Genomic DNA, 57,671 nt, shown 5'->3' on the forward strand with positions numbered 1-57,671 from the left:
CCATTGCGGTGGTGGGATACTAGATCCTTTACACCTCCGGCATTGGCCGCCACTACAGGAAGTCCTGAAGCCATCGCTTCCAGCACCACATTGCCAAATGTCTCCGTAGAGGAAGGAAACACAAACAGATCTGCCGAAGCATACATAACAGCAAGTTCTTCGCCATGCATATAGCCTGTAAAGGTGACATTGGGTGGGGATTGCAGACGCATTTTCGGGAGAGATGGGCCGTCGCCAACGATGATCCAGTGTACACGGGACTGCATTTCCTGGGGCAACTGCTGCATGGTAGTCGTGAGTGTAGCGATATCTTTTTCCGGGGCAATGCGTCCAACGTAGAGTAGAATAAGGGGAGCGGTGATGTGGTATCGTTCACGGATATCCGATCTGCGTTTATCAGGGGAGTACAGGTTGCAATCAATCCCGCGAGACCAAAGTTTCAGACGCTGAATGCCTTGGGTTTGCAGGGTGTTTAACGTTTCCTGCGATGGAGTTAGGGTTGCATCACAGGCACGGTGGAACCACTGGATATATTTCCAGTAGAGAGGAATCATACTTTTCAACCGGTAGTATTCGAGATAACGATCGAAGTGGGTATGGTAGGAGACAACATGCGGAAGATGGTGTTTGAGCGCATACCTCAGACCAAGCAGCCCCATATTAAAAGGCGTGGCGATATGCAACAGATCGGGTTGAAAGGTTTGTAGCTGCTTGTGTGTGTCTGCTCTGTTGGGTAGAGCAATGCGGCATTCGGGATACAGAAAAAAAGGGATGTTGGCAACCGATCGGACTTGAGTCTCATGGCTTCCTTCAATGACGGAGTTCGGAGTAAACAGCAGATGTTCAATTTTTCTGCGGTTCAGATGATTACTCAAGCGGTGGAGCGTGCCAGCAACACCATTGGTTTCCGGAAGATAGGTGTCTGTGAACAAGGCCAGGCGCATCATTACCCCTCCCAAGACTCGTGATGCCAAGATCATAACAGCGGAACATTTTCCAGAGGTCAAGTGCACGTTAACTTGACGGTATTCCCTGTAAAATGACTTCGCACGAACATGTAAACTTCCATAAGTTCAACTTGTATAGCGTATTCTGCTATGATGTAATAACGTGTCGGCGTAGTTGAACTTGAAATTTACACGATAACGGAGAGGACAGAAAAAAACTGAAGAAGCGGAGCTAAAAGCTTTCTGCAAGAAAGCTGCTTCGGAAGCATACACTTCGCCTTTATCACCGGATTTTACCCTTTAATAAAGGGATTGAAAAAATCTGGGGATAATAGCGATCGGAAGTTTATTCTGACCGCGTAGTGGTCCAGTGTAAAAACATTCGTTTAAACTATTCAGACAGAGAGATACAGGAGGCAGAGAAAGATGAACAAGTTACAAGAAGAACTGCAAGAATTGTTACCACTCGATCAGCTTGAAGAGATGTCAGGTGAAGAAGTGGTGGGGAGTGTTGCCATGGACCTTTATCGGGCTGAATTTGCGACAATTCGTGAGAGTGGACCGGAACTTCCGCAAGTATTGCGAGATACCATTCTAATCATCGATCTGGATACCGAGCTGTCCATGAACGGTATGACCGGTTTCCTTGAGAATGTCAGCGGGCAGTATCTCGGTGAGACAATAGCAGCGATGGAGCGGATCGGCAATGAGGCAGATACCGTGATCCTGAAGAAGATCGAGCAGATGTTGTCCGAAAGCGGCGTAACGCACGGGCAATTACGAGATAATGTGAATGGCCTGTCCGAAGATGACATCACGACAAGCCTGCAAACGCATGGGGAACAGATTCATGAGGTATTACAGCAGATTGAACTGGAAGCCGCGAATTTGAGCATGCAATCGGATAACGAAGAAAGCTTTGACCTGCTGTATCAATATGTGGACGAAAATAAAGAACGTTTGAAACAGGAGATGCAACACGTTTTGTCTAATTGAGTGGGAAGAGGAGGCAAAATGACAATCATGAACAAACGATTAGCGCTGGAATCCTTTTTGGTTACCTTGTTATTCATCATCGGTTTTGTAGCTTGGAATGTCGTTCAAGGCATGATCATGACCATGAATTATGTACCTGATCTTACGAACACCGCTTCTTCTGTTACCCCATTGCAATCCAAGATTGCTTTTGGAAGCCGTGTTCAATGGGATACAACATCCATGATTATGGCTGTTGCCGGATTTATTTTGCTAGCCGCCGCATATTACGGTCTTCGATCAGGAATGCAGCGTTGGACACAGCGTTCTTGATGTTTTATCCGCTTAGAGTCCATGTTCTGTACTTACTTACGCTGCCTTTGCAGCATATCAATTGAAACTCATTTACAACTGCCCTGAGTCTATTAGACTCAGGGTTTTTGCTATGGCTAATGTTTTTCCGCTTCGAAGGGGAAATTTTCTAGATCCAAGGTCAAGGAAGAATCCGTTACAATGATCTTGTAAGCGCTTATCGTTTTGGATAGAGAGAGGAGGAGAGACAGAGATCATGATTACAACCAATCAGATTTATCTCGATCAGACATTGCATAGCAAAGAGGACGTATTTGATTTTATATCTGCGGAGGCAGAGCGTTACAGCATCACTACAAACCGTGCACAACTTGCGGCTGATCTGTGGGAACGCGAACGTGTCTACTCCACCGGACTTCAGGATCACTTTGCGATTCCCCATACCCAGAGTGAAGTTGTAACACGTCCGGCAGTGATGGTCATTCGATTGCGGGAGCCCATTGATTGGGAATCTCATGACGGCAAGCCGGTAAAATTTATTTTTGCCATCCTTGTGCCTAAAGGTCATGTAGACGTATCCCATCTGCAAATCATCTCTTCACTTGCCACCTTACTGCTGGAAGATTCATTCAAAGAGGCCATCGTAGAAGCGGTGCAGCCGGAAGATGTATATACGTTGCTTCATCAATATACGGAAGGACTGGTGTCATAATGAAAATTGTAGGTGTAACGTCATGTATCGCAGGTCTCGCCCATACCCCGATGGCCGCCAAAGCATTGGAGAAAGCAGCTCAACAACTGGGATATGAGATCAAAGTGGAACAGCAGGGAGCCATGGGGCAAGTCAATAAGCTGACGGAAGAAGATATTGCAGCAGCGAATTTTGTTCTGATTGCAGCCGATCAAACGGTGAAGGACATGGATCGGTTTGGCGATAAAAAAGTCGTGCGTGTCAAAATTGGTCATGCCGTAAGTCAGGCAGAAGCGGTATTAACCAAAGCTGTCGAGGCAGTGAACGGACAAGCTTAACCCCACCTTCCACATGAGGAGAGAGTACGATGAGAAAATGGTTTGGTGAAGCAAAAACACATCTAATGACAGGTATCTCCTATCTGCTGCCGGTCATTATCGCGGGTTCCCTGGTCGTTGCCATCTGCAAAATTATCGCACTATCAATGGGCATTACTGATCTTGATCCGTACAAAGATGGAAGCGGATTCTTGCATATTTTATATCTCGTGCAAAATGTAGGATGGAGCGGTATTGGACTATTGACGATTGTCCTGTCCGGTTACATTGCCTACTCCATTGCCGACAAACCTGCGCTGGCCGCAGGTCTGATCGGCGGGGTGCTGGCACAGCAGACCAACGCCGGTTTCCTCGGCGCGTTGATCTCAGGCTTCTTTGCCGGATACATCACCTTGTGGGTCAAAAACAAAGTTAAGATTACAGGTCCGGCCGCTGGCTCGGTACCGTTAATTATTTTACCGCTGATTACCGTTGGTTTAACCGGATTTCTGATGGCGGTCATTCTGGGTGGCCCGCTGGGCGCGCTGAATGAGTATCTCATTGCTTGGGTTCAAAACATGAGCCAGAGCGGAACCAATACCGTTGTGCTTGCCATTATTCTGGGGGCAATGATTGGATTCGATCTCGGCGGACCCGTCAACAAAGCGGCATGGATGGCAGGCAATGCCCTGTTCCTGTCCGGTGTCTATCTGCCGAATATTTTCATTAATATTGCCATCTGCATTCCGCCGCTTGGTTATGGTTTGGCAACATTGCTGATGAAGAAACGTTTTTCCAAAACCTATCAGGAAGCGGGAAAAGGTGCAGTGATTATGGGTGTGATCGGTATCACGGAAGGTGCAATTCCGTTCACACTGCGTAACCCTGCCAAAATGATTCTGGTCAACATGTTTGCCTGTGCAACGGGCGCTGCCTTGACTGCACTGCTGGGAGCACATATCATCATGCCACCAATTGGCGGCTTATATGGAGCTGTGTCAGTAGGTACCCCAATCGCGTACCTTGCCGGAGGCATTGTCGGCGCACTGATCGTGGCGGGTGGCACCATGTTGGTGAACTTCCGCGATGAAGAAGAGAAACAGCCTGCCAAGACTCAGGAAGCTTCAGTGAAGAAAAATGGGGAAGAAATCGAACTCGTTTTTGACTAAAAGTACATGTTCAAAAAGATCGGTTTTCAGTATCTTGAACAACCTTTAAAAAGCATCTGGAGGGATATAGAGATATGAGTGAGAGAAATCGTACCAAAGTACATGTGATTCCACATACACACTGGGACCGGGAATGGTATTTTACGACCTCCCGTTCCAAAGTGTATCTCGTCAAACACGTCAAGGAAGTATTGAACGCATTGGAGAATATCGATGGATTCCATTATTACCTGTTGGATGCACAGGGCTCGCTGCTGGATGATTACATCCGCTGGTGTCCCGAAGATGAGGAACGGATCCGCCAACTGGTTTCTGCCAAACGACTGATGACGGGACCCTGGTATACACAGACGGATCAATTGGTTATTTCCAGTGAATCCATGGTCCGAAACCTGTATTATGGTATGAAAACAGCACAAAAGTACGGACATGCGATGAAGGTTGGTTATGTCCCGGATGCATTTGGACAATCGGCACAGATGCCGCAGATCTATCGGGAGTTTGGCATTGAACGTTTCCTGTTCTGGCGTGGTGTCTCGGATAATACGAATCCACATACCGAGTTTACGTGGGAAGGGTCGGATGGTAGTCGTGTATTTGCTGTACAGATGCCATTCGGGTATTACTACGGTGGTAACATTCCGGAAAATGAAGAAGATCTGATCCCTTATTTGGAGAAACAGATTGGTGCGCTGGAACGCAAAGCCTCCACCAAACATATCTATTTCCCTAATGGGTTTGATCAGGCGCCTGTGCGATTGAATCTGCCGGAGTTGATTAAACGGTTCAATGCACTGGATACAGAACGCGAATATGTGATGAATGAACCGGAACGTTTTCTGGCGGAGATCGAAGCGGATAGTCAGGATCTGCCTGTACTTCGGGGTGAATTAATGGAAGCCAAGCACATGCGGATTCACAAGTCCATTTTTTCCACCCGTGCGGATCTCAAGCAACAGAATAACCGAATTGAGAATCTGATTGCTAACACGCTCGAACCTGTACTTGCCATTAGCCATTCTCTCGGGCATGATTACCCGCATCGCATTGTGGAGGACATCTGGAAGCTGTTGTTTGAGAATGCGGCACATGACAGCATCGGTGGCTGTAACAGCGATACAACGAATCAGGACGTTGCGTTCCGTTACAAACAGGCCTATGATATCGCACTGAATTTGCTTGACCTGCATATGCGGATGATTGCTTCAACGATACAGCAGGAGGAGACATTTGCGTTCACCCTGTTCAACACGCTACCGTATGTGCGAGGCGGGGTTACTGAGATTGAAGCTTATATTCCGGAAGAATCCTTTGTGATTCGGGATACGAAGGGGCGCGAGCTGGCCTACACCATTGTGGAAAAAGTAGACCAGACCGATTATGTGCTTGGACAGCACATCGATCTCAATCCAAGCCGCAAAGTGCATCTGCCGGAACGGGTATATCGCGCCAAATTGCTGGTGGAACTGCAAGAGGTCCCGGCGATGGGTTACACCCAGATTGTTTTTGATTTCAGTCAGGGCGCTGCACCTGTCATTGAACGACGTAACGAGGACAAGATTGAAAATGAACATTTCACTATTGCGCTGCAAGCAAACGGCACCTTGCAAATTACAGATAAGCGATCTGGCCAAGTGTATGCGGATCAAATGGTCTTTGAAGATAACGGGGATGACGGAGATTCCTACAATTATTCTCCTCCCGAGCGGGATCTGATTGTTTCTTCGGCAGGTAGCCAGATGAGTGCGACGACCACCCAAACGTCTGTATCTCAGACACTATCCCTGCGTTTCACGTTGGATGTTCCCTACGATCTGGAAGAGCGCGCCGCAGGTATCACGTCGGGAGCATTGCCAATGCAAGTGGAGATATCTCTTCGCAAAGGAGAGAATCTGATCCGTTTCCAGGTTCAGGTGCAGAATGAGGTGTTCAGCCACCGTCTGCGTGTCCTTTTTGATACAGGAATTGCTTCCGCCCTATCCATTGCAGACCAGCCTTTCGGTGTGATTGCTCGTCCAACCTCATTGCCAGAAGTGGAAGTATGGGAGCGCGAACAATGGCAGGAGAAACCGATCACTATTGAAGCGATGCAGAGTTATGCGGGGTTGAACAACGGTACGCGTGGTATGGCTGTGATGACGGGGGGTGTACGTGAGTATGAGATTGTTGGCGAGCAAATGGATACCATTGCCCTGACCTTGTTCCGTACTTTTGGTTTCATGGGTAAGGAAAACCTGTTGTATCGTCCTGGCCGGGCCTCCGGTGAGAAAATTGTGGCTACACCTGATGCGCAATTACTTGGCGAGCTCTCCTTTACCTTTGGCCTGCATATCCAGACTTCCGGGTTCGACGAAGCGAATGTGGCCCGTGCTGCGCGTGAATATTTGACACCGATCAGCAGTTATCAGCTATGCGACTTTTTGAACGGACGACTGATCTTTGCTTTCCGCGATGAGGCACTTGTTCTTGATACAGACTATAGCCTGATGTCGTTCAGCAACGATTCCAACGTGGTGTTAAGCAGTTTCAAGAAAGCAGAGCAGAGTGACGGATACATTGTACGTGTCTTCAATCCGTATTTGTCACAGTCTGCTAACGTGAACATGCACTTTAATCAACCTGTACATGCAGAGCGTGTATCTCTTGGTGAACAACCACTGGAGCCTCAGCAGAGGTTAACCGATGGAGAAGAGGTCGTTCGTTTGCCGGAACTCGCACATTGTAAATTGATGACGGTACTTGTATCGATATAAGGTGGGCTTTAGTTTGACACAATCCTGATCAGAAGGGAGGTCGGATATCGGTATGATTTTTCCAACTAAACGGTTGAAAAAGCTGTTCCACCTCATTCATGGTGAAGGACAGGAACAGGCTTGGACGAGCCAAGCACTTGCAGACAGGCTGGAAGTTACTGTACGTACTATTCGGGATGATCTGAAAAAGCTGGATCATATCCTCGCGGGGCATGGCGGGAGCCTGGAATCCAAGCGTGGGCGGGGTTATTCCATTCGTGTGCATGATGCGAAGCGGTATAATGAGCTGTTGGAGGAACGGAAGGATGATGGGCAAAAAGGTGCTCCAGTACCTGGTTCGCCTGATGAGCGTATCCGTTATGAATTGTTCAAGCTGCTTGGTGAACCGGGTCATATCAAGATGGAAGACCTCGCTGATCAGCTGTTTATAAGCCGTGCAACAATGAACAATGATCTGAAAATCATTCGTCAGATTTTGGAGAACTACCAGCTTCAGCTTCAGATCAAGCCAGGACATGGTGTGAAGGTCGTCGGAGACGAGCAAAGGTTTCGCTATTGCCTTGCCGAGTACGCCGATGCGCGAGATGAAGAACTGGGCCCCGAAGGAATGACCTTTGCACAGGAACGTTTGTTGTATCCAATCGAACCCGCACACATCCGCGAGATCGTCATTCGCCATGTAGGCAAACAGAATGTTCGTATTGCAGATGTGGCACTGAAAGATCTGATTACGCATCTGGCTGTTATGGTATTACGTATTAAGCAGGGGCATGAACTAGAGCGATTCGAGAAAGTGGAGGCGAATGTTCAGGATCAGCAACTTGCACAGCAGATTATTCAGGATCTGGAGTTGTTATATTCCATTCACTGTCCAGTTGGAGAGCGAGATTATCTGCTGCTGCACATTGTTAGCAAAAAAATGACCGCTACCGATTGGAATGGACTTCGAAGTGACCCCTTATATCTTGCTGTACAGCAAATGTTGGGTCATATCTATGATCGGTACACCTATGATCTGCGTGATGATGAACGATTGCCGAATGATCTGTATGCCCATCTGAAGCCCATGATTACTCGCCTGGAACATGGCATGAATATGCGGAATCCACTGCTGGGACATATACGTAAATATTATCCACTGGCCTATGAGATTACGATCAGTGCAGTGAAACAGCTACAGACATACGTACCTCATGAAATCAATGACAGCGAGATTGGTTACTTGGCTCTCCACATTGGTGCAGCTTTGGAACGTAAATACCAGATTCCTCATCGCAAACGGAAATCCGTATTGCTGGTCTGTGGGTCAGGATACGGCACAGCCCGTATTCTTGAATCCAGATTGCGTTCTTTATTTGCAGAGCTGGAGGTCTCACGTGTAGTTTCGCTACGGGAGTACGAGGAGATGGGGAGTGTGCCCGAAGATTTGGTCATTTCTACGATCCGGTTACGGGAGTCCAAAGGCAAACCGTCGGCTGTCATTGCTGCGATTCCATCGGAACGAGACATGGCAACGATCACTCATCTGGTGCGAACCAGTGATGAGCAGGAGGAAATGACATTGCTGCGTTACTTTGATCCAGAGTTGTTTATGTTTCGGTCGGATCAGCCTGACAAAATGACACTTATGGCTGAGATGAGCGGAGCACTGTTGGAGAAGGGAATTGTAACGGAGCAATTCTGGCCAGCTGTGCAGGAGCGGGAAAAGATGGCTTCAACCGCGCTTGGAAGAGGTATGGCGATTCCGCATCCCATGGAGCTGAGTTCAACCCGTACGACCGTATCGGTATGCCTGCTTGAGAAGCCGATTCCGTGGGATGAGGAGAATGAAGTACATGCTGTATTTATGTTATCTATCTGCAAAGAGGATTACGAACAGGCGATGGGGATCTATGATCTGTTTGTAGAGTTAATCCGGCAGGAGGAGAAGTTGGAAAGCCTGCGATCCTGTGGCAGCTTCGATGCCTTTGCCCAACTTGTATGTGAAACGTTGAGTCTGAAAAGTACCGAAGTGTATTAATATATATATGTTCGCTAATGGATAATTACACGGACACTCCGAGTACAGAACAACCTTACGATCGCTGTTATCCTCCAACTTTTTTTAATTCCCTTTTTGAAAGGGAAAAACCGTCCTTCATCAGATTTGTCTGATAGAGGACGGTTTTTATTCGTTAACACAAACTATAGATTAGATATGTTTGGAAATGATTTCTTCTAGTCCTTGAGCGACAGAATGCGCCCCTCGCGCCAGATGTCTTTCATATAGATGCAGGCGGACAAAGCTCTCATCCGTACCCATTGCTTCGGAGAATATTCCACTGAGCCCACGAGTGCGGCGATCGATCTGTAATAGCAGCTCCAGCGAATCGCCCATGGGATAGAACAGCACTTCCAACTCATCCAGATGCCCACGGAATTTGTTTGTTGGTACAAATTCAAATTCCTGCACAAATGGCAGATTGCCACCCAGCTTTGGTGCATAGTCATTGGTCACTTCACGCAGTTTGAAACCAAGGATATCAATTGCATCGAGCACGGTGTTCATGTCTTTGCTAGGAACAACATGCAGTCTGTCCCGGTCTGAAGGGTCTACAGCACTTGAAATATCGAGGCCCGTCTCCACCCATACCTCTGCACGATGCAGTGTAATTGGCAGATTTTCTGGCAGGTCAAATGAAAAGTCTTTCTCCAATTTGGCTCCAGGCTGTAAGGTAAAACCTTCGGTGAGCAGATATTTGGCTATAACGGCTGTTTCTTTTACTTTACGATCATCGTGCTCCCGTATGTAATGGGTTTTAATTGAAAGATAGATTCGATCTACGTTCTGTTCCGCATCTCCACCTTCAATGTACACAACCCCCGAGATGATTCCTCCAGGCGTGACCTCTGGTGTATGCAATTCCGTATTTACTTTGGCTGCTCCAACACCTACACTGGCTAACATTTTCTTGAAAAATGACATGCGCTCAACCTCCAGATCAGATGGTTTATTATATGGGATACATACGGCTTCGACCTTAATACGGAAGCTGGAAGAGAAGCGTTTCATATTTTAGCAAAGATATATCGTATATCCAAACAGGAGAATCGACGTACCCATGTCGAATGTTTAAATAAAGGGAATTTTTGTCAGGAGGAACTCTATGAGCATGGAATGGTACGATATGATTGCACAACGTAATGGGGGATACAAGGGTAGAGCTTTGTATACGCTGGAAGGTAACTCTGCTGAAGATATTTTTGAAGAGTGGTTGATTAAGCTTCTGCCTCAGTATACATCCGTGCTCGATGCAGGCTGTGGACATGGGGAGTTTACGTTGAAAATGTCGGAATATACCGATCACATTATAGGGTTTGATAATTCGGAAGAGATGATAAAGATAGCCCAAAACAGTCTTCATTCAAGCACGATAACAAATGTGGAATTTGTCTGCATCAGCACAAAAGAAAAGATGCCATTTGAAGATAAGCAATTTGGTTTGATCTATGATCGCAGAGGTCCAACTTCCATTATTGAGCATGGGAGATTGCTACAAAAGGGTGGAGTTATGATTGGTATTCATACGGATATAACAAAGGTACGTGAGCGTTTGGAAAGAAATGCATTTAAGGTGATCAAGATTGAGGAATATAACGAGGCACTTATGATTTTCTCGGATGAAAAAGAGTTTGCCATCTTTCTCTCCGATATCCCCGGAAACCCGGATTATACACAGCCTGAGTACCGGGAACAGCTGGAAGTCAAGCTGAAGGAGAACCAGGTTGATGGTAGAATTGCTGTAAGAGAATGCAAGTATATTTGGCAGGCCATAAGGAGCTGAAGCGGATTGAACACAGAATTTTCAGAACAGAAATATGGTGAAATGGGTGTCAAAACCAGCTTCGAGCAGATGGCGAACGGGGAACAAAAATATAAAATGATAACAGAAGACGGCAGTTATTATTGCAGAACCGTTGCCTCTTCCCACGGAGCATGGCAAAACAGTCATGTACATATCAATCTAACGGAGTTTTATGTGGTGCAAACCGGATGGATTGCGTATGCCAGTTATGGAGACGATCAGATGTTTTCGATTCGAGTGATGCGTGCAGGAGAGCACATCATTGTCCAACCTGGAATCCACCATAATATATACATGTCTGCACATAGCGCGATACATACCATCAAGCATGGATTGAATACATCCAGTGATTGGACGGCATCCCCTGAGTTGGATAGGTTAACTCAATCTTTAACAGAGAAGGAGCTACTCCAGAAGTATGATTAATTAGACGGGAGGATCAGACAGATGCGTAAAAGTACAATATTTTGGATTACGGGAGTAACGATAATTCTCTTGGTGACTCTGCTCATATACAGCTATGTTATTCCAAGTGTGAGTGCCCAGGATGTTGTGATGGCAGGCACAATCAGGCAGATTGATACGGATGTAGTTGAGGTAGAGTTAGAGATAACGCGAAAAAGAGAAGACAAGGATCAACATATGGTGTATCCCGTTGTCCCTGGATGGGAAGGGGTCACATTCACTGAAGAACAAGATGATGCGTGGTACATGCCTTCGTCTGTTGGCAGCTCCTATCTTGATCAAGTCATTCTGGAAAAGTATCTGAAGGCGCAGGGGATGACCATGAAATCAGCTGATAATCTGATAGGATTTGCGATACCTGATGAGATAGGGAGCTACAAGTTGCGGTTAACGCTCAGATCTTTGGATGGAACGACTCAGCCGCTTGAGAATCCCGTGGTGTATTATGTTCACAACGAGCATTTGTTAGGGAAGGATCTGAGTTGGGTTACGAGTGAGAATCTGGAGATCAATAAGGAGTAATCAGAATGATGAATGTATATGAATCGAATGAAATCACTGTACGTTTCTTGGACACAGAAGATGAACAACATCTGGTGAAGTGGCTGTCAGACCTGGAAGTTCTTCAATACTATGAAGGGCGTGATCGGCCGCATGATCTGGAACAGGTGAGAGAGCATTTTTACAATCAAAAAGATGATGCTACTCGTTGTATCGTTGAGTATGGAGGACATCCGATTGGATACATTCAGTTCTATGAGCTTGAGGAAGAAGAACGAACGGAGTATGGTTATGGAGACACGGATGAGATCATCTATGGAACGGATCAGTTTATTGGTGAGGTAGAATACTGGAATAAAGGCATTGGTACACAGTTGATGCAGTCCATGCTGGCTTATCTGATTAATGAAAAACAAGCCCGTAAAGTGGTTATGGACCCTCAATCCTGGAACTTAAGAGCGATATCCTGTTACGAGAAATGTGGTTTCCAAAAGATTAAGCTGTTGGAGAAACATGAGCAGCATGAAGGACAGATGCGAGACTGTTGGCTTATGGAATATGCCCTGTAGATCCTGTTTAAAGTTATTTGAATCATATAAACAAGGAGGAATAATGGATGGATGAAAGATTTCCGATAGGACCATTTGTACACACGGGTGAAGTTACTTTGGCACAACGGGAGAAGTGGATTCAGGACATTGCTGAGTTGCCTGAACGCGCACGAGAAGCGGTAAAGGGATTGAGTGAAGAGCAATTAAGTCTACCGTATCGAGAAGGTGGATGGATGCTCAAACAGGTTATTCACCACATGGCAGATAGCCATATGAACAGTATGATTCGTTTCAAGTTGGCGCTGACAGAGGATACACCAACGATTCGGCCTTATTATGAAGAGCGCTGGGCTGAACTGAGTGATTCAAGAGACCTGGATGTCGAATTCTCGCTTCAGATTCTGGATGCCCTCCATCGTCGTTGGGTGTTTCTGTTAAACGCGCTGACAGATGCAGATTATGCCAAACAATTTTATCATCCCTCATCGGAAGAAACGACAAGACTGGATTACAATCTGGGCATGTATGCTTGGCATGGCAAACACCATGTTGCTCACATCACATCGCTTCGGGATAGATTGGGAATATAGCTATTAGAAATATCTTTTAAGGAGGATTCATCAATGAGTGTACATATCAGACTATTAAATGAGAACGATCCTGTAATCATATCAAAGGCGTTTCAGGAGCAGGGTTGGGGGAGATCCCCTGAGCAGTATCTTCATTACTTGGCTGAACAACAGAATGGGGAACGCGTAACCTTGGTAGCCGAGTTGAATGGAGAATTTGCCGGATACGTGAATGTATTGTGGAATTCCAGCTACCCGTCTTTCAGGGAACAAGGCATTCCCGAAATTAACGATTTTAATGTACTAATGAAGTTCCAGCGCCAAGGTATTGGTTCACGGTTAATGGACCGAGCAGAGGAAGTTATTCTGGAACGAACGGATGTAGCAGGCATTGGTGTAGGTGTGTTTTCCGATTATGGCAAAGCGCAAGTTCTATATGCCCATCGCGGGTACATACCAGACGGTCACGGTGTATACAAACATGATCATTACATTCAGCCGGGTGAAGAAACGATTATGGACGACGATGTTGTACTTTATCTTACGAAGAAGTTAAAAGCCACGCAATAATTTCATAATATATACAATATGAAAGATGTCATGTATATTAGTTGTAAATATCTGTTATGTGTGACTGGCGTAAACGTGGAGTGAACCACGAGGGAGCACATATATTATATGCCGTACGCCTGGGCAAAGTGTTTGATCTTTTGATCAAACACTTTATTTATTATTCAGGGAACGAAAGGACTGGTGGCGGCAATGAAAATGGCGTTTGTTTTATTTGATGGAATGACAAGCATGGATTTAGCTGGATTTTATGAAGCTGTGACTTGGCTAGCGATTCTGAAAGCAAAGGAAAACGTATCATGGACATTCTGCGCAGATAAGGAGGAAATTTCGGATGACCGTGGGCTGAAAATGAAATCCGATGCAGTATTACCTCATCTAGGGGATTTTGACCTAGTATTTTTTCCTGGTGGATTATCAACTAGAACGCTTCGATTTGATGAGGATTTTATGCGATGGGTCCGAACGGCAGAAAATGTCACATATAAAATATCTATTTGTACCGGGGCTTTACTGTTGGGGGCAGCAGGTTTCCTGAATGGAAAAAGGGCTACTACCAACTCATCTGCTTATGATTTATTGAATCCTTATTGTGCAGAAGTAATCTCAGCGCGTGTAGTGCGTGATGGTAATACGGTAACGGGTGCGGGGGTTACGGCTTCCATTGACCTGGGACTATACTTGGTCGAAATGTTAACGTCTACGGAGATCGTCCTTCAAGTTCAACAAAAACTAGAGTATCCATATTATGAAGCTGGTAACTTAAAAGATGTCTACATGCACACTAAGGGTAGGGGATAAAAAGATGACTATTCGCCTTTTTCAAGCGATTGATCAGCCAGCAGTGCTGAAAATGATGACGGATCATGATTTTCAATTCCCTTCGTTTATACGCGATCAGTATCCTGCGCGCTGGGATATATTTTTAAAAATGACGGATGAACGTATCAGTGCTTATTATGTCATGGTTGACGAAGCAGATGTTGTCATAGGTCATGCTGGTTATATCTTTCATCCTACTGTTAACCGATATGAAATCGTTGGCGTTGTTACATGCAAATCACACCTTCGACAGGGAGTAGCACGTGGACTAATTACAAAAATATGTATAAAAATAGCTGAATTCGGCAGTGGTGATGTCATGCTTTACACACTTGATCATGAAGAAAATGAAGCAGCGCTCGTATTTTATGAACGAATGAATTTTCAAAAAGAAGGTGTTGATATGAATTATTATACCTCGGGGTTTCATAGACTTTCACTTGTTAAAACATTATAAGGGAACTTCAAAAAACTAATTGTAGTGGAAGCATAAAAGTGTACTTCAGTTTAAGCTGCATGGACTTGCAAAGAAAGATGATCAAAAAGCTGTCTTGCATGTTATACTCTATTGGAATTTGAGGAATGATAAGCAGGATGTTGAGAGATTAGATGATCAGAGGAGTGATTGATCCATGTTTAGCAAAGTCGGCCAGATTATGTTGTATGTCAACAATCAGGATGAATCACTGGAATTTTGGACGGAAGTTGCAGGATTCCACATTGTGGATGAAGTAAACCTTGATGAGGGCATGAGATGGATTGAGATTGCGCCTACTCCAGACTCGCAGACAAGCATTATACTCCATGACAAAGAGTTCGTTGAACGGATGTCGGCGGGTGTAAATCTGGGCACACCTTCGTTAATGTTCTTCACCGAAAATCTGGATCAGTTATATGCCGACTTGGCTGGTAAACATGTAACGGTTGGAGAGATTGTAGAGATGCCAACCGGGCGTGTTTTCAACTTTGCTGATAATGAAGGAAATTACTTTGCAGTTTTGGAACGGGCGAAGTAAGTTACAACTAACAGCACCATTGCAAGCGGTCGACATTCATGTCGGTCGTTTTTTTGTTATGGCTTTAGCCAGTTGAGTGCGTGAAACGCGCGAAACAAAAAACCACCCGCTATGCGGGTGGAGGGATCGAGGGTTTGACCACCAAGACCATTCCGATAAAATTGAGATGTTCAGGCTCAAAAGAAAGGAATGGTCTTAGATGGCAAACAAGAGCTATAGCCTAGCTCACACAAAGTGGATGTGCAAATACCACATTGTATTCACCCCGAAGTATAGACGGAAAGAAATCTATAATCAAGTGAGAAAAGATTTAATCGAAATTTTCAAACGTCTGTGTAAGTACAAGGGAGTAGAAATTATAGAAGGTCACATGATGCCCGATCATGTTCACATGTTGGTAGCGATTCCACCGAAAATGGCAGTCTCCACGTTCATGGGATATCTAAAGGGGAAAAGTTCACTAATGATATTCGAGAAGCATGCCCAGCTCAAGTATAAATATGGCAATCGAAAGTTTTGGGCAGAAGGGTACTATGTGAGTACAGTGGGTCTAAATGAAGCAACGGTAAGAAAGTATATTCGTGAACAAGAAGCACATGATCAAGCGTTAGATAAGCTGAGTGTAAAAGAATACGAAGATCCATTCAGCAGTAATCGGAGCAAAAAGAAGTAAAACCAGTTTAACTGGTGAGTGAAAGTGACAAATAACACTGAGCCTGAACAGCCCTGCTGTCAGGCTAGCGTCTTTAGGCGCAGTTTGGCAACAGGGGGTTATACCCCAAGAGCAAACCACCCGTTGGACGGGTGGTCCTGATTGGGAAAAAGTTTCTATTTTGGAGTAGAAAAACGCAAGAAAAATAGAGAACTACTGGGTAAAAATGTTATAATAGAGTGTGGCTGATTTATTGAAAATGACGAGGAGTGAATAGTCTGAAATGAAGGTTTGAATGGAGCAGTTAAGGAGGAATGTGGTTGTGGAAAAGACGATTAAAAGTGTACAGGATCTATATGATATGCTCGATGCGGATTTCAGATCTGCCAAGCAGTTTTGGGAACCTTTCTATGAGGATCGGAACAGACCAATCCCCTTTTTCCCAAACAAACCGGATGAGAATCTGGTAGCGCATGTGAACGAAGGTGTGCTGAGCGGCGGCAAGGCACTGGAACTGGGGTGTGGCCCGGGCAGAAATGCGTTGTATTTAACCCGCCAAGGATATCAGGTAGATGCTTATGATCTTTCGGAGACAGCTATTGCTTGGGCTAAAGAGAGGGCGGCAGAGGAGCAACTGGACGTGCATTTTGAATGTCGATCTGTGTTCGAATTATCCCCAGAGCAAGAATATGATCTTGTCTACGACTCGGGTTGTCTGCACCATCTGTTGCCACATCAGCGCATTCCCTACATAGAGATGATCCACAATGCACTCCAGCCTGGAGGATACTTTGGAATGACTTGTTTTGCTCCTGGTTTTGGCGGTATTGGTGGGCCTGAGATCGTTATGAATGATTGGCAGGTGTATCAAGAGAAGTCGATGCGCGGTGGTCTTGCGTTCACGGAGGAGAAGCTTCGCTACATGCTGGAAGATGGCTTTGAATGTGTGGAGTTCCGTGCAATGAAGTCGCTGGAGCAACATGAACCGTATTTTGGTGTACCTTTTCTCTGGGCCACGTTGTGGAGAAAGAAAAACTCGTAAGAATAGTGAAATAAACATGCATTGAAAATAGAGGAGGAGTGGTATCGGAATGGGAACAGAAACAGGAAAAAGACACTTTATTATTACAGGCACATCCAAAGGGATCGGTTTACAACTTGCAGAGTTATTATTGGCTAAGGGGGATTACGTTTACGGTATTTCACGCGGGGGTTCGGATCTGTTGGAATCAAGCGAGGAATGGAGCGGGCGTTACCGCCATGTTCAGTATGATCTTGCCGACCTGAATGGGATCGATGATTTGATTACACGCATATTGGACCAAATACCTTCTCAGGAAGCTGAATTCATTGGACTCATTAATAATGCAGCGATGCTGGAGCCTCTAAAACCTATCGATCAATGCAGTGCGGCAGAGATAAGTCAGAGTCTTAACATCAGCCTCGCAGCACCAATGATATTAAGTTCCTCTTTTATTCAACAAACAAATCATCTGTCCGCCAGACGTAAAATTGTCAATCTCTCATCGGGTTCGGGAAGTTATCCCGCGCCTTCAATGGCAGTGTACTGTACATCCAAGGCAGGTATGAACATGTTCACCCAATGCGTATCTTTGGAGCAAACGGGCCAACAGAACCCTGTTGAGATTATTGCTTTTGATCCGGGGATGGTCGATACGGAATTGCAGGCTGTTGCACGAGGCAAAAGTGCAGAGGAGTTCGCTCTTGCAGGTATGTTCAATCAAGTATATGAAGCAGGACAATTAAGATCGCCACGAGACGTAGCGATGCAGTTGATCGAGCGGATGGACGCACAGAGTGATGCAAGCCATGTAATACACACTATTGAGAGCTAATAGGATATACGTATTTCGGCTTGTTATCTTTACGAAGTATGGATACCTTTTGATATAAGCCCAACTTCCCTGTACACTGGAATCAGCGATCGGAAGAACGATTCGTAACGGTAAAGGTGATCCTGCAACAACGGAGTCTAATTACCTTTATTCAACCTCAACCTTAGAAGATCAGAAACGTGGTGAATCTCTTGTTTAAAATTATGCTCATTGAAGACGACGAGTCGTTATTCAGTGAAATCAAGGAACGTTTGTCCCAATGGTCATATGATGTGTATGGTGTGCAGGATTTTGGAAAGGTATTGCAGGAGTACAGCGTAATTCAGCCGCAACTGGTCATTATAGATATTCAGTTACCCCAATATGACGGGTTCCATTGGTGCCGGATCATTCGTTCGCACTCTAATGTGCCGATTATCTTTTTGTCCTCACGGGATCATCCTGCGGATATGGTCATGTCCATGCATTTGGGTGCAGACGATTTTATCCAGAAGCCTTTTCACTTCGATGTATTGATTGCCAAGATCCAAGCGACTTTGCGGAGGGTGTACAACTATAATACAGAGCATATTGAACTTCGAACCTGGCGCGGTGCCACTATTGAATATGTGAAAAATACACTGACCTGCGGGGATGAATCTGTCCTGTTGACCAAAAATGAGATGTTCATCCTTAAAGTGCTGGTCGAGCATAAAAATCAGATTGTTACCCGTGAGGACCTCATACGGAGCTTGTGGGATCATGAGCATTTCGTGAGTGACAACACGCTGACGGTTAACGTCAATCGGTTACGGAAGAAGCTTGAACCCATCGGATTGGAGCGTTACATTGAAACCAAAGTAGGTCAGGGGTACATGGCAACGGAAGAGGCAGAAGCATGATCGGAAAGTACATAAGAGAAAGGGCTAGTTGGTTATGGCTACTGATAAGCATGCAACTTATTATTTTATTGGTGGCCTATCTGGACTCGTCCATTCCATTCCAATCTGTGGTGTATATCGTAGGACTGAATGTGGTGGTATGCCTTGTTTTTATCTGGGCGAGATACCTGAAAGAGACCCGTTTCTATAAAAAGTTGAGCATCTGGGATCATACCTATGATCTGGGAGAACTTGATATCGCCGAAAGTCCATATGAGCAGATTGTACATGAGGCCGTCAGTTCCCAGACACAGCGGTATCGTAAGGAGTCTTCACATCATTTTATCGCTCTGGAACAGGAGAAGGACGAGATGTTGTCCTGGATTCATGAGGTGAAGACCCCACTGACTGCGTTGCAACTGATGATCGAGCGCTTGCCAGATGACAAGTTACAGAGCCAAATGACATATGAATGGTTACGAATTCATCAGTTGCTGGATCAGCAGCTTCATCAGAAGCGTATTCCGTTTATGCATAATGATCTGTTCATCGAAGAGACGGAACTTGAACCAGTATTGAATAGCGAGATACGAGCGTTGAAATCGTGGTGCATTTCCAAAGGCATTGGCTTTGATGTGTCTTTAATGGTATCGCGCGTGCTCACAGACAGCAAATGGTTAGGCTTCATCCTCCGGCAGTTGTTGAGTAATGCGGTCAAATATAGCGATTCATCGGACATCCTCATTGAAAGTTGGGAACAGGATGGACACATCATACTCATGATTCAGGATCACGGGCGAGGGATTGAGACTCAAGATCTGCCGCGTATATTTGATAAAGGATTTACGTCCACCCGAGGCAGAATGGATGGGGCGGCTACCGGGATGGGGCTGTATCTGGTTCGTCAGGTGGTCCAGACGCTTCATATGAACATTCATGTAGAATCTTCTCTTGGCGAGGGCACAATCGTCACACTTACTTTTCCGCGAAAAAACGACATGGTGCATTTTGCAGGCGTGTGACAACAATGTCACATGCTTTTTGGTTTTGTTCGGTGAATCACACGATAACACTGCACATTCCGCCTATGATATAGACACGAGCATTTTGCAGAAGATCTAAGAGGAGTGAGTGGGATATGTGGATACTGGAAGCCAAAAAAATTCATAAAGTCTATGGTAATAAATTAAATAAACAGGAAGTGCTGAAGGGGATTGATCTTGGGGTAAGCAAGGGAGAGTTTGTTGGTATTATGGGGCCTTCGGGTTCGGGTAAAACAACGCTGCTTAATGTACTTTCCTCCATTGATCGGGTGAGCCAGGGCACGATTGATATTGAGGGCAAGGAATTCACCGGAATGAAGGAGAAACAGCTGGCTGAGTTCCGCAAACATCATCTGGGCTTTATTTTTCAGGAATACAATCTTCTGGATACCCTTACGGTGAAGGAAAATGTATTATTACCGCTCTCGATTACGAGCATTCCAAAACAGGAGGCACACCACAAGTTTGAACAGATCGCACGTGAACTGGGAATCTACGAGTTGAAAGACAAGTATCCATCTGAGATTTCAGGGGGTCAGAAGCAGCGGACTTCGGCAGCACGAGCATTTGTCCACGAGCCGAGTATCATTTTTGCGGATGAGCCGACAGGAGCGCTGGATTCCAAGTCCGCTTCGGATCTGCTCGGCAAGTTAAGTGATATGAACAGCGCACGAAAAGCGACTATTATTATGGTTACCCATGATCCGGTTGCCGCAAGTTATTGCAGCAGAGTGATCTTTATTCGAGATGGTCAGATCTACACCCAGTTGAATAAAGGAGACGAGTCACGGCAATCGTTCTTCAACGATATTATCAAAACCCAGGGCGTATTGGGTGGTGTGCAGCAATGAGCTTGAATTATATTATCTTCCGCAATCTCAGAAAAAATCTGAAGAATTATTATCTCTATGTATTTGCGCTTGTGTTCAGTGTGGCCTTGTATTTTTCCTTTGTGACGTTACAGTATGATCCTTCCATGGATGAGGTAGCTGCTTCAACAAAAGGTGCGGCGGCTATAGGCGCATCTTCGGTACTGTTAATCGTCATTGTTGGTATCTTTTTGCTCTATGCCAATACGATCTTTATCAAGCGGCGTAGCAAAGAGATTGGATTATTTCAATTGATCGGACTGACGAAAGGCAGAATTTTTGGTATTTTGAGTGCGGAGAATAGTATTCTTTATTTTGGCTCCATGGCTATCGGTGTGTTAATTGGGTTTCTTGCGTCCAAGCTGGTATTGATGATATTGTTCAAAATTCTCGGTGTGGATGCGATTACGAAACTATATTTCTCTCCGATGGCACTGATGCAAACGGTGATTGTTTTTACGATCATGTATCTGCTCATCATGCTGATGAACTACACTTTTATCAAGAGACAGAGCATTCTCTCACTTTTTCGGGTGTCGGCCACTTCGGAGCAGCAGGTGCAGAAGATGTCTGTCGGACAGATGATTGTTGGCGTCTTGGGCATTGCTCTGATTGTGTATGGATACTTCATGTCTGCACGGCTGTTCAGCGGTGAGGCAATGGATATGCAGCAGTTGATGTATACGATGATCCTGATTCTCTTCTCGGTCATACTGGGGACATACCTGTTCTATAAGGGTTCGGTAAGTTTTATCTTTAATCTGATTCGCAAAAGTAAAAACGGATACCTATCCATTCATGAGGTGTTGTCTTTATCTTCAATCATGTTCCGCATGAAGTCCAATGCATTGCTGCTTACAATTATTACAACCGTATCGGCGCTTGCTATTGGCATGCTGTCACTCAGTTACATTTCGTATTATTCCGCAGAGGCTCAGGCGAAAGAAAGCTTGCCGGAGGATTTCTCTTTTGCTCAGGTTGATGTGAAAAATCGCTTTGTAACGGATTTGGAACACAAACAGATTCCATATGAAGAGAAGCATAGACAGCCCATTTATATTGAAATTGATGCTCATAAAGTGATGGATGAGTCCATGACGGAAAAGTACCTGTTCAGTAGTGTGTTGAGTGACAAGATGGTAGATAACATTGATCTGCAACCAGGCGAAGTGGTCTTCATGGGATACGGAAATGCCATTCAGCAGTTGATTTCCATTGAGGAGAAAGGTCCAATCGTCTTGAGCGGGTTGAAACATACGCTGGCACAACAACTGATCGGAACAACCAAACTTGGAGTTCTTCCCACGTATTATACTGGGGGCACGCCTGTAGCGGTAGTAGATGAAACGGTATACCAGCAGTTGCGGCAGGATCTCGATCCCGAGTTGCAAAAATCCGAGTGGGCGGATTACTATGGTGTACGTATTCTGAATGAGGGGCAGGCTGAAGAGGCATATGCCGTATATAAGGAGCTACAGTTGGAAGCACCGAGCTTCTCCCAGATTGAGTTCAGAAATAACCAACGTAATAATATGGGCTTAATTATGTTCATTGTTGGTTTCCTTGGTTTGACGTTCTTGATTACATCGGGATGTATCCTGTACTTTAAACAAATGAACGAGAGTGAAGAGGAGAAGGACAATTATACCATTCTGCGAAAACTCGGATTTACACAAGGCAATCTGTTGCGTGGAATTCAGATGAAGCAGTTGTTTAACTTTGGTATTCCGCTTATGGTGGGGTTGAGTCATAGTTACTTTGCCGTGAAATCAGGTTGGTTTTTCTTTGGTACGGAGCTGGCGACACCTACGGTCATTGTCATGATAGTCTATACATTGTTATATTCGATCTTTGGTCTGTTGTCTGTGTGGTACTATAAACGGGTGATTAAGGAAGCTTTGTAGAATTGGGATCACGAGTATGCTGATTTAGCAAAAATAGGTTGAGTAAAGGGCAGCTGTAATGATTACAGACTGCTCTTTTTTCTTTTTCTAAGTATAATGCCTCATGAAAAAAAGGATGATTATGGAATTGAGTCGAAATGATGATAGAGTCCATGCTTCTGATTCATGTATAACGGTGAAACGAGAGGAGTGGAGTAGCGTGCCTGGAGTTCTATATGCCTCGAAGAAAGAGTTAAGTGAGACGATTCGACGCACCTATGAATTGTTTGAGGGTGAGTTCAATGACATCCATAACAGCGACAAAGATAAGTGGGTTGAAGGTGTGGACAAGACGCCTGCCCAGATGATCGCCTACCAGTTAGGATGGATGAACCTGGTGATGGAGTGGGAGAGAAATGAACAGTTGGGACATGAATGTCATATGCCTGCACCAGGGTATAAATGGAACCAACTGGGGCAATTAAATGAATCATTTTACGAAAAGTATTCAGGCTATACGCTGGAGGAGTTACGCTCATTGTTTCGGGAGACAGAACAACAATGGCTGAACTGGATTGACTCCCTTAGTGAAGAGGACTTATTTGTACAAGGGATGAGACAGTGGACGGGAACAAAGCCCAGGTGGGCTATGGTGAAATGGATCCAGATTAATTCGGTAGCTCCTTTTAAATCCTTTCGGACCCGATTACGTAAATGGAAAAAAGGTCACTTAGCCAACATGGATGAGGGGAGAATAGATGTCTAATGAATCTGGCAAATAAAATCACGTTGGCTAGAATCGCGTTGATTCCATTGTTTATGATCTGTTTTCTCAATCAGCAAAGCGTGATGATTGCACTAATTATATTTGCAGTAGCGGCAGGTACGGATAAATTGGATGGATATGTGGCGAGGAAATATAACCAAATCACGAATCTGGGAAAGTTGCTTGATCCACTGGCGGATAAACTGTTGATTGCGGTTGCGCTGGTCATGATGGTTCAGGAGAATATGATCAGTTCATGGATTGCTGTAATCATTATAGGACGTGAAATTGTGATTACAGCTTTACGAATGGTAGCCACAGAACAGGGCATTGCTCTTGCAGCGGATCGATATGGTAAGATCAAAATGGTGCTTCAGGTGGCAGCCATCATTGTCATTTTGTTGAACAATGTTCCGTTTAGTTTGTTGACTGATATCAGAGTGGATGTGGCATTGCTATGGGTTGCAACAGGCGTTACTCTCTTATCCGGAATGAATTACATTATCGTAAATTATAAACTGTTGAGATAAAAGGAGTGATTAGGAGATGTCCCAAATCAATATTAATCCAAGCACTTCAAAGGATTCAGAGTATGTTCGCCAGCAATTAGTCGCATATAATGCTGCACATGTGAGCGAGGAATTAAGGCATCGGTACGAAGAACTGAATTTCAATATCAAAAATGAGACTGGCGAGATTGTTGCAGGTGTGCTTAGTACACTTTGCTGGAACTGGCTGGAGGTTGATATTCTTTGGGTGGATTCTGAACAACGGCATCGGGGATATGGTTCACAGTTGTTACTTGAAGTTGAGCGAATTGCGCGAGAGAAATCTTGTGATTTTGTCATGTTGAACACCTTCTCCTATCAAGCACCGGAATTTTACAAGAAACATGGCTACCAATTGATCACAACGATCGAGAATGCACCGACTGGACACAGTCATTATTATTTTAAAAAGGACCTCACTTAAGACAGACAAAGCATGCGAAATAGGAAAAATCAGGAGGGTTATGATGGTTACCATTAAAGGAATCGAACTTGAAGATTTACCGGCACTAAGCCAGTTATACTATGAGTTGATGGGAATGCCTACCAATGAACAGCAGATGAAAAAGATGTTTCATTACATACAGCAGAATGGCCATTATCATGTGCTTGGGGCATTTTACAATGGCAAACTGGTTGGGTCCGTTATGGGGGTTGAGTGTATGGATCTGGTAGGGCCATGCAAACCGTTCATGGTTGTGGAGAATGTGATTGTATCGGATCAGGTACGCAGGCAGGGCATTGGGCAGAGGTTAATGCTCCAGATTGAGCGGAATGCAAAAGATATGGGTTGTGGTTACATGATTCTGGTGTCTGGCGATCAGCGTAAGGAAGCGCATATATTTTATGAGAAGTTAGGTTTCAAGGATGAGAAGGTTCAGGGTTACCGGAAGCATCTATAACAGACAGGTTCAAGTGAAAATTTCTTACACGAGTGGAAGGATTACTTAAGGAACACGGCGAATAAGGCATAGTCTTAACAAAAGAAACGAATAAGAGGGAGGCACTCTCGTGTTCAAAAAATGGGCTAATGTTTTCATGGTTCTGAGCCTGGTATTCGCCGTATGTTCCCCAACCTCCTATGCTGCCGCCAAAACGGTTAAGGTAACCATTACGCTGGTGAGCGCAGAGCTTGTCGAGAATAACTCTGTCGGTAATGAGTGGGCCATCGGAGCAAGTGTGAACGGCAAAGATCTGGAGGAGGGTTCGTCAGTCACTTTAAACCTGAAATCCACGAGTACATTGAAACTGGAGGCCATCGCCGAAGAACAGGACAAAATTCCCGATTACGGGGATAAAAGCGCCAATGTCAAATTATCTTCGTTCTCCAAATCAACCAACAAGACACTTTCCGTGGTGGTGACCGAGAACAGAGGCCGATATTCTGGTAACACAGCAACTTGGGCGTTCAAGTTTAAGATTAGCAAGAAGTGAATAGGAACCAACCGTGAGAAAAGGGAGCCGAGCTCTCTTTTTTTAATGCGCAGATAATGGTGAACTGAAGGAAGACGACGTTTCGAGTCACGCTGATCTTTGTTAAACTAATGAGAACAACAGTATAGAATTAAAAGATGTATTTTGAAAAAAAAGTACATAGGAGGTTAACACAATCATGCGGATCGTAGATAACATTAAAGTCTGGGGGGAGCCGCTGGAGAACGCCGTAAGTCAGGCGGTGACTTGCTCGCAATATGGAGATGTATTGGGTGTGGCTCTGATGGCCGACCATCACAAAGGTTACTCACAACCCATCGGTGGTGTTGTCGCTTATCGGAATATGATCAGCCCGTCAGGTGTCGGATATGATATTGCCTGTGGCAATAAGGCTGTGCGTACAAATCTGATGTGGGAAGATATTCGGGATCAGATTGTAACGATCATGGATGACATCAATTCGACCATTTCTTTCGGCGTGGGTCGTAACAATCCAACACCCGTGGATCATGAGCTGTTCGACGACGCGAGCTGGAAGCTGTTTGATACCATTGAACCGGGATTACAACATAAGCTGAAGACACTTGCACGCAACCAACTCGGAACCGTAGGCAGTGGCAATCATTTCGTGGATATTTTTGTAGAAGAGGCAACGGGGAAGGTGTGGATTGCAAATCATTTTGGCAGCCGCGGGTTCGGTCATAAAGTGGCGAGTGGGTTCCTTAACCTTGCCGCAGGGCGTCAGTTCAGTGGCAAAGCGCCGGGCGAATCGATGGATCAACCGCCTACGTTGTTTGACCTGAACAGCGAAATGGGTGATATGTATTGGGATGGAATGACTTTGGCGGGCAGATACGCCTATGCAGGACGTGATTATGTCATTGAACAGGTGCTCGGAATTCTCGGGGCAAGTGCTGAATACGCCGTTCATAATCATCACAACTTTGCCTGGAAGGAACAACACATGGGTGAAGAGGTAGTTGTGGTCCGCAAAGGTGCAACGCCACTGGCACCCGGGCAACTCGGTTTTGTCGGAGGAAGCATGGGAGATATCTCGGTAATTGTGGAAGGGATCCACAGCGAGGAGAATACCGAATCATTCCGCAGCACTGTGCACGGAGCAGGGCGGACGATGAGCAGAACCCAGGCGGCTGGCAAAATGAATTACAAGCTGCGCACACGCATGGGCGGTGAGATTAGCGAAGCACAGATGCATGAGGCGATTCGTGCCTATGGTGTCGAACTGCGGGGAGCGGGCACAGACGAAAGTCCGTTTGTGTACAAGAAACTGCAAGACGTGCTGAACGCACATGCGAATACGTTGAAGATCAACCATGTGCTGCGTCCCGTTGGTGTCGCCATGGCCGGAGGTAATGAATTCGATCCGTATAAGGATTAGTCAGAGAGAAGAGGGTGAACTTCATGAGGAATTGTGCGATATATAGCTGTCAGTTTGACCTGGATCAGCTGTTTGAATTGATTCAATCCATTTATCCTGAGGGTACGATTGAACGCCGGGAAGACAAGACCCATATTCAAGTGACTCAGAAAAAATGGCTCAGTAAGAAAACCAAAGGCTTTAATATCATGACCAGCCAGACACATCCTGAGGAATTTACGACAATGATTCAGGGGATGCTTGGATTTTTGAGTCAGATTGAAGGGCGCAATGCTTCGCTACAGGAAAAGGTATTGATCAAATGTTCCACATTGAACATGGTGGTTGGTATTGAGACGGAAGAGGATATCTCGGAAGAATTCTTCGGCGAGTTATTACGGTTGGCTGATGCGCTGGATGCTGTTATCTTCTGGGGAGGTGGATCTCTGCTGAATGCACAAGGTCAGCTATTGCTGGATGTGAATGGAGAATCTGAGGTGGAGGATTACACGGTGACAGCGCACACCAGTTTCCTTGACGGTAACAGACCGCAGTCGGAGTCGGGCATTCAACGTAAAGCGCGGTCAGAGCAACTGTTGACTGAACAAGGCATTCCGTATAATGCGAACTTGCCCGCGAGGGCAGGAGACGAGCACACCACGATTCGGAGTAAAGAGGAAGTCGCGCGTCGTGCGGTTGCCCTATGTCTTGCCGCGCTTAAGGGTGAGTGTCTGGGAGCCGGCGAAAGTGCGGATGATACCGCAGCACTGGTTCAGGAAGTGATCGACAAGTATGAGGCTGGATCCTTTTTCTCACCCGTAGAGAAGAGGTTTATCGACCAGCAAGGAGCAGAGCAGCAGGAGATCATCTCCTTCTCTTGGGGATATGAAGCGTACCACGTGATGTTGTGGGCGCTTGGTTATGTGAAGGAACTGGGTGCACCAACGGAGTTGTGTAACGTAGGGAAGGATGTCGGTTATTTGCAACAGAAGGATAGTTTTACCGACTTTCTCTCCGATGCATCTCTGCGCAGCAAGAGCGAGATTCTGGATGAAGCAGATCTGATCTACCGTTATAACTGGGTGTGCGTTGATAGTCGTGTGAATGACAAAACACCTCCCGCTGGCCTGAATGGTGGAGTGGCTTATGAACGTCACCGGGCATTGAACTGGCTGATCTGTTATCTGGATCAGGCGTGGGATGATGTGCGTACAGACACGTAGAACAGGATGATGTGACGGCCTATTGTAAATAAACAATAAACAATAAACATTACACAACATACAACAATACAAATACCCCTATAGCCGCACGAATACGGTTAAAGGGGTATTTGATATTCTGCCATATTATCCACTATGTCTGCCAAACTGTTCACGAATAATGACATCAGCAAGAATCAACTTTTTCTCGACGTTGCTCTCTGGATTCGCAATGCGCCATAACATCTGATCCACTGCACGCGCACCGAGCAACTCCTTGTTCACATTAACTGTGGCAAGTAATGGGATATTGTCGTATAGATTATCAAATCCCGTGACAACACACTGATCGGGTACACGAATACCCATACTCTCAAGGGCTTCTATGGTGTATAGCCCATAGAAATCATTCGCACATACAAACACTTCAGGCAGGTTATCCTCACTGATCACCGAAGTGAACGTCTGGCGGAACTCATCCAATGCCTGATTACTCAGCTCGGGAATCTGATGTATTTCCATCCCATGACCCATAAGCACAGAAGTATAAGCAATCCAGCGTTCATAGAAGCTATGAGCATCCCCGATATTGCCAACGAACTGGAATGTTTTGAAACCCTTGCGGAGCAAATAGAGCATGATCTCTCGCATGGATGCGAAGTTATCGGTGAATATGCTGTCACTGTGAAAAACAGGGTCCAGATGATCCACCATCACAACCGGAATACTGAGCCGTTTGATTTCAAGCAGAATCGGGGTCGAGATAGAGCCAACGGTAATGATCCCTCGAATGGCATCCGGGTTGAGTAGGGTAAATAGCTGGTCTGCTGAGGGTTCCGTTAAGGTCAGAATATTAATCCCTTTTTGGTTCAGCTTGGAAGAGATCCCGTTAAAGACGGGGCCCCAGTATACGGAGTCTTGATTTTGGTACCGAACATTGGGGAACAAAATCAAGATCGTTCCGCTTGAACGTGTGTTCTTTGGTTCCTGAAGTTCATGGCTGTTATACAGTTCACCAGACAACATGCTGTTATCTTTGAAATATCCAAGTTTGCCAGCAGCCTTGAGAATGACATCCCTCGTTTGATCGCTAACTCCCGATTTTCCAGACAAAGCTCGTGACACCGCGAATTTCGACAAACCCGTAAAATGTGCAATCTCCTGAATTGTTACCTTTGTCTTCATCATACCATCCTTACACTCGTAGTTCTGCCGTATTCCTTATTTGGAGCGATATCCAACTGATCCCGGGGCGTATCTTATAACTCCGAAAGGAGCAGATTTTGCCGAATTTTCGTTCCAGGCCAGGAACTTTTTCGCAGGCGTACCGGGGTACGGCAAGAGAAAGTGACGCAGCAGGGGGCGAAAAGGCGGTGAAAGATGCCCTTAAGTGAGATTTAAGACACGCCCTAGTATAACATGATGTATTTCTCTTAATCTAATAACGGACAGAGAATTCAAAATGTTCGTGATGCACAGTATTTTAGGATGAACGTTCAACGTGACGGTAAGCATATTTTCAGATAGTATGACGAAATTTGTCTGCTTAATTATTATTTTGTTATTTTATAAAAATAACAAAATAAACAAAGTTAGAATCATGGTTTAATATGTTTGTACTTAGAGTCCAGGATATTGAATAAGCTGTGATACAGGCGTGTTACAGCTTAATCAGCATTTTATCAGAGAAATTAGAAAATGTTAACAACAAAAATGTTGACGCTTACATTTTGCTGTGTTAAATTTTGTTTGTCAAAAGCAAACAAATAAATAACAAATGGTGGTGGTTGTTTATTTTCGATTGGTTGATGAATGGGGTTAACGATTTAGGGTGAACCATGATTGGTATACACATTCGGGGAGGTTGTTAAAATCATGATGAGAAGATGGAATGTTCTACCTCTGATGTTATTGGCTGTGATGCTTTTTGTATCCGCTTGCAGTGGTGGGGGGACAGCGCAGACGGGGACCGAAGCAGAGGGAACAACGAACTCAGGTAACAGCACCGAGGTCGCTGAGACAGAGAAAGAGGGCGAAGCGGAAGAAGCGGTGGTTAATGTGCCTGATCTGGGTGGGCGTGTCATCAAGGTCGCGGCCTGGTGGGACTTGAAACCGGCGGGAGAGACGGCCTCCGATAAGGCCAGACTTGATAAAATTGCAGAGGTCGAGAAGAAATACAACGTAAAACTGGAGTTTGTTAACGTACCTTTTGAAGAATACATGAACAAATTCACAACGTCTGCACTGGCTGGCGAACCGTTCGCCGACATCGTTCAAATGGAGTACAAATCCGCACTACCCGCCATCCTCAAAGGGCAACTATTGCCCATCTCCGAATTCACTACACCTGAGAATAACATCAACCAAGAGGCTAACCTAATTGCAAAATTTCCTGCCATTGCAGGCAACGAATATGCCTTCGAATCTCCAACCAGCATTGGTCTGGGACTTCACTATAACCGTGACTTGTTCAAAAAATTATCTTTGCCTGATCCTCAAGAACTGTATAACGAAGGCAAATGGGATTGGGACAAATTCATGGAACTTGCCAAACAGGCAACCAAAGATACCAATAACGACGGCAAAACTGACGTATACGGATTTTCTGGCTGGGCGCTTGATGTCGTTCGTCATTTTACCGCAGCCAATGGTGGAACGATCGTGGATGATACCAATAGCAAAGAAGGATTGTCTGATCCGAAAACGATTGAAGCTGCCGAATTCGTCAAACGCCTGTATAACGTGGAAAATGTCGTGAAGGTCAAAACCGGTGACAAAACCAATTGGGAGGAAAGCAATACGTTCAAAGATGGAGATGTAGCTCTGTTCACCGCTGCTGAATGGCAGCTGGGCGATCTCACCTTTGCTGTTGGTGTTGTGCCGATTCCGAACGGGCCACAGGGTAGCAAAGAGGTAACGTATGCAAACAACGCGGCATCAGCGAAGTTCATTCCAAAAGGTGTGGAGGATCCAAAGATCGTTTACCAAATCTATGAAGAGACCTTCGACATCCCGCAGATTGAAGAGTATCCAGGTCAAGATTATCTGGAGAGTCGTTATACCGACGAGAAGGATATTGCGATCATTCGCGAGCACATCGCCGGAACGGGCCGCATCTTGCTGGATGATGCCTACACGGGATACCCTTTCGGGGATTATGTGAACGATATCATCAAAAACAATGCTTCCGTGACAGCAACAGCCGAGAAATACAAAGCACAGGCACAAGCTGCCATTGATAAACTCGGCAAACAATAACAACACTTATCACCAGCAAACGATTCAGGCAGGGGGCTCGTGTCGGCAATGTTGCACGGAGCCCCTTTTCCTGAACCATCAAATCGGCATTGCTGGCATCAGCCTTGATGAGGAGGACTCGTAGGATGGCTGGAATTCTACAACGTAAGACATGGATATTGTCCACAGCAATCATCGTGGCGGCAGCCTGCATCATTCTATATATAACTTCCGGCGCTGATGGAAAGAGTGCAAACATTCCACCTGGCAGTCTGCCTGCCATTGAAGTGGATGCAGTCTTGCAGCAGACCCGGCAGAAAAAGGGATACGAACAGTATCGATCCGGAACGGATCAGGCTACACAGCCGAATGTGGACATCACCATTGAAGCAGGAGATTACATAAAAGCCGAAGGTGAAGACGTCCGCAAACTGACTAATTATGAAGGAATGGATGGTGTATCTCTCCATACCGGAGAGACCGGACAAGTCGATTGGACGATTAATGTGCCGGAGACCGGGCTGTATAACCTGTCCACGATCTATTTTCCCGTTGAAGGCAAGAGTTCGGCCATTGAGCGTGCATTGTACATTGATGGTGAACTTCCTTTTGCGGAAGCCGCCTATTTGCAGTTTGACCGGGTATGGGCGAATGAGAAAGATGTCGTTGAACAGGATAACCAAGGCAATGACCTTCGCCCGAGACAAGTGGAGCAACCACGCTGGCTGGAAGAAACGTTTCAGGACTCCGACGGGTACGAACAGACTCCATTCAAGTTTTATTTGGAAAAAGGGGAACACACGCTAACGCTAAAATCATCGCGTGAACCCATGGTGATTCGGTCCATTCGTCTTTTTAATGAGAAGACAGCTGTTCCTTACGCGGAAACTGCAGGGGCACAACAATCGGACTCCTCTGGGCAGCCGAAGGATGTACTGATTCGCATTGAAGGAGAAGCCGCGATTGCCAAATCTTCACCTACGTTATACCCGACCAGCGAAAGGTCAAGTTCTGCTGTATCTCCTTATAGCGCTTCCCAGGTACGCATCAATACGATTGGCGGCTTTAACTGGCGTCTGCCAGGACAATGGATTGAATGGGAAGTGGATGTGCCGGAAAGTGGACTGTATCATATCGGTTTTACCGCTCAGCAGAATTTTGTCAAAGGCATCTATTCTACACGCAAACTGACCATCGATGGTGAAGTTCCGTTTGCAGAGATGGCGAAAGCACCTTTCCGTTATCAAAGTGACTATCGTATTGACGTGATGGGCGGCAAGGAAGCATACAAGTTTCACATGGAAAAAGGAAAACATGTGTTGCGGCTGGAGAACAGCCTCGGGGATTTTGCGCCGCTTATCCGCAATGTGGAGGACAGTCTGTACAACTTGAACTCCATGTACCGACGTATTCTGATGATTACAGGCACCAAGCCTGATGAATTCCGGGATTACCGGGTGGAGAAACAGATCCCGAACCTGCTGGAAGTATTCAGCGGAGAAAGTAAACGTCTCAAGGACGTGGCTGCACAGCTTCGTCTCCTGTCAGGACAGTCCAGCGATCAGGAAGCCTTGATTAAGACGATGGCGCTGCAACTGGACGAGATGATTGACAAGCCAGACACCATTCCAAGACGGCTTGCGGCTTATAAAACCAATACAGGCGGTCTCGGCACATGGGTGCAGCAGGCACGAGAGCAGCCCCTTGAAATCGATGCACTGTACGTCACTTCGATTGACCGCGATATTCCTGGAACAGGTATGGGGCCACTTGCCAAGCTTGGTCATGAAGCGAAGATATTCTATCATTCGTTCTTCATTGATTATAACCAGATTGGTAATGTAGCTACATCGGAAGATCAGCGTACGGTAACGGTCTGGATTGGTAGCGGACGTGACCAGGCGAATACGATGAAGGCGATGATTGACAAGACCTTCACACCAGACAGTGGCATTAACGTGAATCTGAAGCTGGTGAATATGGGAACCTTGCTGCCAGCGACCTTGTCTGGTGAAGGACCGGATGTAGCGATGCAGATCGGTAATGATCTGCCGGTGAACTTTGCGATGCGGAACTCGGCTGTAGATCTGACGCAATTCAGTGATTATAGCACCGTGGAACAGGAGTTCAGGGAAAGTGCAATCGTGCCGTATGCCTATGATTCAGGCGTATATGCCCTGCCGGAAACGCAAACTTTTAACATGCTGTTTTATCGTAAAGACGTGCTCGAAGAACTTGGACTTGAAGTGCCTCAGAACTGGGAGGATGTCGAAGCTCTGCTCGCGATTCTGAGCAAAAATCATATGGAATTTGGCATGCCGATTGTGACTCAGGCGAATATGCAGGGTGTTAATATTCCGCCGAACTCGCAGTATGCCACGATGCTGCTCCAGAACGGCGGCGCCTTCTATCGTAACGATGACAAAGAGTCGGATCTGGATTCAAGGATCGGGATTGAGACGTTCAAGCAGTGGACGGAGTTCTATACCGATTACAAGTTAGAGCGGGAATATGATTTTGCCAACCGTTTCCGGACAGGACAGATGCCTATTGGACTAACGGATTACACGATGTACAACCAGTTGTCTGTATTTGCACCGGAGATTCGCGGACTATGGGGATTCGTTCCTGTCCCGGGAACCGTTCAGGCGGATGGAACCTTGAATCGGGACGTACCGGGTGGAGGGAGCGCCGTCATGATGCTGGAGGGTGCCAAGGACCAGGACGCGGCGTGGGAGTTCATGAAGTGGTGGACCAGTACACCGATTCAGGCTGAATTCGGACGGGAGATGGAAGGACTGATGGGTGCCGCTGCCCGTTATCCAACGGCTAACATCAAGGCGCTGGATTCCCTGCCGTGGCCTGCGGAGGATTACGCCAATCTCAAGGCACAGTTTGAAACGGTGAAGGGCATTCCTGAAGTACCCGGTGGTTATTTTACAGGCCGCCATCTGTTCAATGCATTTTACAAAACCGTTGTTGGCCAAGTGGAAGCCAGGGAATCCATCATGGATTATACCCAATATATTCAGGACGAGATTCGAGTCAAACGTAATGAATTTGGTCTTCCGTAAGCAGAGGGAGGGTTAATCGTGCCACAAATATCACTCCGAGACGGACAAAACAGTCCTCCTGAGAAAGCGTCAAGGATGGGCATGAAATCGTGGTGGAGCTGGAAGCTCCAGGAAATGAAGGCCAGCAAACATTCCTATGTTCTGCTTGCACCTTATATGCTCCTGTTCCTCATGTTTACCGTGATTCCGGTTGTCATCTCGATCATACTCAGCTTCACCTACTTTAACATGCTGGAATTCCCGCGTTTTATTGGCTGGCAGAACTATACTCGCCTGTTTCTGGAGGATGATGTATTCCTGATTGCAATCAAGAATACGTTGTTGTTCGCCATCATTACCGGACCGATCAGTTATATTGCTTGCTTTGTCTTCGCGTGGATCATTAATGAGTTAACACCGAAATGGAGAGCGTTCATGACGCTGATCTTCTACGCGCCCTCCATTTCGGGCAATGTGTATTTTATCTGGCTGATGATCTTCTCGGGAGATCGTTATGGTATTGCCAATGGGTTGTTGATCAAATGGGGTTTTCTGCTGGAGCCAATCCAGTGGCTGAAGACGGAAGCCTACATTATGCCTATTCTCATTCTCGTGCAGCTATGGCTGAGTCTCGGAACCGGATTTCTTGCGTTTATCGCTGGTTTGCAGACGGTGGACCGGACATTGTACGAAGCGGGAGCGGTGGATGGGATCAAAAATCGCTGGCAGGAACTATGGTACATTACCTTGCCTTCGATGCGTCCACAGTTGATGTTCGGCGCAGTCATTCAGCTGACAACCTCGTTTGCCGTGGCCGATGTGTCGATCGCACTGGCCGGGTTCCCAAGCGTGAACTATGCAGCAGAGACGGTGGTAACCCATTTGATTGACTTTGGTACTACGCGGTTTGAGATGGGATATGCATCAGCAATTGCTACCGTACTGTTCATGATTATGGTGGGCACCAACTTGCTGGTACAGAAACTGCTTCGAAGGGTGGGAGAATAGCTATGGCTGCAATTGCGACAGGCAAAAAACGCGTGAATCGCTCGCTATCGGGAAGCCTCTCCCTGTTTGCCCTTCTGCTCGTATTTGGTGCCTTCATGGTGCTGCCGTTGATCTATGCAATCAACAATGCATTCAAACCATTGGATGAGATTTTCACCTTTCCACCAACGCTGTTTGTCAAAAATCCCACGTTCAGCAACTTTACAGATCTGCTGAATCTGCTGAGTGACTCGTGGGTGCCGTTCTCGCGTTATATATTCAACACGGTATTTATTACAGGTATCGGTATCGTAGGCCACGTACTGCTAGCTTCCGCAGCGGCGTACCCACTTGCCAAACACAAGTTTCCGGGCAAAGTATTCATGTTCCAAGTGGTCGTACTGTCACTGATGTTCACACCTGCGGTAACGGCAATTCCAAACTATATGATCATGTCATGGCTCGGATGGATCGATACCTACTGGGCCGTCATTATTCCGGCATTTGCCTATTCACTCGGGTTGTATCTGATGAAACAGTTCATGGAGCAGATCCCGGATGCACTGCTGGAAGCGGCCAAGATTGATGGTGCCAGTGAATACCGGATCTTCTGGTCCATTGTCATGCCCAATGTGAAGCCAGCCTGGCTTACATTAATCATTCTGCTGTTCCAGATGTTATGGGGCAGTGATGGCAATGGGTACATCTATAGCGAGCAGCTCAAGACCCTGCATTATGCAGCAGGGCAGATTATTCAGGGCGGAATATCCCGGGCAGGAGCTGGTGCTGCGGTAGCACTGATTTTGATGAGTGTGCCGATCACGCTATTTATTTTCTCTCAGAGCCGAATCATTGAGACGATGGCGAGCTCGGGCATGAAGGATTAAGGGGGAACGATATGGCACGCACAGTGAAAAGATGGCTTGTTCTCCTGGCGGCAGTATCTCTGCTGCTGGTGAATGCCGTGCCTGCGGCGGCCTCCCCGGCGCCGTATGAGAGTTATAACTACAACTACTGGAAAGAGGCTGTTCCTTCACCAGATGCCTATCTGCCCGAGCGTACCATATCAGGCCGTGATCTCGGCATTAGTGAGTTTAAAGACCCTGGTGATGTGAATGTTTCACCTTCCGGGTTGATCTATATTTTGGATAGTGGCAACAGCCGAATTGTTGTATTGGACCCAGACTTTAAGCTGCTGCGCGTCATTGATGGATTCATGATGGATGGTAGCAAGGATACCTTTAACCTTCCGGGCGGATTATTCGTGGATGAGCAAGAACGCATATATGTCGCCGATACAGGAAACAGTCGTGTGGTTGTCCTGGATGGAGAGGGGACGCTGATTCAAACCATCACGAAGCCCGAGTCGGATATCCTATCGACCCAATTCCAGTTTCAGCCCTTGAAGCTGACGGTTGACCATGTAGGCCGAGTGTACGTTGTGGCGCAAGGGGTCTACGAAGGTATCATGCAGTTTGACGAGAGTGGGAAATTTATCGGATACGTCGGTACGAACAAAGTGGAGCGGGACTACGGCGAATATATCTGGCGCATGTTATCCACCAAAGCCCAGCGTGCACAGATGGTCCTGTTTGTCCCGACGGAGTTCTCCAATGCGGATATCGACCACAAAGGATTTGTGTATGCAACGAATATTGATCCCGGCTCGAATGAACCGATTAAGCGGCTTAACCCGTCTGGTGAAGATGTACTGAAACGGTTTGGTTATTACGATGTCAAAGGCGATATCCGGTTCCGCAACAATCCGGGTCCATCCAAACTGATCGATGTGAAAGTGCTGGGCGACGGCATGTACAGTGTATTGGATGCGACACAGAACCGGGTGTTCACGTACGACGATGAAGGTCATCTGCTCTACATATACGGTGGCAAAGGAAATCAGGTGGGCACGCTCAAAACACCTGTCGCGATTGAACAATCGGGTGAGCATCACTTGGTTCTGGATCGGGGCAAGAACAACCTTGTCGTTTATGCGCCAACCCGTTTTGGTGCCCGTGTGAATGAAGCGGTGGTACTCCACTATCGGGGCGAGGACACGGAGGCCGTGAATATATGGAGAGAAGTGCTGAAGCTGAATGCCAACTATGACATCGCTTATATCGGTATCGGCAAGTCCTTATTAATGGAGAAGAAAAACGAGGAAGCGCTAGGTTACTTCGAACTTGGAATGGACCGCAAGAGTTATTCTGTCGCGTTCAAGAGGCATCGGCGGGAGATGATGAAAGAACATTTTGGTACATTCCTGACCGTTGCAATCGCGCTGATTGTCATTCTGATCCTGACCCGGGTAGCAGTTAAATGGAGACGGAGGAGGCAGGTTGATCGTGAAGCAGGATTTCATTAAGTTTCCGCTGCATCTCATTTTTCACCCCATTGATGCATTCTGGGACCTCAAGTCGGATAACCGGGGACGGCTGTTTGTTGCTTTTGCAGCATTGGCGCTTACCATTGTTATGATGGTTTTGCAAAAGCAGTACGCAGGATTTCTCGTTAATTACATCGATCCTCGTACGATTAATAGCATCATCGAAATCGCCACGGTTGCAGTACCTTTCTTTCTATGGTGCATGGCCAACTGGGCGGTAACAACTTTGATGGAAGGGGAAGGCAAGTTCAAGGAAATCGTTCTGGCGACAGGTTACTCGCTCATTCCGGTTATTCTGATCTATGCCCCAATGATCGTGATCAGCCGTTTTATGGTGCAGGAGGAGACTGCTTTTTATTATCTGTTCAATAGTATCGCGTTCTTCTGGTTTGTACTGCTTCTGTTCATTGGCATGATGACGGTACACCAGTACACGGTGATTAGAACAATCATTACGATGGTGCTGACGCTCATTGTGATGGGCATTATCGTATTCCTTGGCGCACTGGTCTTCAGCATGTTGCAACAGTTGTACGAATTCGGTTATAACATTTACCGCGAGTTGATTTTTCGGACCTAAAGGAGGCGGCATCCGTGAACAAAAGGCAACGATTATATACGGTGCTGGCTGGTGGTACAGCTGTAATCATGATTGCAGCCGGGCTGCTGTATATAAACAACAGGGGAGTTCCTGCCGTAGAAGCCGCGGCTTATCTGGATACGACAACCAAAGCCATGCCCGTCACGGAAGAACCGTTGCAGTTCCTTAGCGACTCCTCGCAGGGTGTGCCTGGTATGCAACTGGTCGCTGAAGATCAGGGACTCGCCCTGTACTATAACGAGGAGACCACGGAAATTGCAGTACGTGACGGGAAAAGTGGAGAGATCTGGTATAGCAACCCGAAAGAACGGGCTGAGGACGGTCTTGCTTCCGCGTATGAAAAAGAGGTGCTGTCCTCCCAGTTGAATGTGTCTTTCCGGGATGCGATGGGCACACTGGAGAACTTTCCGAATTTCAGCTCCAGCATTAGCAACAAACAATTCACAGTGGGCCACATCGATCAGGGGATTCGGGTGAACTATACGCTTGGGGATACGTCACTTGGCATTGATGCGCTGCCCAAACTGATTAGCAAGCAGCGGCTGGAGGAGAGAGTGCTTTCCAAGCTGGATGCTACTGTCGCAAGGTACACATCTGCCCGATATTATCCAACCAAGAGCAATCCGGATATTCTGGAACGGCTGGATGGACAGATTTCGAAGCAACTTGTGCTGAACAAGATGCTGGGTGCCTTTGAGACGGCGGGGTATACGGCGGACGATCTGGCTTTTGACAATCAGGAGAACGGAGTCGAAGGCGGAGGTGTGTCGGATAAGCCGAGCTTCGTCATTTCTGTGGAATATCGACTTGAGCAGGGGGCACTCGTTGTGACTGTACCTCTAAGCCAAATAGAAGAAAGTGGGCAATACCGCATTCGGAACATTGATTTGCTCGCTTATTTTGGTGCTGCGGATACAAAGGGTGAGGGTTATATGCTCGTACCTGATGGTTCCGGCAGTCTGATCCATCTGAACAACGGAAAAACCCAAGAAGAGCAGTATGTACAGCGTGTCTATGGCGCAGATCCAAATGATAATTCGCTCAGTCGTCCTCAGGTTAGTGAATCCGCGTATATGCCTGTGTTTGGTCTGAAGAACGGGGAGAATGCCTGGTTTGCGGTGATTGAAAAAGGGGACGGCATTGCCAGTATCTCTGCGGATATTGGAGGCAGGCAGAACAGTTACAACCATGTACACGCGACCTTCTCCCTGCGCGGGGAGGATGAATTGGAAATGTACACCTCGCAGAAAATGCAGGAGATTCAGCTGCTTAGCGAAGAGCCTTACCGTGGAGATATTCAGGTCCGTTATCATTTCCTTCATGGAGAAGATGCCAGTTACTCGGGTATGGCCCGCCTGTATCAGCAGCAGTTGATAGAGCAGGATGTACTGAAGCCGCTCCCAGAACAGACGGAGTTGCCGTTTTATGTGGATGTGCTTGGTGCAGTGGATAAAAAGGCTTCGTTCCTGAGTGTACCCTATCGGACCACTTTAGCCATGACCACGTACGAACAGGCTACAGAAATGGCAGCGAAGTTACAGCAGGATGGTGTTGAACGTGTACAAATGCGGTATCAAGGATGGTTTGGCGGCGGCATCAGTCATCATACGCCAACCCAGGTGAAGTTGGACAGTGAAGTGGGCAGTCGTTCCGAACTGCAGGCGTTGTCCACCAAGCTGGAGCAGTCGGGTGGAGCTCTGTTCCCGGATGTGGCTTTCCAGCACATGTATCACGATGATATGCGCTTTGCTCCTTCCTCGGATGCAGCGCGGTTTGTAACAAAGGAGACAGCAGAATTGTATCCGTACAATCCTGCACTTAATCGCATGGATCAGAGTAGGGACAGCTATTATTTGCTCTCAGCGGCCAAGCTTCCTTATGTAGTGAGTGAGTTTGCTGACAAATTCAATAAATTGGATCTCGGCGGGTTATCCCTTCGTGATCTCGGGCAGGTCCTGACTTCCGATTATCGGGATAGTCGGGTGATTCATCGGGAGACGGCGAAGAACATTGTGAAGGAGCAGCTGGGCAAGCTGGAACAGTCCTATCCGAACCTGATGGTATCCGCAGCAAATAGCTACGCTTGGGGAAGTGCGCAACATGTTGTAAATGTGCCCGCAGGATCGAGTCGGTTCAATATTACCGATGAAGAAGTTCCTTTTTATGGGATGGTCATTCATGGATACATGAACTATGCGGCATCTCCGATGAATACGTCGGGGGATCAGGATCTCCGCAAACAGTTGCTACGCAGTCTAGAACTCGGGGCAGCTCCGTATTTTCAATGGACCTATGAACCATCATCCAGGCTAAAGCTGACGAATTATGATTCGGCCTACGCAACGGAGTATGCATATTGGGTGGATGATGCCGTTGCTTTGTATAAGCAGGCCAATGAAGTGCTGGGAAATCTGGCGAATGAGCAGATTTTCAAGCATGAACGCATTCAGGATGGCGTTGTCCGGATCACCTATACTGGGGGTACATCCATCCTTGTGAATTACAATGCGGATGCAGTAACCGTGGATGGAACAACGGTTGGCGGGACGGACTATGTGGTGGGAGGAGTGAACCGATGAGAACCATTCGATTATCGCTGAAGTCACGGAGAGCGCTGCTTGGACTTGCATTTATATCGCCGTGGCTGATCGGTTTCATCTTCCTCTTTGCCACACCACTCCTGCAATCAATTCGGTTCAGTCTGAGTAATCTGTCCGTTGCTCCGGGCGGGTACGTTCTGGAATACGTTGGATTTAAAAATTTCAAGGATGCGCTTCTGGTTGACGCGACGTTCAACCGGATTCTGGTCGACTCGGTTGGAGCGATGCTACTGAATGTGCCGATGATTTTGTTCTTCAGTCTGTTTACGGCCACACTGCTTAACCAGAAGTTCAGAGGCAGAACGATGGCACGTGCCATCTTTTTCCTGCCGGTTATTCTGGCTTCGAGTGCAGTCGCAGCAGCTGAGTCTGCGGGATTAATCAATCTGATGGGGGATGCGAGTGCGGTGGATGCATCAGCCGATGGCGGTGCTTCGTTCAACGTGGTATCCATTGTGCGGATGCTGGCGGATGTGGGATTACCGATGGCCTATGTGGATTACATTGTAGAAGCCATCATGCGGATCTATGAGATTATTAGTAGCTCAGGTGTTCAGATTCTGATCTTCCTCGCCGCGCTGCAATCGGTACCGGGATCGATGTATGAGGTTGCGAAGATCGAAGGGGCGACAGCTTATGAATCATTCTGGAAAATTACATTTCCCATGGTCAGTCCGTTGATTCTGACAAATGTCATCTATACGATCATTGATTCATTTGCCGGGAGTCCAGTCACACAGGCCATCTACCAAACCGCATTCAAAACGCAGAACTTTGGCTTAAGCTCGGCGATGTCCTGGCTGTACACACTGGTTATTGGCCTTGTACTGATCGTAGTGGGCTGGGTATTGTCACGGCGGGTTCACTACAACTGACGGTTAACATTAAGGGAGGCTTCAGATTATGGCTGCATCAGGGACAGATCGCATGGTGGTAGTTCCGAAGCAGAATTATCACATGCATCGGGTGCGAAACAAAACATCGGACCTTCTCTATTCCATATTCAGATATGCACTGGTCATCGGCATTTCATTTATTATTTTGTACCCGTTATTTCTCAAAGTGTCAGTTGCGTTTAAGGATAAACAGGATATCTACAATCCAACGATCTATATGATTCCCCAGCACTTTACATTGGATAATATCCGGCTAGCGGCGCAAGTGATGGATTACCTGCCTCTGCTGGCGAACACGTTATTGTTTGTTACCATCACAACGCTTCTGACAGCGATATCCTGTGCACTTGCCGGATATGGCTTCGCCCGGTTTTCGTTTCCGGGTAGTAATGTACTCTTCATCCTTGTGATTCTGACGATTCTGGTGCCGACAAGCACACTTATGGTGCCAATGTATCTGCATTTCCGCAGCTTTGACTTTATGGGCATCATCCAGTTGTTCTCTGGAAAAAATGGTATCAATCTGCTGAATACGTATTGGCCTTCCATGATCACGGCTGCTACAGCGGGAGGGCTGAAGGCGGGGCTGTTCATCTATATTTTCCGTCAGTTCTTCAAGGGCATGCCAAAGGAAATCGAGGAGGCTGCATTGATTGACGGCGCAGGTGGATTCAAAACGTTTGCTCGAATCATGCTGCCCAATGCAATCTCGCCGTTGATTACGGTTATTCTGTTTTCGTTTGTATGGCAGTATAACGATACCTTCTATTCGGCATTATTCATGAGTGAAAGTCCACTGATCTCGCTGAAAGTGGCTTCCTTACCTGCTCAGGCGAACCAGTTGATTCCGCAGCTGATGGGCTTTGGCTCGAACTCGGGCATCAAGGCCGATCCAAACTATGTGGCGATGATTGTCGATACAGGCATTTTGCTGGCTATTGCACCCCTGATTATTTTGTATCTGTTTGTGCAACGTTATTTCGTGGAGAGTATTGAACGTTCTGGTGTAGTGGGTTAACATGTTAAATCCAATTGGAGGTGTAGAGATGACAGTGCGTGAGATCAGCAGAGTTCCGGTGAATAAAGCAGCGACTCCCGAAGCAAAAGAACTGATGGCGTTCCTGGTAGAGCGTTATCAAAAAGGGATGTTGTCAGGCCAGCAGGATTATAGCAATCTAAACTGGATTAATGAAAATACAGGCCGGAAACCAGCTGTGATTGGCTTTGATCTCATGGAATATTCGCCATCAAGAACAGAGCGCGGTGCGGTCTCCCAAGAGATTCGGGATGCGATAGACTGGCACAAACAAGGCGGGATCGTGACATTATGCTGGCACTGGAACGCACCGACGGATCTGATCGATGAACCGGGTAAAGAGTGGTGGCGGGGGTTCTATACGGACGCGACAACCTATGATCTTGCCTCCGCGATAGCTGATACTGAATCGGAAGCATATCAGTTATTGATTCGGGATATCGATGTTATTGCTACACATTTGCAAGAGTTGAAGGATGCTGGTGTGCCTGTATTATTCCGACCACTTCATGAAGCAGAAGGTGGGTGGTTCTGGTGGGGAGCGAAAGGCCCCGAATCTGCCAAACAGTTATATTGTTTGTTGTATGATCGATTGGTTCAAGAACATCAGCTGCACAATCTTATCTGGGTCTGGAACTCGGAAAAACCGGAATGGTATCCGGGTGATGATATCGTGGATATTGTGAGTGTAGATGTATACCCGGAAGCGGGAGATCACAGCCCGCTGGCGGCACGTTACACCAACCTGCGAGAGCTAGTGAAGGATAGTAAAATCATTGCACTGGCCGAGAACGGCTCCATCCCTGATCCTAAGCAGATGAAGGAGCAGGATGTACACTGGAGTTGGTTCTGTACCTGGACAGGTGGATTCCTGAGAGACGGGACACATAATGAACTAACGTTTTTGAAGGAATTGTACCATAGCAAAGAGGTCATTACGCTCGATCAGTTACCGAAGTGGAGTTGGTTATAAGAATCCCATGTCCAACTTGAATTGGAATCAATGAAGCGTTAGTATTCGCTGTAAGAATTCATGCGAATACTAACGCTTCATTTGTTGGCAGCGCACATTTGTTAATGGAACCCATCACCCCTGAAACATTAGAAGGTGAACAACCATCTAGTTTGACGGGTGCAACATAGCTTGGATATTGGTATGTAAAGTCACGCTGGAAGTGAATAAAATGTACGATTGATTAACCGTGCGGATGAGAATTCTTTCGCTTGTGCCATTGACTGGACCGATCCGAATGGCGGATGGTTCGCTACCACCGTATGTATCATCCAGGGTGACCGATGTGATATGTGTGATGGGAATTTCAATTTTGGAAAACTGCCACCGGATGACCAGTTGATCTTCTACTTTTTTCACGTTAACACCAAACATAGGATGACCTCCTGTTGTGATTCAAATTATTGAAGTAATCTCGTATGTCCAGTTTATCATATTTTGGATAAAATTACCTTATTAATAATAAAGAGTGACAATTTATATCAACTGATATCAGGGATGGGAACTTGATGTAAAACATACAGGATTAACCATGGTACATATCGAATACAAATAGAGAAATTAGAGAACTTATACTCTAACACAAAGGGTGTGCCACATGACGAATCTATTCGAACATTGTTCAGGTCAAACATTATCTGCCAACCTGAGATGGCTGAACGAGCCAGCAGATTGGTCCATTGAAGACGGCAAAGTAACGATAACCGTTTCGCCAATCAGTGACTTTTTCATTGATCCGGGAGGTGAGCCGGTGAAAGCTTCAGCTCCATTTTTACATACGATAGTCAAGGGAGATTTCAGCATCGTCACTCAAGTACAGGTGGACATGAAAGAACAGTATGACTCCGGGTGCCTGATGGTGAGGGTGGACGATACGAATTGGGCTAAAGTCTGCTTTGAGTATTTTGAGGAACAGCCGTCCATTCTTAGTGTTGTTACTCGTGGTAACTCGGATGATTGTGTATCAGCACCCGTAGACGTTAATAAGCCTTATTTACGTGTAGCCCGGGCAGGCAACAGCTTTGCTTTCCATTATTCTCAGGATGGAGAGAAGTGGAAGCTGGTTCGTTATTTCGGACTCGACTGCCCGGAAGAGATCAAAGTTGGCATTGTGGCCCAATCCCCGATTGGACAAGGGACAACGGTTACTTTTACAGACGTACAGCTTCAGCATGGAGTGACCGGAAGTGTTCGCCGGGTAAAATAACAGGGATCAGAAGGTTGTTCTGTCATTTATTTCACCCGAATTAACATTCCGAACAGACCGAGTATAGCAAAGGCCAGAAATGCCGTTGTATTAGAAAACACTTCGATCGTATAACCTGCCATAGATGAGCCAAGAAATTGCCCAACACCCAGCGCGAGAAAGGCAAGGCTAATTCCGATGGACACATTTGGACTGAATAGTCTCGTCGCCCAAACGATAAATACACTGGTCAGGAAAATATACGTGCTGCCAAATATGATCGCAGAGATGAGACTGGCAGTCATTGAAGGCAGAAGGATAACCCCGAGCGAAATAGCCAATAAAAGTATGCCTATTCGGTAGGACCACCCAATCTCGAACCGTTCAATAATGCGACCAGCGCATCCACCGAGTATCCCCATAACCCCCATCACAATCCAGAAAAACACGGCTTCCGAATCGGAGGCCCCTTTCTCGTCTGTGAGGAAGTTCCGGGCAAAGGTCCAGTAGATTGCAGAACTGAAACCTGTCAACAGACAAGCCATGAGCAGAGCAGACCCTGGTCTGGTAGGTTTCATACATGTCCAGAGAGACTTGGTACAAGGCAGTGTCTTGGTTGCCGGAATAACACGTCTGTTCCACAAAAGAACCACAACACCGATTACAGCAAACAGGATGTAGGTTAGACGCCAGTAATCCGTGAACAGCCAGTAGAGTGGACCTGATATTACAATTCCGAAGCTGGTCCCTGTGTTAATCCAGCTGTTGCCTCTTGCTTGTAGCTCGGGAGCAAGCTCGGCATTAACCGTGTTACCGAGGGCTGGAGAGGCCCAGCCTGTACTCAAACCTGCTAGAAATATACTAAATGTAAGAACCCATGCATTCTGAGCCAAGGCGATGCCGGTTAATCCGAGCACTGCGCTGATTCCTGCCAATTGAATGACATAATGATGTCCCTTGCGATTAATCAACAATGGTGCAGTTAGAAGGGACAGACAGTAGGCGATATACGTTCCTGAGTTAATCGCGCCAGAGGCTGCATCATTTAATTGTAAGGCTTCCGAAATTTCCGGCATAAACAATCCATAACTGAATCGCCCGAATGCATAACATACAGCGATAAGTGCAATGCCTGGAAAGATAATTTTTTTCATTAAATCCACCGCCTTTTAGATAGAACGATCATTATATTTCTTATTAAATAAAAAAGTGAGTTGAACTACTAACTCACCCGGAATAGCTTTACTTGAAACTGGTCTGCGTCATATGGATCAGTTCACGGCAGACGTTATTTACATTTTCTGTCTCAGCAAGTGCAGTGGAACCCTCCAGCAGCAGGGAGAATCGCAATAGATCTCGATCACTTGCAGTAGGCGCCAATGTTTGGATTAAAGTTCGCATATGTCTTTTGTGCGCATTTACTGTCTGCACGATGATATGATCTGCATGACCTCCGAATTCTTCTTTGGCGCGTAGAAATAAGCAACCTCTTGATTCGTGTTCCTTCAACCAGGTTGCATGTCCTTCAGCCAGATTGAGGAACATAGGTTGTGCTTTATTGTCTGCATATTGCCTGAGCTGTTCTAAATAACGCTGTTCGCGTCGCAAGAGTACCTGGACAATGAGATCATCCTTGGACTCAAAGTGATTGTATAGCGTCATAATCGCAATCCCGGCATCCGTGATAATCCGCTTCAAGCCGATGGAATGGAAGCCGTGGAGGTAGAATAATTCTTCAGCCACGTTCAAAAGCATTTCTTTTTTGCTGCTCATATTCAATGATACTCTCCCTTCAAAATAAGATAGAACGATCATTATACTTGTAGGCTATAATAATTCGTTGACATTGTCAAATTTTGTGACTCCCCTTGTCTTTGGTTAGTTCAAAGCCTGGGCAGGGCGTTATATGAACAACGTCGTTGCACATTAACCGGACATATGAGAGCACAACATGACAGGTTTTTGGGTGGTTTATCCGTTATATTAGACATCAAGGAGTGATTATTACATGAACTGGATCAACGCATTACAGGTCGCTATTCAATATATGGAAGACCACTTACTCGAAAATATGACGATGGAGCAGATTGCAGCGCAGGCACATATCTCTCCTTTTCATTTTCAGCGTACCTTTGCCTTATTAACTGATGTTACTGTAGCCGAGTACATAAAACGCAGACGATTGACACTGGCGGCACATGAGCTGCTTCAAAGTGATCACAAAATCATTGATCTGGCATTTAAATACGGTTACGACACACCGGAATCTTTCTCCAAAGCATTTCGTAGACAACATGGGATCGCACCCAGTGAGGCTCGAAAGAATAGTAACGCTGTCCAATCGTATAATCGTCTGGTGATTCATGTGAGTCTAAAAGGAGCAGAGCCGATGAAATATAAAATCGTTGAACATCCCGAATTTACGTTGGTCGGAGTAGAGCAAACTTTCTCATATGCAGATGGAGAACATCTGCAAGGCATCGGGAAGATGTGGCAGGAAGCGTGGACGAGCGGTACAGAGGAGCGTTTATTTGAACTGAACAATGGGGATATTCCAGGTTTACTCGGTGTCGTTGTGGATCAGAGCGAAATCCAGGAGAAACAGATGCAATATTGGATTGCTACGACTTACGATGGTGAAGTACCGGAAGGATTATCAAGCTTCACCATGCCTGCTTCCAAATGGAGTGTATTTGAAGTAGAAGGCCCGATGCCGGAGAGTATGCAGCTTCTGTGGAAACGGATTATTTCGGAATGGTTTCCATCCAACCCGTATGAGCACGCATATATGCCGGAGCTGGAAGTATACCCGGGGCCCAATCAACCGCCACAAATCTGGATACCGATTAAATAAATTTTAACCGTTTCAAACTCGATCATTGTAGCCCATAAACATTCGGATAACCGAAGCTGTTTATGGGTTATTTGGTTGTGATTAATCAGAGATTCGAAGTTGTACAGAGGATGTTCAAGCGTTGTTCATTTTATTGCAGCCAGGTAAACATGATATATTGGAATGAAGGTTAACATCTATAAGAGGACAACGAGGTAAACCGCAGGAGGCAGATATGTTATATGAGGCCCCATTCATTCAGACGATCATCCAACACGAGCAATTAATGCATGACCTGCGGAGAGTTCGTAGTCTCCATTTGCCTCAAAGTTACATAGCTGCAGGATATATTCGTAATTATTGAATAATAAGTGATTTGCGGAATAATGGGTACAAGAAGGAGTGTCTACGGATTTGATAAAAAAGTTCTTACACAAAAATGGACTGATCATTGATCTTGTCCTGTTGGCATGTTTTGTGGCGTTCCTGGCCTTCTGGGGCCAAAGATTCCCAGTCATGTTTTTCGGAATGATCACGGTGGCTTTTATCGTTCTAAGACGGATTGACTATCAGAAGCATGTTATTCTGAAACGGATTATCCTTACCGGATTTGGCGTGGTTGCCGTCTCTTTTGTCATTATTGAAGCACTTGTATTCACACAGCTTGGTGCGAATGATCCGGAAGAAGCGGACTATGTCATTATTCTGGGTTCAGGCATCAGAGGAACGGAATTGTCATTGACCCTGAAGCAAAGGTTGGATGCAAGTTTGGACTACATTCGCAGCCACCCTCAGACACCCGTCATTGTATCGGGTGGGCAGGGACCTGGAGAATCCATTCCTGAAGCGCTCGCCATGAAAAACTATCTAATTGAACAGGGGATTAACCCCGTCCAAGTCATTATGGAAGATCGCTCCACAAGTACACAGGAGAATTTGGCCTTTTCCAAAAGAATCATTCTTGAATCCGGGTTAGAGCACCCTGAGATCATGATTGTCACCAGTGACTATCATATGTTCCGTTCCAAATACATCGCTGCCAAGAACGGTTATGCAGCAGAATACGGCATATCGGCCCCGTCACCGGGTTATCTGAAACCCGTCAACATGATCCGTGAATATTTTGCTACGATCAAAACATTTATCTAATGCACATGACAGAAAAAAGCAAACAGGACGAAGCGGAGATCTATGATCTATGCTTCGTCCTGTTGCATATAAGGATGGCTATTGCTCCTTAACGATAGGTTATTTTTCTGAAGGAGCAGGTACAGTTACTGAAACCTTATCCCCAGGGAGAGCTACCATTTCAGGAGATTCACCAGTAAAAGGAACAGTGGCTGATTCTACAACTTTAGCCTCAGAAGGTTCAGTAGTAGATGGAACAGTAGTAGAAGGTACAGTAGCAGACGGAACTGGCACAGCTTCGGAAACTTCATCCTCAGGGAGAGCCACGATCTCAGGAGTTTCGGAAGTAGAAGGAGCAGTTACAGCTTCGGAAATTCCAACCTTGTTGGGAGAAGCTACGATTTCAGAAGATCCACCCGTAGAAGGAACAGTCACAGCTTCAGAAGCCTCAGCCTCCACTTTAACCGTGTGGTTTGATGCCCATACGGCGGTGGACGTACTTACACCTGTAATAAGCAGGAGGGCTCCCATACTTAACATCCAATGTTTCTTTTTCAGTTTCTTTACATTAAACATAATCATCAATCTCCTTTTTAATTGTTTGCCTTCACCCGATAGGGACGAACAAAATTGAGCAGGCATTTTCTTGGTTCCCGCCATCACATTTAAAATTGTCTCACCATATCGTCTGCGTTCTTCGTGGGACATCTCTTTCACCACATCTTCGTCACAGGCCAACTCGCTCCAGGTATGAATGTCCCTGCGAATCATATGAATCAGGGGATTGAACCAGTGCAGGGCACTAACCCCCAAGGTCAAAGCTTTGACCCACAGATCTTTATGTTTTAGATGTACCAACTCATGATGAATTACCATACTGATGTCCATTTTCACCGTATTTTCGGGTGGCAGATATATCGTGGGTTTAAACAAGCCAACCAGTATAGGGCTTCGTACTAGCGTGCTGTGAGCAAGCGTGATATTACGTTTGAGACCCAAAGCTTCTTTGATTAATGGTAGCTGTACAGCTGCTTCACTATGACAGAGGACTGGGGTACGTGTACGAGATAATTCATTCAGAAATCTTCGATAACAGTACACCTGCCATGCAGAAAAACCAATGACTCCAATGCCCCAGACGCATAACAAGAACCAGGCTGTGGTTACCGAGATGGTTTGTTCCGGGATAAACGTTCCTGCAAGTACATCCGAAGCTGCTGCATTCTCCGTACCTGGTATAGTTGATGTCGTTTGGAATGCAATATCCAAAAGCCATGAAAGGCCAAGAGATACCGGGAACAGATAAAACAAGATAGCCAGTTTACCGAGTCTGTAGAGCCACTTGGTCGGAAAGACAGATACGGGTATAAGTCGTAGTGCCAAAATACAAACAGAAACGATACTTCCCGCCACGGTCAGGCTGCACAGAATCTCAAAAAAGATATTCATCATCTGCACCTACTTTTCCGAAAGCCATTTTTTCAGTTCTGAAATGTCATCGTCTGAAAGCTTGTCACCGTCATACATGGCCGAAACCAAATTCTTGACTGAACCTTGATACAGTCCATCAAGAACATGCTGCGTTTCCTGTAGTTTGTAATCTTCGGGTTTCAGAAGAGGCTCATAATCATTGGTCCGTCCACGTCTCGTGACGGTAAGAGCGCCTTTATCCACCAACCGTGACAGAAAGGTAGACATGGTCTGCGCTTTCCACGCTTTCCCCTTCTCAGCAAATATGTCTAATAGTTCTGTGGAGGTGACCGGTGGGGCGCATGACCATATAACAACCATTAACTCCATTTCTGTTTCGGATAATTTTTGAATCTGGTTCACAGTGAACACTCCTTAACATCGTTATGCGTCCATAACGATCGTATTACTACACTACGTAGTACGTATAAACTACTACAACTTGTAGTGGATAGTCAAGTTATCCTGATAGATGATTGCCAAACCATGTTATAATATAGGTCATTAATAGAAGAACGATGTAGGAGTGAATGATCATTACAGCATATCAATTACCTGCTCTCTATGAGCAGAAGCGAATTTCAATGCAAGCGATGGAAGAGATTGTACGCCTGTTGGCGCAGGCACCACTATTATATGATGATGGACAGGGCATCCAGGTTCAGGATTACATGGGAGGCTTGGAGGTCGAACTTGAGCATGAGGTACGCCGTGCAGTGACCGAGTTGTACGAACTGGCTGTTCAGGCCTGCCGCGCCTTCGCTGATCCATTGGCGTACGAGCAACTTCAGGATGCGCTTGGGTTACAGGCTGAGTTATGGCAGGAGGAAGTGCTTACTCTTGCAAAGTGGATGGACTGGCTGAAGCAGATCAGTGAAGGAAAGAGAACACTGCCAGAGTACAACTTTACAGCGATGCTAGGGAACTTGCCGGACGGATTCATGATCCATGATTTTTATGATGAACTCCGATATCAGCTGGAACAAAACCCTGCAAACGCATGGGCTATCGAAGAGCGGGATCGCTTGTACGCAGCCCTGGGTGCGAATTAAATCAAACCAACGGGTCACCGGCGGTGTTAATCTAATATCTGCATTTTGCATGTATATAAGCATTCCAATCTATACCTTGCGAATTCTTTACCCAGTATGGGAAATGAGGGGATACCGTGAAGAAGGTTGTATTAGCTGGTGGAACGGGATTTGTCGGACAGGATTTTGCCCAAAGATTTAAGAAACTAGGTTATGAGGTGTTAATTATCTCGCGTCAGCCCGGTCATATTGCCTGGGAGGATCGTGCAGGAATTATAGGGGCACTGGAAGAAGCAGAAATGTTGATTAACCTGGCAGGTAAATCGGTGAACTGCCGTTATACGGATGAGAATCGCAAAGTCATTCTGGAATCCAGAACCCGGACAACGCGCATTCTCGGCGAAGCCGTCCTGGCTTGTAATCATCCTCCTGAACTATGGATTAATTCGAGTACAGCGACCATATACAGACATGCTGAAGATCGTCCCATGACGGAAAAAGAGGGCGAGATTGGCTCCGGATTCTCGGTCGACGTTGCCAAGGCATGGGAACAGGCCTTCTTTGAATTCAGTCTGCCGTCTACGCGTCAGATTGCACTGCGGATTGCGATTGTGCTGGGCGAGGGCGGCGTTATGGTGCCCATGACGAACCTCGTCCGTTTTGGACTGGGAGGATCTCAAGGCGCAGGAACACAGCAGTTCAGCTGGATTCATATCGAGGATCTCTTCCGCATGGTAATTTATCTGCAAGAGCATCCACACTTGAATGGTGTGTTCAATGCGTCCTCTCCGCATCCGGTGACGAATCGGGAGCTAATGGCGCGTCTGAGAGAACAGATGGGTGTTCGGATCGGACTACCTTCTCCTCGCTGGATGCTTGAAGTGGGCGCACGTTTTATTCAGACCGAGACGGAACTGGTTCTCAAAAGCCGTTGGGTGATTCCCGAGCGATTGGAGAGGGAAGGCTTCACGTTCACATACGGTACACTAGATACCGCTCTTGCCGAGATTTTGAATAAGAAGAAATAACATTTCATAACAAAAGAAAACACAACAGGAAGGGCAGAGGCATCTGCCCTTTTGTTATATATGTTCAACTAAACATTTACACGATAACGGAGAGGATAGAAATAACTTGAAGAAGCGAAGCGGTCGCCTAAAAGCTTTCTGAAAGAAAGCTGCATCGGAAGCATATGCTTATCCCCGGATTTTCCCTTTTTAAGAAGGGAATCAAAAAAATCTGGGGATAACAGCGATTGGAAAGTTGTTCTGTCATCGCAGTGTCTGTGTAAATACTAATTAGCTGAACTTATAGAGGTTTTTCAAAAAGTCCGCTTTTGATTACGAAGGATGCCTATCGGCATCATCAGCATCGAATATGGAATTCAGCCGAAATGTCCGTTGCTCACGTAGTTTTCCTACGCTCCGCTACTCCATTTCTAGCTTCATCCCATCTTCTCGGTACTGAAAACCGGTCTTTTTGAATACGAACTTATATATCAGTCAGATGAACAGAAAGAGGTTGGGGAAATGCAACTTAGAAGAGTAAGGATCGCGGGAACAGGGAAGTACCTGCCTGAACAGGAAGTCACCGATGAGGAACTGGATCGCCGCTTGGACGTGCCTGCGGGCTGGGTTAGCAAAGCTACAGGCGTAGGTGTACGTCATTATGCTTCGGGTGAAGAAACCTCCTCTTTCATGGGCGCACGGGCTGCGGAAGCTGCACTGGCGGATGCAGGATTACAATTTAGTGATATCGACTGTCTGGTGTGTACCAGTGGCACGAAGGAACAACCGTTGCCAAGTACGGCGGTATTTATCCAGCAGGCCATGGGGCAGCAAGATTCGGGCGTACCTGCCTTTGATATGGATGCAACCTGCCTAAGTTTCCTGAACGGACTGGATGTGATTTCCTATATGGTAGATGCTGGACGTTACCAGCGAGTACTGCTCGTAGCCACTGAGATTGCCTCAGCCGGACTGAATTGGTCGGATAAAGAAAGTGCGGCCCTGTTCGGAGATGGAGCGGCCGCTGTTATTATTGAGCGTTCGCCTGAAGGGTCATCCTCTCAGATTGTACATGCTTCCCTTCAAACCTACAGCCGAGGTGCTCGCTTCTCGGAGATTGCAGGTGGAGGTACACGGCTGCATGCTTCGAATTATAAGGCGGATCAGCCTGAACCCTACCTTTTTCATATGGATGGACAGGCGATCTTCCGCATGGCATCCAGACTTTTGCCTGGCTTCATTGGTGATATGCTGCAGGCGACCGGGAATCGAATGGAGGATTTCCAATTGGTCATTCCCCATCAGGGAAGTGCCATGGCGATGAGACTGATTCGCAAGAAGCTTGGCATTGCTGAAGATCGGTTTATGGACATCACACGAAATCACGGCAATACGATTGCGGCATCGATCCCGATGGGTCTGCATGAAGCGATTAGACAACAGCGTATTCAGCGTGGTGATCGGGTGTTGATGATTGGCACGGCTGCCGGATTATCATTGGGAGGACTCATTTTTGACTACTAGATCTGGGGAAACCAGACATCGTACAGTTGCTTCTCTCCGTGTGCTGCTTACAGGAGGAAGGGCTCCCGTAACGCTGGATCTGGCACGCATGCTTCATCGGGCAGGCCATCGGGTCTATGTCGCGGAGAGTGCCGTACGGCATCTGACCAGATTATCTCGTGCAGTGGAACAGTGCGCTGTGGTCCCGTCGCCACGTCATGACACACGTGCGTATCTGGCAGAGCTGGAACGGTTGGCACAGGATTGGCAGATCGACCTGTTGATTCCGATGTGTGAAGAAGTCTTCTATGTTGCCCAAGGGGCAGACAGATTGCGTGCATATTGCCGTGTTCTGGTTACAACTCTGGAGCAGCTGCATGAGCTGCACCATAAATATGATTTTATCCAGCTTGCAGGGTCACTCGGTCTTTCGGTTCCGGATACACGTCTGATCCACAGTCGGCAGGAATGGATGGAAGCTCAGTCTGTTCTGGGAAAAGTAGGAGATTGGGTATGGAAACCGGTGTATTCCCGCTTTGCAGCCAAAGTTCGCATGCCAACACTCATGAACGATGAGGCTAGGGCAGGGACGGATCAGGAAGGAAACGTAAGTGAAAAGAAACGTCGACATTTCCGTAACGACCCTCCGGACGAGGTAGCACTATCATCTATTTCACCTTGGGTTGCACAGGCCTACATTCCTGGTCAGATGTTATGTACATACAGCATAGCGCATGAAGGGCAACTGGTTGCACATGCCACTTACGACAGTCGCTATCGTACAGGAAGCGTGGGAGCCAGTGTTTTTTTTGAACAGGTGGAACATGAGGATGCCCTTGCGTGGGTGAGACAATTTGCCCAGGCAACGGGGTTTAGCGGACAGATTGGGTTTGATTTTATAGAAGGTCAGGACAGGCGAGTGTACGCGATTGAGTGTAATCCGAGGGCAACGAGTGGGATTCATCTGTTTCACCCCGGAGATGACTTGGTGCGTGCATTGACTGAACCGGAGACGTTGGTCAAGGAAGGAAAAATGATCACGCCCGCACGGGGCAGCAAAGCCATGCTCATGCTTCCCATGCTGGGAAGCGGGTTGCAGCAGATCTTAGGCAAAAGGAAGCTCCGTGCATGGATAGCTGCGTGGCGTGGAGCCAGGGATGTGGTCTATGTAGGGCAGGATATCCAGCCTGTATTTGAACAATTCGGAGTGGTGCTAGCCGCATGGCGTCTGGCAAGATCGCAGAAGTGCTCGCTGACTGAAGCTTTGACTCATGACATAGAATGGAACGGTGAACAACAATGAATAGAGCATTGGTTACAGGAGCTACGGGATGTCTGGGCAGGCATCTCGCGATACGACTTGCTAAAGAGGGATGGGAAGTCACTGCCATGGGCCGACAGCCAAAGATTAGTGCAGAACTTGAGTTGGCAGGAATCCGATTCCTGAATGGAGATATACGGGATGAGGCTGCAGTGAACAAAGCGTGTACGGGACAGGATGTGGTGTTTCACTGTGCAGCTCTATCCTCGCCATGGGGCCGATATCGTGACTTTTATAGCAGCAATGTGGAAGGGACGCAGAATCTTGTAGATGTATGCCTGCATAATGAGGTACAGCGATTCATACATGTCTCAACTCCGAGTATATATTTTAATTACAATCCGCGATATAACGTACATGAGAATGATCCGTTGCCATCCAAACCAGCCAATCATTATGCAGCCACGAAGCTTCTCGCTGAGCAGGTTGTAATGGAGGGGCATGCGAAGGGACTTCCATCGATCATGATTCGACCGCGAGCGATCTTTGGTCCATATGATCAGACGTTATTTCCCAGAATTGTCGCAGCGAACGCAAAATCGGGCGTGCCGATGATCGGTGGTGGACAGGCATTAATCGATCTGACATGTGTGGATAATGTGGTGGATGCCTTGTTGTTGTGCCGCGATGCCTCTGACGAAGCGCTCGGCCGAGCTTACAATATCTCCAACGGCGATCCGAGGGCGTTCAGTGAGTTGGTAAGCAGCTTGTTTGGCATGCTGGATATGCCATTGCGTCGTCGCAACATTCCTTATCGGACGGCATATGGAGCGGCAGCATTGCTGGAGCAAGTTCATGGCTTTATTCCTGCGTTGGGTGAACCTCCGTTGACACGGTACACAGTCGGCTCCTTATCCATTCCACAGACATTGGATATTACAGATGCACGGGAGCGATTGGGGTACATCCCTCGGGTATCTATTGAAGAGGGTTTGCAACAATTTGCAGACTGGTGGAGGGCTGAGTCATGCTGACAACAACTCCGGTGAAACTATATTTGGGTGCGGCGGGTTACTGTACACATCCAGAGTTTCTGACGTTGCGCGGTGGTCGGTTGAGCCCGGTGCCTTTCCCGGCAGGATTTGCCTGCATCATTCATCCCGTACATGGACCGATCCTGCTGGATACAGGATATAGTTCCCGCTTTTTCGAGGAAACGGCTCATTTGCCTAACGCACTGTATCGTCATATTACACCTGTGGTCTATCGTGAAGAGGATAGTGCCGTTCATTTTTTGGCTCATATTGGACTGAAAGCTTCGGATATTCGGTATATCATCCTCTCGCATTTTCACGGCGATCACATCGCGGGTGTACGTGATTTCCCGGAGGCACAATTCATCTATCTGCCAAGAGCTTATGATGCTGTGCGCTCACTTGGTTCAATTGCGGCTGTAAAGGCAGGTTTTCTTGCCGGGTTGTTACCCAAGAATTTTATGGCCAGATCATGGCCTGTTACGCGTCAGCCTGAGCGATGGACAAGAGCGGGGGAAGAGTTCCCTTTTGATGAGGTCTACGATATCTTTGGCGATGGCAGTCTGCTGGGGGTGGATGTATCCGGTCATGCAGAAGGCATGATGGGACTCCTGCTGCGTACGGAAGAACATGACTATTTCCTGTGCGCGGACGCGGTGTGGTCGAGTCGGGCTTTTCGTGAACAGCGCAGACCGAACATTCTTGCTGGAATCATCATGTCGAATCGACAGGAATACAATCGTAACTTTGACAAGCTGGTTCAGCTGCATCAGCAATTTCCCCACATTCGGATTGTGCCGAGTCATTGTCGAGATGTACTGGACGCTTGGGGTACAGGAGGGCCGAAACGATGAGTAATACCTTTCGTATTGTGGTTCATTATGCACTCGCACGTGGGCTGCGAACATGGAAAACACGAGAACAACTTGAGCGCTGGCAAGAGCGCCGGATTATTCGGCATGTTCATCAGATCCGTGCCCGATCTCCGTTTTACCGGAAGTGGTGGGGTGGCGTGGACGCAACCGACTGGAGAAGCTTTCCGTTGATTGACAAATCAACCATGATGGAACATTTTGATACACTGAACACGGTGGGTATTACCAAGGACAAAGCTCTGGCTCTTGCAGGTGAAAGTGAAGAAACACGTGATTTCAAACCTTCCATTCAAGGCGTGACGGTTGGACTGTCTTCGGGCACGTCAGGGAACCGGGGGATATTTCTGGTGAGTGATCGGGAGCAGGATGCGTGGACGGGTACGGTGCTGGCCAAGTTGTTGCCTGGTGGACTGTGGAAACCTGCGAAGATTGCGTTTTTCCTGCGGGCCAACAGTAATCTGTATGAATCGGTGCAACGTGGCAAATTGCAGTTTCAGTACTTTGATCTGCTGGAACGTGTGGAGACCTTGGTTAAGCGGCT

Annotated in this window: 58 protein-coding genes and 1 riboswitch (2 of these 59 cut by a window edge); of the genes, 50 read left to right on the forward strand and 8 right to left on the reverse strand. The window is 46.6% G+C overall.

Annotated elements, in window-relative coordinates; all coding sequences use genetic code 11:
• Nucleotides 1-947 carry the 5' portion of a glycosyltransferase family 1 protein gene (locus NSQ20_RS08545; protein WP_340032278.1) on the reverse strand. 214 nt of this gene lie to the left of the window's left edge, so only the first 947 of its 1,161 coding nucleotides appear in the window; the start codon lies at nucleotides 945-947; the stop codon falls past the left edge of the window.
• A gap of 426 nt (nucleotides 948-1,373) precedes the next feature.
• On the opposite strand from NSQ20_RS08545, the gene NSQ20_RS08550 reads away from it, so the two are divergent.
• The 7 genes from NSQ20_RS08550 to NSQ20_RS08580 all read left to right on the forward strand — a co-directional run bounded on the left by NSQ20_RS08550 (nucleotide 1,374) and on the right by NSQ20_RS08580 (nucleotide 9,184).
• Nucleotides 1,374-1,943, forward strand: coding sequence for a hypothetical protein (locus tag NSQ20_RS08550; protein WP_340032279.1), 570 nt, complete (start codon nucleotides 1,374-1,376; stop codon nucleotides 1,941-1,943).
• Nucleotides 1,944-1,970: 27 nt separating this feature from the next.
• Complete coding sequence (locus NSQ20_RS08555) at nucleotides 1,971-2,255, forward strand: hypothetical protein (protein ID WP_155985062.1); 285 nt, start codon at nucleotides 1,971-1,973, stop codon at nucleotides 2,253-2,255.
• Nucleotides 2,256-2,490: 235 nt separating this feature from the next.
• Nucleotides 2,491-2,946, forward strand: coding sequence for a PTS sugar transporter subunit IIA (locus NSQ20_RS08560; protein ID WP_101314954.1), 456 nt, complete (start codon nucleotides 2,491-2,493; stop codon nucleotides 2,944-2,946).
• Nucleotides 2,946-3,263 (forward strand): fructose PTS transporter subunit IIB, encoded by a 318-nt coding sequence (locus NSQ20_RS08565; RefSeq protein ID WP_101314955.1) that lies wholly within the window; start codon nucleotides 2,946-2,948, stop codon nucleotides 3,261-3,263. The genes NSQ20_RS08560 and NSQ20_RS08565 overlap by 1 nt, the downstream gene beginning before the upstream one ends.
• A gap of 29 nt (nucleotides 3,264-3,292) precedes the next feature.
• Nucleotides 3,293-4,411 carry a PTS fructose transporter subunit IIC gene (locus NSQ20_RS08570; protein WP_036610325.1) on the forward strand — a complete coding sequence of 373 codons (1,119 nt, stop codon included), beginning with the start codon at nucleotides 3,293-3,295 and terminating at the stop codon, nucleotides 4,409-4,411.
• Nucleotides 4,412-4,485: 74 nt separating this feature from the next.
• Nucleotides 4,486-7,164, forward strand: a complete 2,679-nt coding sequence (mngB, locus tag NSQ20_RS08575; RefSeq protein ID WP_340032280.1) for a mannosylglycerate hydrolase — start codon at nucleotides 4,486-4,488, stop codon at nucleotides 7,162-7,164.
• A gap of 52 nt (nucleotides 7,165-7,216) precedes the next feature.
• A complete protein-coding gene (locus NSQ20_RS08580) occupies nucleotides 7,217-9,184 on the forward strand; it encodes a BglG family transcription antiterminator (protein WP_340032281.1) in 1,968 nt (655 codons plus the stop codon).
• Nucleotides 9,185-9,355: 171 nt separating this feature from the next.
• On the opposite strand, the gene NSQ20_RS08585 is transcribed toward NSQ20_RS08580, so the two are convergent.
• Nucleotides 9,356-10,129 carry a sporulation protein gene (locus NSQ20_RS08585; protein WP_338708156.1) on the reverse strand — a complete coding sequence of 258 codons (774 nt, stop codon included), beginning with the start codon at nucleotides 10,127-10,129 and terminating at the stop codon, nucleotides 9,356-9,358.
• Between the two features lie 181 nt (nucleotides 10,130-10,310).
• Here NSQ20_RS08585 and NSQ20_RS08590 point away from each other — a divergent pair, with 181 nt between their 5' ends.
• From NSQ20_RS08590 to NSQ20_RS08700, 23 genes are all read left to right on the forward strand, one after another.
• Entirely contained in the window at nucleotides 10,311-10,988 is a 678-nt protein-coding gene (locus NSQ20_RS08590) for a class I SAM-dependent methyltransferase (protein WP_338708157.1), read from the forward strand.
• A 6-nt stretch (nucleotides 10,989-10,994) separates the two neighbouring features.
• Complete coding sequence (locus NSQ20_RS08595) at nucleotides 10,995-11,435, forward strand: hypothetical protein (RefSeq protein ID WP_338708158.1); 441 nt, start codon at nucleotides 10,995-10,997, stop codon at nucleotides 11,433-11,435.
• Nucleotides 11,436-11,456: 21 nt separating this feature from the next.
• A complete protein-coding gene (locus tag NSQ20_RS08600; protein ID WP_100529569.1) occupies nucleotides 11,457-11,996 on the forward strand; it encodes a hypothetical protein in 540 nt (179 codons plus the stop codon).
• Nucleotides 11,997-12,004: 8 nt separating this feature from the next.
• On the forward strand, nucleotides 12,005-12,544 hold the full coding sequence (locus NSQ20_RS08605) for a GNAT family N-acetyltransferase (RefSeq protein ID WP_076318702.1): 540 nt from the start codon (nucleotides 12,005-12,007) through the stop codon (nucleotides 12,542-12,544).
• Between the two features lie 47 nt (nucleotides 12,545-12,591).
• Complete coding sequence (locus tag NSQ20_RS08610) at nucleotides 12,592-13,116, forward strand: YfiT family bacillithiol transferase (protein ID WP_036610311.1); 525 nt, start codon at nucleotides 12,592-12,594, stop codon at nucleotides 13,114-13,116.
• Between the two features lie 33 nt (nucleotides 13,117-13,149).
• Nucleotides 13,150-13,665, forward strand: coding sequence for a GNAT family N-acetyltransferase (locus tag NSQ20_RS08615; RefSeq protein ID WP_036669607.1), 516 nt, complete (start codon nucleotides 13,150-13,152; stop codon nucleotides 13,663-13,665).
• A gap of 50 nt (nucleotides 13,666-13,715) precedes the next feature.
• A riboswitch (ZMP/ZTP riboswitch) is annotated at nucleotides 13,716-13,797 on the forward strand.
• 60 nt (nucleotides 13,798-13,857) lie between these two features.
• A complete protein-coding gene (locus NSQ20_RS08620) occupies nucleotides 13,858-14,466 on the forward strand; it encodes a DJ-1/PfpI family protein (RefSeq protein ID WP_338708160.1) in 609 nt (202 codons plus the stop codon).
• 4 nt (nucleotides 14,467-14,470) lie between these two features.
• On the forward strand, nucleotides 14,471-14,944 hold the full coding sequence (locus NSQ20_RS08625) for a GNAT family N-acetyltransferase (protein WP_340032282.1): 474 nt from the start codon (nucleotides 14,471-14,473) through the stop codon (nucleotides 14,942-14,944).
• 175 nt (nucleotides 14,945-15,119) lie between these two features.
• Entirely contained in the window at nucleotides 15,120-15,503 is a 384-nt protein-coding gene (locus NSQ20_RS08630; protein ID WP_036669609.1) for a VOC family protein, read from the forward strand.
• A gap of 199 nt (nucleotides 15,504-15,702) precedes the next feature.
• A complete protein-coding gene (gene tnpA / locus NSQ20_RS08635; protein WP_100529447.1) occupies nucleotides 15,703-16,176 on the forward strand; it encodes an IS200/IS605 family transposase in 474 nt (157 codons plus the stop codon).
• Between the two features lie 274 nt (nucleotides 16,177-16,450).
• A complete protein-coding gene (locus NSQ20_RS08640) occupies nucleotides 16,451-17,197 on the forward strand; it encodes a class I SAM-dependent methyltransferase (RefSeq protein WP_338708162.1) in 747 nt (248 codons plus the stop codon).
• A gap of 49 nt (nucleotides 17,198-17,246) precedes the next feature.
• The gene (locus NSQ20_RS08645) at nucleotides 17,247-18,011 is read left to right on the forward strand and encodes an SDR family NAD(P)-dependent oxidoreductase (RefSeq protein ID WP_338708163.1); all 765 of its coding nucleotides are present in this window, start codon (nucleotides 17,247-17,249) and stop codon (nucleotides 18,009-18,011) included.
• Between the two features lie 191 nt (nucleotides 18,012-18,202).
• Nucleotides 18,203-18,892: a response regulator transcription factor gene (locus NSQ20_RS08650; protein ID WP_036610298.1), complete on the forward strand. Its 690-nt coding sequence runs from the start codon at nucleotides 18,203-18,205 to the stop codon at nucleotides 18,890-18,892.
• Entirely contained in the window at nucleotides 18,889-19,893 is a 1,005-nt protein-coding gene (locus NSQ20_RS08655) for a sensor histidine kinase (protein ID WP_339198282.1), read from the forward strand. Before NSQ20_RS08650 ends, NSQ20_RS08655 begins: the two co-directional genes overlap by 4 nt.
• Nucleotides 19,894-20,009: 116 nt before the next feature.
• Nucleotides 20,010-20,765 (forward strand): ABC transporter ATP-binding protein, encoded by a 756-nt coding sequence (locus NSQ20_RS08660; protein ID WP_076327097.1) that lies wholly within the window; start codon nucleotides 20,010-20,012, stop codon nucleotides 20,763-20,765.
• On the forward strand, nucleotides 20,762-22,687 hold the full coding sequence (locus NSQ20_RS08665) for an ABC transporter permease (protein WP_340032283.1): 1,926 nt from the start codon (nucleotides 20,762-20,764) through the stop codon (nucleotides 22,685-22,687). The genes NSQ20_RS08660 and NSQ20_RS08665 overlap by 4 nt, the downstream gene beginning before the upstream one ends.
• A gap of 199 nt (nucleotides 22,688-22,886) precedes the next feature.
• Nucleotides 22,887-23,432 carry a ClbS/DfsB family four-helix bundle protein gene (locus tag NSQ20_RS08670; RefSeq protein WP_340032284.1) on the forward strand — a complete coding sequence of 182 codons (546 nt, stop codon included), beginning with the start codon at nucleotides 22,887-22,889 and terminating at the stop codon, nucleotides 23,430-23,432.
• The gene (gene pgsA / locus NSQ20_RS08675) at nucleotides 23,432-23,962 is read left to right on the forward strand and encodes a CDP-diacylglycerol--glycerol-3-phosphate 3-phosphatidyltransferase (RefSeq protein ID WP_340032285.1); all 531 of its coding nucleotides are present in this window, start codon (nucleotides 23,432-23,434) and stop codon (nucleotides 23,960-23,962) included. Before NSQ20_RS08670 ends, pgsA begins: the two co-directional genes overlap by 1 nt.
• Before the next feature lie 16 nt (nucleotides 23,963-23,978).
• On the forward strand, nucleotides 23,979-24,404 hold the full coding sequence (locus NSQ20_RS08680) for a GNAT family N-acetyltransferase (RefSeq protein ID WP_221822766.1): 426 nt from the start codon (nucleotides 23,979-23,981) through the stop codon (nucleotides 24,402-24,404).
• Nucleotides 24,405-24,444: 40 nt separating this feature from the next.
• Nucleotides 24,445-24,882 carry a GNAT family N-acetyltransferase gene (locus NSQ20_RS08685; RefSeq protein ID WP_340032286.1) on the forward strand — a complete coding sequence of 146 codons (438 nt, stop codon included), beginning with the start codon at nucleotides 24,445-24,447 and terminating at the stop codon, nucleotides 24,880-24,882.
• Nucleotides 24,883-24,991: 109 nt separating this feature from the next.
• Complete coding sequence (locus NSQ20_RS08690; protein WP_340032287.1) at nucleotides 24,992-25,414, forward strand: hypothetical protein; 423 nt, start codon at nucleotides 24,992-24,994, stop codon at nucleotides 25,412-25,414.
• Nucleotides 25,415-25,592: 178 nt separating this feature from the next.
• Nucleotides 25,593-26,813 (forward strand): RtcB family protein, encoded by a 1,221-nt coding sequence (locus NSQ20_RS08695; protein WP_127544562.1) that lies wholly within the window; start codon nucleotides 25,593-25,595, stop codon nucleotides 26,811-26,813.
• Nucleotides 26,814-26,836: 23 nt separating this feature from the next.
• On the forward strand, nucleotides 26,837-28,015 hold the full coding sequence (locus NSQ20_RS08700) for a DUF4272 domain-containing protein (protein WP_076252529.1): 1,179 nt from the start codon (nucleotides 26,837-26,839) through the stop codon (nucleotides 28,013-28,015).
• Nucleotides 28,016-28,141: 126 nt separating this feature from the next.
• On the opposite strand, the gene NSQ20_RS08705 is transcribed toward NSQ20_RS08700, so the two are convergent.
• Nucleotides 28,142-29,182, reverse strand: a complete 1,041-nt coding sequence (locus NSQ20_RS08705; protein WP_235193769.1) for a LacI family DNA-binding transcriptional regulator — start codon at nucleotides 29,180-29,182, stop codon at nucleotides 28,142-28,144.
• 690 nt (nucleotides 29,183-29,872) lie between these two features.
• On the opposite strand from NSQ20_RS08705, the gene NSQ20_RS08710 reads away from it, so the two are divergent.
• The 10 genes from NSQ20_RS08710 (at nucleotide 29,873) to NSQ20_RS08755 (ending at nucleotide 43,763) form a co-directional block, all read left to right on the forward strand.
• Nucleotides 29,873-31,252 (forward strand): extracellular solute-binding protein, encoded by a 1,380-nt coding sequence (locus NSQ20_RS08710; protein WP_339191366.1) that lies wholly within the window; start codon nucleotides 29,873-29,875, stop codon nucleotides 31,250-31,252.
• 125 nt (nucleotides 31,253-31,377) lie between these two features.
• Nucleotides 31,378-34,305 carry an extracellular solute-binding protein gene (locus NSQ20_RS08715; RefSeq protein ID WP_340032288.1) on the forward strand — a complete coding sequence of 976 codons (2,928 nt, stop codon included), beginning with the start codon at nucleotides 31,378-31,380 and terminating at the stop codon, nucleotides 34,303-34,305.
• Between the two features lie 75 nt (nucleotides 34,306-34,380).
• On the forward strand, nucleotides 34,381-35,292 hold the full coding sequence (locus NSQ20_RS08720) for a sugar ABC transporter permease (protein WP_047842211.1): 912 nt from the start codon (nucleotides 34,381-34,383) through the stop codon (nucleotides 35,290-35,292).
• Nucleotides 35,293-35,294: 2 nt separating this feature from the next.
• The gene (locus tag NSQ20_RS08725) at nucleotides 35,295-36,158 is read left to right on the forward strand and encodes a carbohydrate ABC transporter permease (protein ID WP_017689719.1); all 864 of its coding nucleotides are present in this window, start codon (nucleotides 35,295-35,297) and stop codon (nucleotides 36,156-36,158) included.
• 11 nt (nucleotides 36,159-36,169) lie between these two features.
• Nucleotides 36,170-37,636, forward strand: a complete 1,467-nt coding sequence (locus NSQ20_RS08730) for an NHL repeat-containing protein (protein WP_340032289.1) — start codon at nucleotides 36,170-36,172, stop codon at nucleotides 37,634-37,636.
• Nucleotides 37,617-38,237, forward strand: a complete 621-nt coding sequence (locus NSQ20_RS08735; protein WP_074094245.1) for a YIP1 family protein — start codon at nucleotides 37,617-37,619, stop codon at nucleotides 38,235-38,237. The genes NSQ20_RS08730 and NSQ20_RS08735 overlap by 20 nt, the downstream gene beginning before the upstream one ends.
• Before the next feature lie 14 nt (nucleotides 38,238-38,251).
• Nucleotides 38,252-40,837 (forward strand): DUF5696 domain-containing protein, encoded by a 2,586-nt coding sequence (locus NSQ20_RS08740; RefSeq protein ID WP_338708174.1) that lies wholly within the window; start codon nucleotides 38,252-38,254, stop codon nucleotides 40,835-40,837.
• Nucleotides 40,834-41,733 carry a sugar ABC transporter permease gene (locus tag NSQ20_RS08745; protein WP_076209260.1) on the forward strand — a complete coding sequence of 300 codons (900 nt, stop codon included), beginning with the start codon at nucleotides 40,834-40,836 and terminating at the stop codon, nucleotides 41,731-41,733. Before NSQ20_RS08740 ends, NSQ20_RS08745 begins: the two co-directional genes overlap by 4 nt.
• Nucleotides 41,734-41,761: 28 nt before the next feature.
• Nucleotides 41,762-42,772 carry a carbohydrate ABC transporter permease gene (locus tag NSQ20_RS08750; RefSeq protein ID WP_081745928.1) on the forward strand — a complete coding sequence of 337 codons (1,011 nt, stop codon included), beginning with the start codon at nucleotides 41,762-41,764 and terminating at the stop codon, nucleotides 42,770-42,772.
• 28 nt (nucleotides 42,773-42,800) lie between these two features.
• Nucleotides 42,801-43,763 carry a glycosyl hydrolase gene (locus NSQ20_RS08755; RefSeq protein ID WP_340032290.1) on the forward strand — a complete coding sequence of 321 codons (963 nt, stop codon included), beginning with the start codon at nucleotides 42,801-42,803 and terminating at the stop codon, nucleotides 43,761-43,763.
• A 147-nt stretch (nucleotides 43,764-43,910) separates the two neighbouring features.
• On the opposite strand, the gene NSQ20_RS08760 is transcribed toward NSQ20_RS08755, so the two are convergent.
• Nucleotides 43,911-44,177 (reverse strand): hypothetical protein, encoded by a 267-nt coding sequence (locus NSQ20_RS08760; protein WP_017689713.1) that lies wholly within the window; start codon nucleotides 44,175-44,177, stop codon nucleotides 43,911-43,913.
• Between the two features lie 223 nt (nucleotides 44,178-44,400).
• On the opposite strand from NSQ20_RS08760, the gene NSQ20_RS08765 reads away from it, so the two are divergent.
• Nucleotides 44,401-45,009 carry a DUF1349 domain-containing protein gene (locus tag NSQ20_RS08765; RefSeq protein WP_101313290.1) on the forward strand — a complete coding sequence of 203 codons (609 nt, stop codon included), beginning with the start codon at nucleotides 44,401-44,403 and terminating at the stop codon, nucleotides 45,007-45,009.
• 26 nt (nucleotides 45,010-45,035) lie between these two features.
• Here the strand turns inward: NSQ20_RS08765 and NSQ20_RS08770 are convergent, their stop codons facing one another.
• A complete protein-coding gene (locus tag NSQ20_RS08770) occupies nucleotides 45,036-46,142 on the reverse strand; it encodes an MFS transporter (protein WP_340032291.1) in 1,107 nt (368 codons plus the stop codon).
• An 88-nt stretch (nucleotides 46,143-46,230) separates the two neighbouring features.
• Entirely contained in the window at nucleotides 46,231-46,761 is a 531-nt protein-coding gene (locus tag NSQ20_RS08775) for a TetR/AcrR family transcriptional regulator (RefSeq protein WP_340032292.1), read from the reverse strand.
• 235 nt (nucleotides 46,762-46,996) lie between these two features.
• Here NSQ20_RS08775 and NSQ20_RS08780 point away from each other — a divergent pair, with 235 nt between their 5' ends.
• Together NSQ20_RS08780 and NSQ20_RS08785 are read left to right on the forward strand one after the other, a co-directional pair.
• Nucleotides 46,997-47,842 carry an AraC family transcriptional regulator gene (locus tag NSQ20_RS08780; RefSeq protein ID WP_076327081.1) on the forward strand — a complete coding sequence of 282 codons (846 nt, stop codon included), beginning with the start codon at nucleotides 46,997-46,999 and terminating at the stop codon, nucleotides 47,840-47,842.
• Between the two features lie 393 nt (nucleotides 47,843-48,235).
• Complete coding sequence (locus NSQ20_RS08785; protein ID WP_083677298.1) at nucleotides 48,236-48,970, forward strand: YdcF family protein; 735 nt, start codon at nucleotides 48,236-48,238, stop codon at nucleotides 48,968-48,970.
• 99 nt (nucleotides 48,971-49,069) lie between these two features.
• Here NSQ20_RS08785 and NSQ20_RS08790 read toward each other — a convergent pair whose 3' ends face one another.
• Complete coding sequence (locus NSQ20_RS08790) at nucleotides 49,070-50,401, reverse strand: M56 family metallopeptidase (protein ID WP_245838013.1); 1,332 nt, start codon at nucleotides 50,399-50,401, stop codon at nucleotides 49,070-49,072.
• A gap of 6 nt (nucleotides 50,402-50,407) precedes the next feature.
• Entirely contained in the window at nucleotides 50,408-50,782 is a 375-nt protein-coding gene (locus tag NSQ20_RS08795; protein WP_017689706.1) for a BlaI/MecI/CopY family transcriptional regulator, read from the reverse strand.
• 167 nt (nucleotides 50,783-50,949) lie between these two features.
• Here NSQ20_RS08795 and NSQ20_RS08800 point away from each other — a divergent pair, with 167 nt between their 5' ends.
• From NSQ20_RS08800 to NSQ20_RS08830, 7 genes are all read left to right on the forward strand, one after another.
• The gene (locus NSQ20_RS08800) at nucleotides 50,950-51,471 is read left to right on the forward strand and encodes a hypothetical protein (protein WP_076327079.1); all 522 of its coding nucleotides are present in this window, start codon (nucleotides 50,950-50,952) and stop codon (nucleotides 51,469-51,471) included.
• A gap of 116 nt (nucleotides 51,472-51,587) precedes the next feature.
• On the forward strand, nucleotides 51,588-52,478 hold the full coding sequence (locus NSQ20_RS08805; protein ID WP_076327078.1) for a TIGR01777 family oxidoreductase: 891 nt from the start codon (nucleotides 51,588-51,590) through the stop codon (nucleotides 52,476-52,478).
• A gap of 501 nt (nucleotides 52,479-52,979) precedes the next feature.
• A complete protein-coding gene (locus NSQ20_RS08810) occupies nucleotides 52,980-53,981 on the forward strand; it encodes a beta-ketoacyl-ACP synthase III (protein WP_047842224.1) in 1,002 nt (333 codons plus the stop codon).
• The gene (locus tag NSQ20_RS08815) at nucleotides 53,971-55,263 is read left to right on the forward strand and encodes an ATP-grasp domain-containing protein (RefSeq protein WP_340032293.1); all 1,293 of its coding nucleotides are present in this window, start codon (nucleotides 53,971-53,973) and stop codon (nucleotides 55,261-55,263) included. Before NSQ20_RS08810 ends, NSQ20_RS08815 begins: the two co-directional genes overlap by 11 nt.
• Entirely contained in the window at nucleotides 55,260-56,255 is a 996-nt protein-coding gene (locus NSQ20_RS08820) for an SDR family NAD(P)-dependent oxidoreductase (protein WP_340032294.1), read from the forward strand. The genes NSQ20_RS08815 and NSQ20_RS08820 overlap by 4 nt, the downstream gene beginning before the upstream one ends.
• Entirely contained in the window at nucleotides 56,249-57,109 is an 861-nt protein-coding gene (locus NSQ20_RS08825) for an MBL fold metallo-hydrolase (protein ID WP_340032295.1), read from the forward strand. Before NSQ20_RS08820 ends, NSQ20_RS08825 begins: the two co-directional genes overlap by 7 nt.
• A protein-coding gene (locus tag NSQ20_RS08830; RefSeq protein ID WP_340032296.1) for a F390 synthetase-related protein crosses the window boundary here: on the forward strand, nucleotides 57,106-57,671 show its beginning. 763 nt of this gene lie beyond the right edge of the window; the window shows 566 of its 1,329 coding nt (coding positions 1-566); its start codon is at nucleotides 57,106-57,108; its stop codon lies off the right edge, out of view. The genes NSQ20_RS08825 and NSQ20_RS08830 overlap by 4 nt, the downstream gene beginning before the upstream one ends.

The sequence above is a fragment of the Paenibacillus sp. FSL K6-1122 genome (assembly GCF_037977015.1).
Classification (GTDB): Bacteria; Bacillota; Bacilli; order Paenibacillales; family Paenibacillaceae; genus Paenibacillus; species Paenibacillus amylolyticus.

What these genes read in the sequence shown, in the direction of transcription:
- NSQ20_RS08550 (WP_340032279.1), top strand. Translation starts at nt 1,374, where the DNA reads ATGAACAAGTTACAAGAAGAACTGCAAGAATTGTTACCACTCGATCAG.
- NSQ20_RS08555 (WP_155985062.1), top strand. Translation starts at nt 1,971, where the DNA reads ATGAACAAACGATTAGCGCTGGAATCCTTTTTGGTTACCTTGTTATTC.
- NSQ20_RS08560 (WP_101314954.1), top strand. Translation starts at nt 2,491, where the DNA reads ATGATTACAACCAATCAGATTTATCTCGATCAGACATTGCATAGCAAA.
- NSQ20_RS08565 (WP_101314955.1), top strand. Translation starts at nt 2,946, where the DNA reads ATGAAAATTGTAGGTGTAACGTCATGTATCGCAGGTCTCGCCCATACC.
- NSQ20_RS08570 (WP_036610325.1), top strand. Translation starts at nt 3,293, where the DNA reads ATGAGAAAATGGTTTGGTGAAGCAAAAACACATCTAATGACAGGTATC.
- mngB (WP_340032280.1), top strand. Translation starts at nt 4,486, where the DNA reads ATGAGTGAGAGAAATCGTACCAAAGTACATGTGATTCCACATACACAC.
- NSQ20_RS08580 (WP_340032281.1), top strand. Translation starts at nt 7,217, where the DNA reads ATGATTTTTCCAACTAAACGGTTGAAAAAGCTGTTCCACCTCATTCAT.
- NSQ20_RS08585 (WP_338708156.1), bottom strand. Translation starts at nt 10,129, where the DNA reads ATGTCATTTTTCAAGAAAATGTTAGCCAGTGTAGGTGTTGGAGCAGCC.
- NSQ20_RS08590 (WP_338708157.1), top strand. Translation starts at nt 10,311, where the DNA reads ATGAGCATGGAATGGTACGATATGATTGCACAACGTAATGGGGGATAC.
- NSQ20_RS08600 (WP_100529569.1), top strand. Translation starts at nt 11,457, where the DNA reads ATGCGTAAAAGTACAATATTTTGGATTACGGGAGTAACGATAATTCTC.
- NSQ20_RS08605 (WP_076318702.1), top strand. Translation starts at nt 12,005, where the DNA reads ATGAATGTATATGAATCGAATGAAATCACTGTACGTTTCTTGGACACA.
- NSQ20_RS08610 (WP_036610311.1), top strand. Translation starts at nt 12,592, where the DNA reads ATGGATGAAAGATTTCCGATAGGACCATTTGTACACACGGGTGAAGTT.
- NSQ20_RS08615 (WP_036669607.1), top strand. Translation starts at nt 13,150, where the DNA reads ATGAGTGTACATATCAGACTATTAAATGAGAACGATCCTGTAATCATA.
- NSQ20_RS08620 (WP_338708160.1), top strand. Translation starts at nt 13,858, where the DNA reads ATGAAAATGGCGTTTGTTTTATTTGATGGAATGACAAGCATGGATTTA.
- NSQ20_RS08625 (WP_340032282.1), top strand. Translation starts at nt 14,471, where the DNA reads ATGACTATTCGCCTTTTTCAAGCGATTGATCAGCCAGCAGTGCTGAAA.
- NSQ20_RS08630 (WP_036669609.1), top strand. Translation starts at nt 15,120, where the DNA reads ATGTTTAGCAAAGTCGGCCAGATTATGTTGTATGTCAACAATCAGGAT.
- tnpA (WP_100529447.1), top strand. Translation starts at nt 15,703, where the DNA reads ATGGCAAACAAGAGCTATAGCCTAGCTCACACAAAGTGGATGTGCAAA.
- NSQ20_RS08640 (WP_338708162.1), top strand. Translation starts at nt 16,451, where the DNA reads ATGGAGCAGTTAAGGAGGAATGTGGTTGTGGAAAAGACGATTAAAAGT.
- NSQ20_RS08645 (WP_338708163.1), top strand. Translation starts at nt 17,247, where the DNA reads ATGGGAACAGAAACAGGAAAAAGACACTTTATTATTACAGGCACATCC.
- NSQ20_RS08655 (WP_339198282.1), top strand. Translation starts at nt 18,889, where the DNA reads ATGATCGGAAAGTACATAAGAGAAAGGGCTAGTTGGTTATGGCTACTG.
- NSQ20_RS08660 (WP_076327097.1), top strand. Translation starts at nt 20,010, where the DNA reads ATGTGGATACTGGAAGCCAAAAAAATTCATAAAGTCTATGGTAATAAA.
- NSQ20_RS08665 (WP_340032283.1), top strand. Translation starts at nt 20,762, where the DNA reads ATGAGCTTGAATTATATTATCTTCCGCAATCTCAGAAAAAATCTGAAG.
- pgsA (WP_340032285.1), top strand. Translation starts at nt 23,432, where the DNA reads ATGAATCTGGCAAATAAAATCACGTTGGCTAGAATCGCGTTGATTCCA.
- NSQ20_RS08680 (WP_221822766.1), top strand. Translation starts at nt 23,979, where the DNA reads ATGTCCCAAATCAATATTAATCCAAGCACTTCAAAGGATTCAGAGTAT.
- NSQ20_RS08685 (WP_340032286.1), top strand. Translation starts at nt 24,445, where the DNA reads ATGATGGTTACCATTAAAGGAATCGAACTTGAAGATTTACCGGCACTA.
- NSQ20_RS08695 (WP_127544562.1), top strand. Translation starts at nt 25,593, where the DNA reads ATGCGGATCGTAGATAACATTAAAGTCTGGGGGGAGCCGCTGGAGAAC.
- NSQ20_RS08700 (WP_076252529.1), top strand. Translation starts at nt 26,837, where the DNA reads ATGAGGAATTGTGCGATATATAGCTGTCAGTTTGACCTGGATCAGCTG.
- NSQ20_RS08705 (WP_235193769.1), bottom strand. Translation starts at nt 29,182, where the DNA reads ATGATGAAGACAAAGGTAACAATTCAGGAGATTGCACATTTTACGGGT.
- NSQ20_RS08710 (WP_339191366.1), top strand. Translation starts at nt 29,873, where the DNA reads ATGAGAAGATGGAATGTTCTACCTCTGATGTTATTGGCTGTGATGCTT.
- NSQ20_RS08715 (WP_340032288.1), top strand. Translation starts at nt 31,378, where the DNA reads ATGGCTGGAATTCTACAACGTAAGACATGGATATTGTCCACAGCAATC.
- NSQ20_RS08720 (WP_047842211.1), top strand. Translation starts at nt 34,381, where the DNA reads ATGGGCATGAAATCGTGGTGGAGCTGGAAGCTCCAGGAAATGAAGGCC.
- NSQ20_RS08725 (WP_017689719.1), top strand. Translation starts at nt 35,295, where the DNA reads ATGGCTGCAATTGCGACAGGCAAAAAACGCGTGAATCGCTCGCTATCG.
- NSQ20_RS08730 (WP_340032289.1), top strand. Translation starts at nt 36,170, where the DNA reads ATGGCACGCACAGTGAAAAGATGGCTTGTTCTCCTGGCGGCAGTATCT.
- NSQ20_RS08745 (WP_076209260.1), top strand. Translation starts at nt 40,834, where the DNA reads ATGAGAACCATTCGATTATCGCTGAAGTCACGGAGAGCGCTGCTTGGA.
- NSQ20_RS08750 (WP_081745928.1), top strand. Translation starts at nt 41,762, where the DNA reads ATGGCTGCATCAGGGACAGATCGCATGGTGGTAGTTCCGAAGCAGAAT.
- NSQ20_RS08755 (WP_340032290.1), top strand. Translation starts at nt 42,801, where the DNA reads ATGACAGTGCGTGAGATCAGCAGAGTTCCGGTGAATAAAGCAGCGACT.
- NSQ20_RS08760 (WP_017689713.1), bottom strand. Translation starts at nt 44,177, where the DNA reads ATGTTTGGTGTTAACGTGAAAAAAGTAGAAGATCAACTGGTCATCCGG.
- NSQ20_RS08765 (WP_101313290.1), top strand. Translation starts at nt 44,401, where the DNA reads ATGACGAATCTATTCGAACATTGTTCAGGTCAAACATTATCTGCCAAC.
- NSQ20_RS08770 (WP_340032291.1), bottom strand. Translation starts at nt 46,142, where the DNA reads ATGAAAAAAATTATCTTTCCAGGCATTGCACTTATCGCTGTATGTTAT.
- NSQ20_RS08775 (WP_340032292.1), bottom strand. Translation starts at nt 46,761, where the DNA reads ATGAGCAGCAAAAAAGAAATGCTTTTGAACGTGGCTGAAGAATTATTC.
- NSQ20_RS08780 (WP_076327081.1), top strand. Translation starts at nt 46,997, where the DNA reads ATGAACTGGATCAACGCATTACAGGTCGCTATTCAATATATGGAAGAC.
- NSQ20_RS08790 (WP_245838013.1), bottom strand. Translation starts at nt 50,401, where the DNA reads ATGATGAATATCTTTTTTGAGATTCTGTGCAGCCTGACCGTGGCGGGA.
- NSQ20_RS08800 (WP_076327079.1), top strand. Translation starts at nt 50,950, where the DNA reads ATGATCATTACAGCATATCAATTACCTGCTCTCTATGAGCAGAAGCGA.
- NSQ20_RS08810 (WP_047842224.1), top strand. Translation starts at nt 52,980, where the DNA reads ATGCAACTTAGAAGAGTAAGGATCGCGGGAACAGGGAAGTACCTGCCT.
- NSQ20_RS08820 (WP_340032294.1), top strand. Translation starts at nt 55,260, where the DNA reads ATGAATAGAGCATTGGTTACAGGAGCTACGGGATGTCTGGGCAGGCAT.
- NSQ20_RS08825 (WP_340032295.1), top strand. Translation starts at nt 56,249, where the DNA reads ATGCTGACAACAACTCCGGTGAAACTATATTTGGGTGCGGCGGGTTAC.